The organism is Telmatospirillum siberiense (genome assembly GCF_002845745.1).
Lineage (GTDB): Bacteria > Pseudomonadota > Alphaproteobacteria > Rhodospirillales > Magnetospirillaceae > Telmatospirillum > Telmatospirillum siberiense.
In genome coordinates this window covers 1-56,822 of the sequence record NZ_PIUM01000036.1, presented here as the reverse complement: position 1 = coordinate 56,822, position 56,822 = coordinate 1, and the positions used below count along the sequence as shown (strand labels likewise).

Here is a 56,822-nt window from a genome sequence, read left to right as displayed (position 1 = left end):
AGTGGGCCGCGGAAGGGAAAAAGAATCTGTGGGGCAGCATCCCCGAAATCACCGAAATGCAGTCCGAGGGCGGCGCCGCCGGTGCGGTGCACGGCGCCATCCAGGCCGGCGCGCTGGGAACCACCTTCACGGCCTCCCAAGGCCTGTTGCTGATGATCCCGAACATGTACAAGATCGCCGGCGAGCTGACCCCCTTCGTCATGCATGTTTCGGCGCGAACCCTGGCGACCCACGCCCTGTCGATTTTCGGTGACCATTCCGACGTCATGGCCTGCCGCCAGACCGGCTTCGCCATGCTGGCCGGCGCCTCGGTCCAGGAAGCGCAGGATCTGGCCGCGATCGCACAGGCATCGACCTTGCGTTCCCGCGTTCCGTTCCTGCATTTCTTCGACGGCTTCCGCACCTCGCACGAGGTCGCCAAGATCGAGTTGCTGACCGACGAACAACTGCGCGAAATGATCGACGAGGATCTGATCGTCAAGTACCGCGAGCGGGCATTGACCCCAGACCATCCGGTGGTGCGCGGCACGGCACAGAACCCCGACACCTTCTTCCAGGCCCAGGAAGCACGCAATCCCTACTACGACGTCCTGCCCGGCATCGTGCAGGAGGAAATGGACCGTTTCGCCCGCATTACCGGGCGTCAGTACAAGCTGTTCGATTACGTCGGCCACCCGGAAGCGACCGAAGTCATCATCGTCATGGGCTCGGGTGGTGAGACCGCCGAGATCACGGCAGCCCAGCTCAACAAGCAGGGCCGCAAGGTCGGCGTGCTCAAGGTCCGCCTCTATCGCCCCTTCTCGATCGACGCCCTGGTCGCCGCCTTGCCGGCGTCGGTTCGTTCGATCGCCGTTCTCGACCGCTGCAAGGAACCCGGTTCCCTCGGCGAGCCGCTTTATCTGGACGTGGTCGCCGGTCTGGTCGAAGCCCGCGCCGCCGGACAGCGGGTCAGTGCTTCCGATCCCAGGGTGATCGGCGGACGTTTCGGCCTGTCGTCGAAGGAATTCACCCCGGTCATGGTGAAGGCGATCTACGACGAACTGCAGAAGGACAAGCCGAAGCCGCATTTCACCATCGGTATCAACGACGACGTGACCGGCCTGTCGCTGGCCCTCGATCCCAACTTCCATCTCGACACCGGCGACTGGAAAGCCGCCGTGTTCTACGGGCTGGGTGCCGACGGCACGGTGGGCGCCAACAAGAACTCGATCAAGATCGTTGCCGACCACACCGATCTCTATGCGCAAGGCTACTTCGTCTACGACTCGAAGAAGTCGAACGGCCTCACGGTGTCGCATCTGCGCTTCAGCGCCAGCCCGATCAAGGCCCCCTTCCTGGTCCAGCGGGCCGGCTTCGTGGCCTGTCACAACTTCGTCTTCATGGAGAAATATGACGTTCTCCATTATGCCGCCAAAGGCGCCACCTTCCTGATCAACTCGCCCTATCCGGCGAGCGAGGTCTGGGACAAGCTGGCCCGCCCGGTGCAGCAGCAGATCATCGAAAAGGAACTGAAGGTCTATGTGATCGACGCCCGCTCCGTCGCCCAGGCGGCCGGCATGGGCGGACGCATCAACACCGTCATGCAGGTCTGCTACTTCGCCCTGGCCAACACCCTGCCCAAGGACGAGGCGATCGGCTACATCAAGAAGGCGATCCAGAAGAGCTATGGCCGCAAGAGCCAGGCTGTCGTCGAGAAGAACTACGCCGCCGTTGACCAGGCACTGGCCCATCTCATCGAGCTGAAAGTCCCGGCCCAGGTGAGCTCCACCCACGACCTGCCGCCGATCGTTCCCAAAAACGCTCCCGACTTCGTCCAGCGCGTCACCGCCCTCATGCTGGCGGACAAGGGCGACCTGCTGCCGGTCAGCGCCTTCCCGGTCGACGGCACCTGGCCGGTCGGCACGGCCAAATACGAAAAGCGCAACATCGCCGGCGCCATTCCCGCCTGGGAACAGTCGCTCTGCATCCAGTGCAACAAGTGCGTAATGATCTGCCCGCACGCCGCCATCCGCGCCAAGGCCGTCCAGCCCGACGCCATGGCGGACGCTCCCGCCAGCCTGAAGAGCATGCCCTACAAGGGGCCCGAGGTGAAGGGCGGCACCTATGTGTTGCAGGTCGCCCCGGAAGACTGCACCGGCTGCACGCTCTGCGTCCACGTCTGCCCCGGCAAGGACAAGGCCGACCCGAACCGCTTCGCCCTGGCGATGGTGGACAAGGAGCCGATCTTCGAAGCCGAAAAGACGAACTTCGACTTCTTCCTGTCCCTGCCCGACCTCGACCGGGCCGACGTCAGGCTGAACATGAAGACCACCCAGCTCATCACCCCGCTGTTCGAATTCTCGGGGGCCTGCCTGGCCTGCGGTGAGACGCCTTACGTCAAGACCGTGACCCAGTTGTTCGGCGACCGCACCATGATCGCCAACGCCACCGGCTGCTCGTCGATCTATGGCGGCAACCTGCCGACCACGCCTTACACCACTGACCGTGACGGCCGCGGCCCGGCCTGGGCCAACTCCTTGTTCGAAGACAACGCCGAGTTCGGCCTGGGCTATCGCCTCGCCGTCGATCATCACAAGCGGCATGCCCAGGAACTGATCAAGCGTCTTACCGGTCAGATCCCCGAGCAATTGGCCAACGAACTTCTGTATTCGCCGCAGAACACCGATGCCGGCATCAAGGCGCAGCGCGCCCGGGTGGCCGAACTGCGTCGCCTGCTGGCCAGCCACAAGGATGCCGAATCGGTTCGGCTCGACCTTTTGGCCGACTATCTGGTCGACAAGGTTATCTGGATCGTCGGCGGCGACGGATGGGCCTATGACATCGGTTACGGCGGGCTGGATCACGTTCTCGCCTCCGGCCGCAACGTGAACATCCTGGTGATGGACACCGAAGCCTATTCCAACACCGGTGGCCAGGCCTCCAAATCGACACCGCTCGGCGCCACGGCGAAGTTCGCCACGACCGGCAAGACCCGCCCGAAAAAGGATATGGGCCTGATCGCCATGTCCTACGGCAACGTCTATGTCGCCTCGGTGGCCTTCGGCGCCAAGGATGCCCAGACCGTGATGGCCATGCAGGAAGCCGCCGCCTATGACGGCGTCTCGCTGATCATCGCCTACGCCCACTGCATCGCGCACGGAAACGACCTGTCCCACGGCCTCGACCAGCAGAAACTGGCCGTGCAGACCGGTTACTGGCCGCTTTACCGCTACGACCCGCGCAAGCTGGGTACCGGCGAGAGCCCGCTCAGCCTCGACGCCGCCGATCCGAACATGCAGGTCTGCGACTACATGGCCAGCGAGACCCGCTTCCGGATTACCGAAAAGCTTAATCCGGAGCACTACAAGCAATTGGTCGAATCGGCCAATGAGGAAGTCCGTCGTCGCTTCCACATCCTGAAACGGATGGCGGGCGACGCCGCGGCGGAGTAACCTGAAAGGGTGCCGGCCGTTCCTTCACCGGAACGGCCGGTTCTCTGCCACCCTTTCGCAAAGAGGACGCCCATGTCCGCCGTCACCGCGACTTTTCCAGAAGCCGTCTTCCTGCGACGGCCCGACGAAACCGGATATGGGTTCTTCTTCCACGGCGAGGAGGATTTCCGCCACGCCGCCGACAGTTTTTCCAAACCCGTTCTGCAAAGCTTCGCCGGTGAACCCGTTCCCGGCCAGCCCGACCCCCAGGAACATCTGAAGGTCGCCATCGCCACCTTCATCGGCCAGGCCTTCGACAAGGCGGTTCCGGACGAAGTGGGAGCAGAGGGCATTTCGCGCGCCATCGCGGCCTGCATCCGGCATGCTTTCAAAGGCTCCATTCCCCGCGTCGTCGTCGTGGAACATAAGAAAGGCCGGATCAGTCTTCGCCCCGGCATCGAATTCATGCGCCATCCGGGCCATCCCCTGGCGGTGGTCGTCGACGCCGACGCCCACGGCGGCGAGGCGCGTTTCTTTTCCTCGGTCGAGCATTTCCGCAAAGTGGGGGAAAGCGAACCCAATCCCCGTTGTTGGCTTCCCCAGATCGTTTATCGGCTCTACGACCGTACGCCCTCGGTAATCGCCGGCCGGCCGAGCGTCGACCGGACAACCGGGAAGCATAATGTCGAATGCCGGGGCCTGAGCTTCGGCGTCAAAGCCCCTCTGGAAGAGCGTCCGACGCACTAAAAGCCGTCCCGCCTCCCCTTATTCGCGCATGGGCTTCTCTCTCGCCACGGTTTCGGCTAATTTCCCGCGGCATTATCGAGGGTGGCACCCAGCCATCATCGTCCGCCTTCAGGAGCTTAAAGCCTCGATGTCCGTTCTTCTCGCCTCTCTCATCGCCTTTTTGCAAGGCGTGACTGAACTGTTTCCGGTCAGCAGCCTGGGACATGCCGTCATCCTGCCGGCGGTCCTGGGCCTCGGTATCGATCAACGGGCGCCGGAATTTCTTCCCTTCCTGGTTGTCTTGCACCTCGGAACGGCCGCAGCCTTGCTGCTCTATTTCTGGCGCGACTGGCTGGAGATCGTCTTCGGATTGTTGTCCGGCCAGCCGGATCGGCGGCGCGAGAGCGCCCGGGTCCTGACGTTGATGATCATCGCCACCCTTCCCGCCGCCGTTCTCGGCTTTCTGTTCGAACATAAGCTAAAGGATCTGTTCGGGATTCCGACGATCGCCGCCGGGTTCCTGTTCATCAACGGCTTCCTGCTGTTTTTCGGCGAACGCCTGCGTGTCCGTCACAATTCTCTGAACGCCCAGAAGGGATTGAGCGAGCTGACATGGAAAGGCGCCCTCGCCATCGGCTTTTGGCAATGCACCGCCTTCTTCCCCGGAATTTCCCGATCCGGCGCCACCATGGTCGGCGGCCTGCTCTCGGGACTTTCGCACCGCGCCTCGGCCCATTTTTCCTTCCTGATCGCCACCCCCGTCATCCTGGGCGCGGCCATTCTCGAAGTGCCGAAACTTCTCCATCACACGGCTCCCGCCGGCATGCTGACGGTCTCGCTGATCGGCGGCGCCGTCGCCGGCGTTACCGCCTTCGCCAGCATCGCCTTCCTGATGCATTATTTCCGCAAGCACGACTTCGAGGCGCTCAACCCGTTCGCCTTCTACTGCTGGCTGGCCGGCGGCGGTTCGCTGCTGTTCCTCTGGTTCGCCTGACCGTCAGGAAAATTCTCGCATGCTCGGCAGAACATTGACCACGATCGTCGAATGGTGCTGGCGTCACGCCAGGCTCGTGGCGCTGGCGGCGCTTGTCCTTACCGTCCTGCTGGGCGCCTATGCCGCGACGCATCTCGATCTCGACACCGACGAAAACAAGATGCTGTCTTCCGACCTTCCCTTCAGGAAGGCGGAGCGGGCCTTCGACAAGGCCTTTCCGCAGGGTACCGATCTGCTGGTGGCGATCATCGACGCCCCGACCACGGGCGAGGCCGAGGACGCGGTCAACCGTTTGCAGGAACGGCTGGCGGCGCGAAAGGATCTGTTCAAGGACGTCCGCCGTCCGCCGGAGGAACTGTTCTTCCGGAAACATGGCCTGCTATTCCTGTCGACCGATGCGCTGACGGAACTGTCGGACCGCCTGATCCAGGCGCAACCGATGTTGGGGGCGCTATCCCACGATCCGTCGCTGCGCGGCATGCTGGGCGCCGTCGACATGGCCCTGGAAGGGATTTCCCGGGGCCTGATGGGCATCGACGATCTGGTTCCCCTGCTCGCCCATCTCGACGAACCGGCGGCGGCCATCGCCGATGGCATATCCGCCCCGCCTCTCTCCTGGCAATCCTTGTTCGGCGACGTCGCGTCTCGCGACCAGCCCAGACGTTTCCTGATCACCCAGCCGATTCTGCGCTATGACGATCTGGTCGCCGGCGCCCAGGCATCGGAAGCCATCCGCCAGGCCGCCCGCGAACTGGGGATGACGCCGGAGCATGGGATCAGACTGCGGCTGACCGGTCAGGTCGCCCTCGCCGACGCCAATTTTTCCACCGTCGCCGCGGGGGTCGAGATTTCGGCCCCGCTATCGCTGCTGGCGGTTTCCCTGCTGTTGTTCTTCGCCGTGCGATCCGGCCGGGTGGTGATCGCCATCCTGCTCAGCCTGGTGGTCGGGCTGGTGGCAACGGGGGCTTTCGCCGCCGCGACGGTGGGAACCCTCAATCCCATCTCGGTGGCCTTCGCCGTCATGTTCGTCGGCATCGCGGTGGATTTCGCCATTCAATTCGTCGTGCGATTTCGCGATGAGCGGCATCGCTCGGGCGAGGACACGCCCGCCATGGCGGCCACCGCCCGGGGCATGGCTGGACCGCTGTCCGTGGCCGCCCTGGCCACCGCCGTCGGATTCCTGTCTTTTCTTCCTACCGCCTATATCGGCGTCTCGCAACTGGGGCTGATCGCCGGCGGCGGAATGATCATCGCCCTGATCGTCGATTTCACGGTCCTGCCGGCCCTGCTCGCCCTTCTGCCCACGCCACCGGAGAAGTCCGAGGTCGGATTGCCTCTGGCCCGTCTCGACAGTTGGCTGGTCCGCCATTGCGGAGCCGTGGTCGGCGCGGCCGGCCTGCTGGCCCTGGCCGGCCTGATGTTGCTGCCGTCGCTGCCCATGGATTTCAATCCGCTGCATCTGCAAGACCCCCGGGACGAGGCGGTCTCGACGTTCCTCGACCTGGCCCGCGATCCGGACAATGGAAGCTACGCCATCGATGTCCTGACGCCGTCACAAAAGGACGCGCAAGCCCTGGCGGACCGCTTCGACCCTCTGCCCGAAGTCGCGCGGACCATGACGATCGATACTTTCGTGCCGGATCATCAGGACGATAAACTGGCCATCTTACAAGATCTGGCATCGCTGCTGGGACCGACGCTTTCGCCGGCGAGCGTTCTCGCCCCCCCGTCTCCCGAAGCGCTGATCGAGGCCTTGACGGCGACTGCGGCCAAACTTGAAACCGTTGTCGGCAACGACGCGCGGGCCAAGGCCTTGGCCACACACTTACGCCAAGTCTCCCTGCTCGGTCCAAAAGGAGTCCTGGAACTCCAACAGGCCCTGACCAGCGGATTGGCCGGACAAGTGGACAGCCTGCGGCAAATGCTGCGGGCCGCGCCCGTCACCTTCGCCGACCTGCCGGCCGAGGTGCGCCGGGAATGGCTGACCGGAGATGGCCGCGCCAGGGTCCAGGTCGTTCCCAAGGCAGATCTCGAAGACCGCGCGGCGATGACGCATTTCGTCAAAATCGCCACGGCCATCGCGCCCAACGCGACGGGCGTACCCATTTCCATCGAACAATCGGGCCAAGCCGTCATTCATGCCTTCGAGCAGGCCGGCCTGTCGGCCCTCGCCGCCATCGCCATCCTTCTCGGCCTGATGCTGCGCCGCTGGCTGGATGCCATTCTCGTCGTCCTGCCGCTGGTCATGGGGGCGCTGTTCACCGTCATCGGACTGGTCTGGAGCGGCATCGCCATCAACTTCGCCAACATCATCGCATTGCCCCTGCTGTTGGGGATCGGCGTCGCCTTCAATATCTATTACGTCGTCAATTGGCGGGCCGGAGTGACCGGTCCGCTGCAATCGGCCACCACCCGCGCCGTTCTGTTCAGCGCGCTCACCACGGGGTCGGCTTTTGGCAGCCTCGCCGTATCGCCACATCTGGGAACCGCCTCCATGGGGTTGTTGCTGTTTCTTTCGCTTGGATTGTCCGTGCTGACCACGTTCATCCTCATGCCCGCCCTGTTCGGTCTTCTGGCACGGTGGCGGCGATGAGCAAGCGACTGATCGTCACCGCCGATGATTTCGGCCGTGCCCTGCCGGTCAACGAAGCCGTCGAGGATGCGCATCAACGCGGCATCCTGACCGCAGCCAGCCTGATGGTGACCGGCGATGCCGCCGCGGACGCCGTGGAACGCGCGCGGCGCCTGCCGACATTGGGTGTCGGCCTGCATATCACCCTGGTCGACGGGAAACCCGCTCTGCCCCCGCAGCAGATTCCCGATCTGGTCGAAGCGGATGGCTATTTCACCGACCGACTGGTTTCCCTGGGTGTCCGTATTTTCTTCAACCCCCGGACTCGCCGGCAACTGGCCGCCGAACTGCGCGCCCAGTTCGAACTTTACCGGGCGACGGGACTGCCGCTCGGCCATGTCGATGCCCATCATCACTATCATCTGCATCCGACCGTCTTCGACATGCTGGTCGATCTGGCCCGCGAATACGGAGCCCCCGCCATCCGCGTGCCGTGGGAACCGCCGACGTCGGCGCTTGGTCGCCTCAATATGCTTTTTCATGGCAGACGCGTCCGGCGCATGCGCCGCAAGCTGGCACGCGCCGGATTGGTCGCCAACGACAGGGTGTTCGGCATCGAGGGCAGCGGCGGGATGGACCGCGAACGCCTGGTGGCCGTCCTCGGACGCTTGCCAGACGGTTTGAGCGAGGTCTACGGCCACCCCGCCACCGGGGGATGGACCGACCGTCCCATGCCCCCCTCCTATCGCGGCGTCGACGAATACCGCGCCCTGATCGCCCCGGAAACCGCCGCGGCGTTCGAACGTTCGGGCGCCGTCCTGACGACCTTCGCCGCCGAGGCGGCTCGTTTGGCGGGAGCCGCTTGATGGCCGCCCTCGTCCGTTTCCTGCTGATCGCCGTCATTCTCGCCACGGCCTGGGCCTTCCGCAGCCATCTGGGCGACGTCGGAGGAGCTTTGGCCGGCGCCGGCTGGAGCGGCGTCGCGCTGATGAGTCTTTACCACCCTCTGGCCATCGCCCTTTGTGGCCTGGCCTGGTTCTCGCTGGAAACCGGCGGCACGCCGATGACCTTCATCCTGGGCCGCTGGGTCCGCGACGGCGTCGGCGAGTTGGCGAGCTTTCTGCCCCTCGCCGGAGAAATGGCGGGAGCCCGCCTGCTCATCTGCGGCGGCATCCGACCGGCGGCGGCCGGAGCCATGACCGTGGTCGATGTGACCGCCGAAGTCCTGGCGCAATTTCTATTCAGCCTTGTCGGTGTCACCATCTGGCTGACCCGCCATCCCACCGGCGACATGGTCCGCTGGGCGATGATCGGGCTGGGGCTCAGCATTCCCATCCTGGCCGCCTTCGTGCTGCTGCAGCGCTCGTCCGTCATGCGCTTCCTCGAGACGCTGCCGTCCCGCCTGTTGCCGAAGGTTTGGCCGGCCCCCGACGCCGAAAACGGCATTCATGCCCGCATCACCGCGCTCTGGGCCGATCATCGGCGAGTCGGATCGGCCGTCCTGCTTCATCTGGCGGCCTGGACGGTAAGCGCCGGCGAAGGCTGGCTCGCCTTGAAGCTGCTTGGTCATCCCCTGCCCTTCATCGATGTCCTGGCGCTGGAATGCATCATCTTCGCCATCCGCAGCGGGGCGTTCTTCATTCCCGCCGCGCTGGGCGTCCAGGAGGGCGGTTACATGCTGCTGGGCGCCGTGCTCGGCCTGCCGCCGGAAGTGGCCTTGGCGGTCTCTCTCCTGAAACGCGGGCGGGCGGTCATCCTGGGCGTTCCCGCCCTGCTGACCTGGCAACTTCTGGAGGGCCGGGCCGCCCGCCAACGCACGGCCTGTCGCCCCTCCGCTCAATAGGTGACCTTCACCGACAGATAGTAGCTGGTTTCCATGCGTTGCGGGGCGCTGTCCTGGTAGGGCCACAGATTTTCGGCCACCGCCTCGACGGTCACGAACTCGTTGGCGTGCCAGGCGACGCGCGGCGAGAGGATCTTATAATCCTTGATCGTCACGATCGACGCCTTGGGCCGCAGGCCCGGTGTGATGACGATCCCCTTGGTTGGCGAAACATAGGTCGCGTAGAGATCGCTTTCCCAGACGTCCCAGGCATAGCCCAGGTGGGCGTTCAGCTTGTTCGTCGGCTGGGCATTGCGGTAACCCCAGTCGAAATGCTCGTGCAGCCGTTCGTAAGTGTAATTCCCCCCCCAATTCCAGCCCGTCCTCGTCTTGTGATTCAAGGAAAGCTCCAGGCCGTTGGCGACCGATCCCGTCGCCATTCCGGAAGTGAAGCTCAAGACGCCGTTCACCATCCCATAAGGACTGCTGATGTGCTTCATGGTCATTTCATGAAACACATTGGCGTTCATCGTCGCATCGATCACGGGCAGCTTGCGTTCCCAACCGAACTGATAGTCGTAGACGGACGCGACATCGAGATAGGGGCTGCCGTAATAAGTGAACCCGCCATATCGGCGCACATATGTCTGGACTTGCCCAAAATCGCTGAGGGACGGAAGTTTCAGACCTCGCGCGAAGGATAGGCGCAGGCTGTCGAGATCGCTCACCTTCGTAATAAGGGCTGAATTGACGGATACGCCCCCGATCGAACGGTCGTAGTCGCTGTTGGAATAAGGATCGGCGAGAGGACTGGGACCGCTCCGCTCCAGTTGGAAATAGTCGTAACGGACGGCGTTCACCGCCGAGACGGCCGGTGAAAAACTATGTTCCCACATCAACGAGCCGGCAGTCTGATTGCCGGTCAGCGATCCCCCACCCGTCAGGCCGCCGGCCGCCATCTCGCTTCTCCGCCCTTCGGCGCCGACGCGGAAACTGTCATCGGCCCCCCACTTGAACAGATCGGAAACCTGCGCCACCGCGATCCGGTCGGTGATATCGAACGTCCCGTAGGTTTGCGACTGCACCCAGGGCATGTCGATCGCCGTGTAATAGGCGGTAGCATTCACCTGGCCCGCAGGCGTCTCGACGGTATAACCGGCCTTGATCGAATCGGTCTTGATACGGGTGTCGAAAAACGGATAAAGGGCGATCCACCGCATGGTGACGTCGGTATGCGCGGCTTCCGCATCGATCCGCCCTCCGCCCTCCGGCAGGGTAAAACCCGCATCGGCGGAGACGGACTTCCGGTTGGGATTTTTGGCGAAGGCCATATTGTCGGAGGTGCGGTTGATGATGCCGAAATCATGGGCATGATCGTCGGCGGCGGTGATCCGGATCCCCGCCCCTTCGCCCAGGGACTGGGTCACCGAGGCGGCCAAGTCCCGGCGGCTGTGATTGCCGATGCGGGCGCGCGCCATGTTGACCTTGTCGTCGACCGGATCGAAGGTCACGATATTGATCACGCCATCGACGGCATTGAAGCCGTAAAGCGCGCTTTGCGATCCCTTGATGACCTCGATCTGGCGGATCTCTTCGAGTTCCACCGGCAGGGTCGCCCAGAAATCCTCGCCAAAACCATCGAAATAGACCTGCCGGCCATTGAGCAGCACCATGACCCGGCTTCCCAAAGGCTGCTGATAGCCGCGAATGGAGGTTTCCGCCGTTCCCGAAGAGGAATGAGCCACATCGATACCCGAAAGACGGCGCAAGAGGGTCGGGATGTCGCGGGCCCCCGAACGGGCGATATCATCGGCGCCGATCACGTCCATGATGACGGGCGTATCCGATATCCGCTCGGGTTTGCCCGTGGCGCTCACCGTCACCGGTTCTCCGAACAAGGCCTCGTAACGCCCATAGTCGAACTGCTGGGCGGAGGCTCCGCCGGCGAGAGGTAGCAGCATCAATGCGCCGAGAACGAAGAGGCGTCCCCCGTTCACCCTAGTACTCCGTTACCATCATGCGGAACGCCTCGATGAAATGGACATCCGAGATTTCCGAAACGCGACGGCTGAGGATCACCTCGACCCGAGGCGCGCTGACCACCGCGGCGGTACATATGCCCGCCCGCACGCAGGCTGGATCGGTCGAGATCATAAGGACCGCGTTTTTTTTGGCAAATTCCAGAATGGCGGGATAGCCGGCTTCGCTGGATAAGGCGATCAGCCCGACCCGCGCCCCTTGCGCCTCCTCCAGATTGTGGAGATCCACCAGAATCGGCATCAAGGGCGTTTTGGCGCTGTCCGCATCGCCGGAGAGCAACGCCATGATGTTCTGGGCGTCGTCCCGCGAGTCCTTGCTGTGCGAATCGAAAAAGACGGCCAGCGGGCTTCCCACCGGTGGCGGCTTGGACAGGAACCCGACGATCCGCACCGCGATCTGAAGGTCTTTAAGAGACGTGGCAAAGCACGCACCTGGATAAATCAAGCACGCCAGCAACACAGTCCCCACCAAGCCAGCGCGGATCATCGGCACACTTCCGATAGGTGATCACCTGCAGCAACTCTAACGCTAAGGGGAAACTGCGAGTGATGTCAAGGAATTGAAAGGATTATTCAGAATAAATTTTCTTCAATTCCGCTAATATTCCTATGCCGGCACGAAATAAATTAAAACTCTACACTCGTTAGAACACTTTATGCGATCTGAAATATATTAATCGCCGAAAACTAATTGATTTTCAATCAAAATAGGAAACAGCAAATGACAGAATGACGAGACATTACTACACAATATCACATCAATTACTATTTAATTCATGATTAACAGAGCCATCTCCATTTGTTACAAATGTAACTTTCCAGAAACTACAGATCAGCGACCAGACTCGACGCACAGTTATATTATTTCAAAAATAACTGTGAACCAGCACTAAACTTCGCAACACCTCCTCCAAAAGAAGCGACGAAGCCCAGTCAACCATGCTAAACCAAGTTGATGAGCGATACAGAAGATCCCATTCGCCTTTTCCTGCTGACCGCCCTGACCGACGAAACGTCAAAAGGGCTGCAGGAACTGGCCCGCACCTTTCACGCAACCCGCGCCAAGCCCAGCGACCCGCCGGACGCCTGGCGCCGTTACCTGACGGCCGTCCGCCAGCAGGCGCTGTCCCTCGCCCGTTCAGGTGAACTTGAATTTCTCAGAAAGGGAAAACCTGTCGCCCCCGACGATGTGAAGGGGGTGGTGCGCATCCGCCGGAAAAGCGGAACGCCTTAAACTGAAATTAAAGAAAAGTTGGGGCCCGAAACGTGAGATCGGGCCCCAGAAAGATCAGGCCGGCACACAGGTCTCATCGACCGGACATACCGACGCGCACTGCGGCGAATCGAAATGCCCCTCGCATTCCGTGCATTTGTTGGGATCGATCACGAAGACGCCCGCTTTCTCCGAAATTGCCTTGTTGGGGCATTCGAATTCACACGCACCACAACCGGTGCATTGCGAGGCGACGATCTTATAGGCCATATGGAACTCCTCTCGATTGGAAGGCGCTGCCTTTCCGGCGACGGAGAGCTTATACATCAAACTATATGGTGATTGCCACCGGGGTATCGTGCAATTCCGCTTAAAACTTGTGGGCAAGCATCAGGGCCCCCAGCAACAGCACGACCACCGCTTGAACAGCCACCCGCAAATTCATCAGACGGTTGGCCCAACGCCGATTGGCTTCGCCGCCTCTGGCGAACACCACCACCCCCGTCATCAGCACTCCGACGACGGCAAGCAGGGCGGCGCCGAGAAGAATCGAAAGGACCGTGATCATCGCAGGGATGTGGGGGGACATCCTCGATGAAAAAAGCCCTGGGCAACCTCAAAGGCAAAAAATCCCTCCCCGACGGTCCGATTTTCCCCGCACGAACCGATTTGCCTATATAATAGGCAAAATTACGGTGATCAAAAAGCTTGATCTATAAACTTCAGAATCTATTTAATTTCCACAAAAAATTACGAATATAGAACGTTATGTAAAATATAACCTCATGAATAAAACGATAAATATCTATAATTAACTTATATTAACATTTTTATGTCTTATCGATATTTTGAATATTTCAATATTAAATCTCATAATATAATAAAATTACCGATGTAGTCTATATAAATGTCACATTATTTTAATTCTAGCGCGACATATTCGCCATTAAAAAGACGCAAAGCGGCTTGACAGCCGGCTGGCATGGGGTACGGTCAAAGAAGTGGCAATTTTCGGACTTCGGATTGACCGACCGGCTTAACACCGAAGGCTGAAACCGAACCCCACCTGCTCACAAAACAACAATTGGGCTCTGATGGAATATTTTATTCAGCAACTCATCAATGGGATTAGTCTCGGGGCAATTTATGGCCTCATCGCCATCGGATATACGATGGTTTATGGCATTATCGGCATGATTAATTTCGCCCATGGCGAAATTTATATGATTGGTGCCTTTGTTTCGTTAATCGGTTTTCTTTTTATGGGCGTGTTGGGAATCAGCTATATTCCTCTGGCTCTTTTCCTGGTCTTGTTGATGGCGATGTTGTTCACCGCCATATATGGTTGGGCGATCGAGCGCATCGCCTATCGCCCGCTGCGCGGCTCAGTCAAGCTGGCGCCCCTCATTTCGGCCATCGGCATGTCCATCGTCTTGCAGAACTATGTGCAGTTGACGCAAGGGGCCCGCGTCAAACCCTTACAGCCGATCATTCAAGGGGGCTTCGAACTGTCCGGCGCCAACGCCGACTTTCATGTGCGCCTCAGTTATCTTCAGATCGTCATCGTTTTGCTGACCATCGCCTTGATGAGCATCTTCACCTATGTCATCACGCGCACCCCCCTGGGCCGCGCCCAGCGGGCGACCGAGCAGGACATGACCATGGCCTCGCTGCTCGGGATCAATGTCGACCGGATCATATCGACGACGTTCGTGATGGGCGCCGCGCTGGCCGCCGTCGCCGGCCTGATGGTGACGCTCTACTACGGCGTGATCGACTTCTATATCGGCTTCATCGCCGGCATGAAGGCTTTCACCGCGGCGGTTCTGGGGGGAATCGGCTCCCTGCCCGGCGCCATGCTGGGAGGGTTGCTGATCGGCCTCATCGAGGCCTTCTGGTCGGGCTATTTCAGCATCGGTTACAAGGACGTGGCGGCGTTTTCCATCCTCGTCCTGGTTCTAATCTTCCGCCCGACGGGCCTGTTGGGCAAACCCGAGGTCGAGAAAGTCTGATGGCGACGACATCTTCCGCTCCGCTGCCGCCCAAACGGAACGACGGCCCCGCCTGGATGCCGTCGCTCCTGAAGGATGCCTTCGCCGCCGGAGTGCTGGCCGCCCTGCTTGCCCTGCCCATGCTGGGATTCCGTCTGGTCGATTCGGCACAGGGGCTGTCCCTGGACTATCGCTTCAGCTGGGTCGGCATCGCCTTCGCCGCCGTCTTCGCCGGACGGCTCGCCATCTCGCTGGCCAGGAACGCCTGGGACGGGCGGCGCCGGCCGATGCGGGAGCGGGGAACGGAGGAAAGCCACGGCCTGCGTTTGCGCAAGCTGGCGGGCTGGCTGATGGTGGCGGCCGCCCTGCTGCTGCCCTGGACCCCCATCGCCGACCGCAACCTGATCGACAAGGCCACCCTGCTTCTCATTTATGTGATGCTGGGCTGGGGGCTCAATGTGGTGGTGGGATTGGCCGGTCTTCTCGATCTCGGCTATGTCGCCTTCTACGCCGTCGGCGCCTATTCCTACGCCCTGCTGTCGCAAAATTTCGGACTGTCCTTTTGGCTTTGCCTGCCCCTGGCCGGCGCCTTCGCCGCCACCTTCGGCATGCTCCTGGGCTTTCCCGTCCTTCGCCTGCGCGGCGATTACCTGGCCATCGTAACCTTGGGCTTCGGAGAAATCGTCCGCGTCGTCCTGCTCAACTGGCAAGTGGTGACGGGCGGGCCCAACGGGCTGTCGGGCATCCAGCGGCCGAGCTTCTTCGGATTGCCCTTCCTGGCCGCGGTTCCCGGCAAGACCACGTTCCACGAATTTTTCGGCCTTCCCTTTTCGCCCGATCATCGCATTCTGTTTCTTTATTACCTGATCCTGATCCTGGCGCTGGCCACCAACCTGTTCACCTTGCGCATCCGGCGCCTGCCCATCGGCCGCGCCTGGGAAGCCCTGCGCGAGGACGAGACGGCCTGCCGCAGTTTAGGGATCAACCCGACCAAGACGAAGCTGTCGGCCTTTGCCACCGGCGCGATGTTCGCCGGATTCGCCGGATCCTTCTTCGCCACCCGGCAGGGCTTCATCAGCCCGGAAAGCTTCACCTTCCTCGAATCGGCGATCATTCTCGCCATCGTCGTCCTGGGCGGTCTGGGAAGCCAGATCGGTATCGTCCTCTCGGCCTTCCTGCTGGTCGGATTGCCCGAATGGTTCCGTGAATTGCAGCAATACCGCATGCTGGCCTTCGGCGGCGCCATGGTCCTCATCATGCTCTGGCGGCCGCGCGGCCTGTTGTCCAGCCGCGAACCGACCGTCCGCCTGGGCAAGACGCCGAAGGCGCCGGAGCCAATGCCCGCCGGGGAGGGAGCGACGCCATGACGATCGCCGCCAATCCCACCCCCTTGCTCCGGGTCGAACATCTGACCATGCGTTTCGGCGGACTGTTCGCCATCAACGACTTGTCCTTCGCGGCGAAGCAACAGGAAATAACCGCCATCATCGGCCCCAACGGAGCCGGAAAAACCACCGTTTTCAATTGCCTGACGGGATTTTACAAACCCAGTTCCGGCCGACTGACGCTGACGGCGCCCGACAGCGACACCCCCCATCTCCTGGAACGCATGGACGGCTTTTGCATCACCAAGGACGCAAAGGTCGCGCGGACGTTCCAGAACATCCGTCTCTTCTCCGGCATGAGTGTTCTCGAAAACCTGCTGGTGGCGCAACACAACGCCTTGATGCGGGCCTCGGTCTATTCCCTGGCCGGCCTTCTCAATTTGAAGTCTTACCGGGTGAAGGAGCGGCAAAGCATTGAAAAGGCGAAATACTGGCTGGAAAAAATCGGACTGACGGCGCAGGCCGACTGGTCCGCCGGCAACCTGCCCTACGGGTCCCAGCGCCGTCTCGAAATCGCCCGGGCCATGTGCACCGATCCCGTCCTGCTTTGTCTCGACGAACCGGCGGCCGGGCTCAATCCGAAAGAGTCCCTCGAACTCAACGACCTTTTACTGGATATCCGCCGCGAGCAGCGGATCGGCATCCTGCTCATCGAGCATGATATGAGCGTGGTGATGAATATTTCCGATCATATCGTGGTGCTCGACCATGGCGCCCGCATCGCGGACGGCTCGCCCATCGAAATCCGCAACGATCCGGCGGTCATCCGCGCCTATCTCGGCGCCGACGAGGATGAAGACCTGCCCCAGGAGATCGCCACGGACATCCGGCACGCCGCCCAAAGGGAGGCCCGCTGATGCTCTCGATCCGCAATCTGCAATCGGGCTACGGCCGCATCCAGGCTCTGCACGGCATCGACGTCGATGTCGCCGAAGGCGAGATCATCACCCTGATCGGCGCCAACGGAGCCGGCAAGACCACCCTCCTGATGACCATCTGCGGGAAGCCGCGCGCCAGCCAGGGGGAGATCGTCTTCGAAGGCGAGGAAATCACCCGTCTACCGACCTTTCAGATCGCCCGGCGCGGCATCGCCCATGCCCCGGAGGGCCGACGGATCTTTCCGCGCATGACGGTGCGCGAAAATCTGCAGATGGGCGCGGCGGTAACGCCTCCGCAGTATTTCACCGACGATCTCGACCGCGTGCTGACCCTGTTCCCGCGCCTGCGCGAAAGGCTGGATCAACGCGGCGGAACCCTGTCGGGCGGCGAACAGCAGATGCTGGCCATCGGCAGGGCCCTGATGGGCCGGCCCCGGCTCCTGATGCTGGATGAACCATCTCTCGGCCTGGCTCCCCTGGTCGTCCGGCAGATCTTCCAGATCATCCGCGAAATCAACCGCGAACAGAAAGTCACCGTGTTCCTGGTCGAACAAAACGCCTTCCATGCGCTGAAACTGGCGCACCGGGCCTATGTCATGGTCAACGGACGCATCGCCATGAGCGGCACGGGCGAACAACTCCTCGCCGATCCGGCGGTCCGCGCCGCCTATCTGGAGGGTGGGCATCCCGCCGCCGAAGAGACGGAGGAGGCAAGATGAGCGGTTTCCAGACCATGTTCGGCGCGACACCCGCCGTCTTCCTGGGCATCACGGTGATCTTCATGGGCGGCTGCGCGATCATGACCGGCCAAGCTCTGGCCCGGACTTGGCGGCCGCTCTGGTACACCCTGCCCTACATGTTTCTCCTGGGAGCGGGAGACCGTTTCCTGGTCTATGCTCTTTTCAATGGACAATTTCTGTCCCTGCCCGGCTATCTGTTGGACAGCGCGACGTTGTTTCTGTTCGCCATGCTCGCCCACCGGGTCACCCGGGCGGGGCAGATGGTTTCGCAATATCCCTGGCTTTACAAACGCATTGGATTGTTTCGCTGGTCGGAAAACGACGGCTCCCCGCCTAACCCGACTTAATCTTGCGGGCTTGGGTGGCACTGCTACTATGAAGAGATATTTCCAACCAGTCTTCGCCTGCGGCTTGCCGCGTCTGTTCAAGGAGTGTCCATCTATGAAGAGGAACACCTATGTTCTATTGGCCGCCTTGGCCGCCTCTCTGGTTTCAATCCAGACGGCAAGGGCCGACATCGTCGTCGGTGTCGCCGGCCCGCTGACCGGCAGCGAAGCGCAGTTCGGCGAACAGTTCCGGCAAGGGGCGACCAAGGCCGTCGCCGATATCAACGCCAAGGGCGGCGTGCTTGGCCAGCAGTTGCAACTGGCTCAGGGCGATGATGCCTGCGACCCGAAACAGGCGGTGAGCGTCGCCAACGATTTCGTCGCCAAGAAGGCCGCCGTGGTGGTCGGACATTTCTGCTCCAGTTCCTCGATTCCCGCCTCCGACGTATATGCCGAGGCGAATGTCGTGCAGATCTCGCCCGGCTCGACCAATCCCAAATATACCGACCGGGGCCTGACCAACGTCTTCCGCGTATGCGGCCGCGACGACGCGCAAGGCCCAACCGCCGCCAAATATGTCGCGGAGCATTTCAAGGGCAAGACGGTCGCCATCGTCCATGACAAATCGACCTATGGGAAGGGCTTGGCCGACCAGTTCCAGACCGCGCTCAACGGTCTGGGCGTGAAGGAAGTCCTTTACGAGGCGATCACGGCCGGCGAGAAGGACTATTCTCCGCTGGTCTCCAAGCTGAAGGAAGTCAAGGCCGACATCGTCTATTTCGGTGGCTACAAGACCGAGGGTGGCCTGATCGTCCGCCAGATCCGCGATCAGGGCCTGAAAGCCACGCTGATCGGCGGCGACGCCCTGGTCACCGAGGAGTTCTGGGCGATCACCGGCCCCGCCGGCGAAGGCACGCTGATGACCTTCGGCCCCGATGCCCGCCTCGACCCCGCCAATGCCACCCTGGTCAAATACTACCGTGACCAGCATTACGAGCCTGAGGCTTACACGCTCTATACCTATGCCGCGATCCAGGCCTGGGCACAGGCGGCGCAAAAGGCCGGCAGCGTCGACGGCACCAAGGTTGCCGCGGCCCTTCGGGCCAACCAGTTCGACAGCGTGCTGGGCAAGATCGGCTTCGATGCCAAGGGCGACGTGACCGCCCCCGGCTATGTCTTCTACGTGTGGAAAGACGGAAAATACCTCTACGCCCAGTAACGTTCGATCCGCTCGGGATGGGGCTCGGTTCCGGAGGGGACCGGGCCCTTTTCCTGGCAGCGTGTTACGGCCGCTTCATCGCCTGGATCAACCGCTCCAGGCCATCGAGAAAGCGCGAGCGGTCCTGCTTCGAATAGGACGAGGGGCCTCCCCCGGTGATGGCTCCCGTATCGCGCAGCTCGGTCATCAGGTCGCGGACGGCCAGGGCCATGCCAATGGAATCCTCGTCGAAATGTTTGCCGCGCGGATCGATCCCCCGCGCGCCCTTTTCCAGGCAGCGGGCCGCCAGCGGCACATCGGCCGTCACCACGATATCGCCGGGAAGGATGCGTTCGACGATGCGATCGTCCGCCTCGTTCAAGCCTTCGGCCGCCACCACCTGTTCGACCAGAGGATGGTCGTAGCCCCGCATCCAGCTATTGCCGATGAAGATCAACGGCAGATCGTGACGAAGCGCCACGCGAAAGATCTCGTCCTTCACCGGACAGGCATCGGCATCGACAAACAGGCGCATCGCATTCTCGTCCATTAATACCAATTCTCGGTGATCGGAACCGATCACCGAGCCCTCAATCGCCGGGCGGGTTTCTTCGAAACCCTGGGCTTCGCGCCAATGATGGCGCGGGCCCTCAATGGGCCAGACCAAGTCTCGATGAGGCATCCTCATCGAGACTTGGTATAATACCGACGAGCCTCTGACGCGGCTCGCCTCGTTGTCCGGTCGTCATAGAGGGTTCCCCGTCAAATCTCAACGCCCGCATCGAAAATAGACCATGGGATTTTCCGGAGAACCGTCCGAGAATACCCTTCGAACGCCCCCTTCCCCGCCCGGATGACAGCGCATGAATAAACGGACGCAGCCAATCATCATCACCGCCTTCTGCTGCCTCTTCCCGCTGGCCGCCATGGCCGAGGGCGCGAAGGAACAACCTGAGGCGGGCCTGAGCGCCATCCCATCCCTGGACGTGGCCCGCTACATGGGCACCTGGTACGAAATCGCCAAATATCCCAACCGGTTCCAGAAGAAATGCGCCACCGACACCAGGGCGGACTACAGCCTGGACGAGGATGGAGATGTCCGGGTGGTCAACCGCTGCAAACTGCCCAATGGCGAAACGGCCGAGGCGGTCGGCGCCGCCCGGCAGGTGGGGACGGCGACGTCGGCGACGCTGAAGGTTCGCTTCGCCCCGTCATGGCTTTCGTTCCTGCCGATGGTCTGGGGCGACTACTGGGTCATCGATATCGACGAGGGCTATCAGCTCGTCGCGGTCAGCGAACCGACCCGGGAATATCTCTGGATCCTTTCCCGGACGCCGAAGGTCGATCCCCCGGCTTATGACGCCCTCCTGCAACGGCTGCTCCGGAAGGGCTTCGATCTCGGTAAACTGGAGATTTCCCGGCAAGGGGACTGATACCGGGTTCGATAAGTCATCCTCATCGCACCCGGTATCAGGGCTATATCTATCTGGCGCCTGACTCCGGCCGCCGAGCCAGGAACAGCATCTCTCCCGCCATCGAATAACGTTCGACCACCGCAGGTTCGACATCCGCGCTGCGCAAAATTTCCCCAAAAAATCCCTCGGCTCGGATACGCTCGATCAAGTCTTCGCCATAAAAACGAACGTGATCGTGTTGGCCGAACCGTCGCTCGCGTTCAGCCTCCGTGGTAATCGACGGATCTTCATCCGTTGGCTGGCCGTTCGGACGAATGGGGACCGTAATAACGCAAAGCCCATTTGGACGAAGCATTGTGAAAATATTACGCAACGCCGCCCGGTCGTTCGGAATATGTTCAAGGACGTGATTAATGAGAATGACGTCGAACGCGGCCTCGGAAATGATTTCACTCTGTAGATCGATTCGATGCGTTACATCGCGTCGCTCGATGTCACAGCTTTCATAGATCAGACCCGGTACCGCCTTAAGGCAACGGCCCAGCGAGCGCTCTGGCGCGACATGGAGAAATCTATTCCCCTTCGCCAAAGCATCGGGGTGTTTTTCCGTCAGATACCAAGCTATCAAACGATGTCTGTTTCCCGCCTTACAGTGCGGACACCAGCGTTCGCGCCGATCAGACGTGAGCGCCGCGTACGGTCCGCGCCAGCCGCAAATATTACATTCAAGTCGATGCTCGACATTCATGATGTCGCGCCAGGGAATTCGACGAAACACACGAAAAGGCGTATGAATGCGTAAATCAAAAAAATTATTATTATAATAAGATGACAGCATTTGGCAGTTCTTCTTGCTTAAGACTTTCATTAATCTAGGGGATTTGGTTACCGACCAGGGTCGGATAAGGATTCCAATTCCCCTGCGCAATGATAATCTATTGCCCACACAAACGAAATCCTTGCCATTGCCCCGTTCCGAGTCGTTTGGATTATATTACGTCTGCCGGACAGCCCACTCCGGCGACAATCATCAGGAACGCCCAGAGGGTGTATCTCACTGCGGACTGTGTCAACGATTATGAGGCAAGCCGATGCAGTTCCTGACGCATCCTCGTGGTGAAAATCTGACGGATGGCGCCCCGCCATACTGGCCCGTCGCGGGCTATCTCAGCTCAAAAAATGACACCCGGCCACTCACCGCGACGGACCACTTTCCATGTCGCCGTAAACCCGTTCCCGAAGATCGCTGCCGGGTTCAGCGTTTTTCACGGACGACCACATAGTCCAGTTTGATCGCCGACTGTAATTCGGCCAACCGGTTCAACAACCGCCCGCTCAGCACCGTGCCCACCCCGAGAAGCAGTTCGCCGGTCGGACCACGAATATTTTCCGCCAGGATCGAACCGGCGGCCACTTGATCCAGGCGCATCTTAACGGTCCCCGGTACCGCCGTCGCTGCGCTCGTCGCCGCAGGCGACGATTGGTTCGTTTTCTGCAAGAGAACCCCGGACTTGGCGGAGGTGGTGGTCACCGGCTTGTTGCTTAACAACAACTTGCCGGCCTTGTCGATATCGACCGCCGCGTACTCGGCCGCAGGCCTGACGTCACGCGCTTCGCTGAATATCTTCGATAGACGATCGGTCAAGGCCGCTTCGGAGACCGGCTTGATCAAAAAAGCGTCGACATCGAGGGCCATCGCCGCCCCCACCAGGGCAAAGTCGGAATTCCCGGTCAGCATTAGCACATTGGTATTGCGCGAAACTTTGGCCTCGCCGCTACGAATCATCTTCAACAGCCTCAACCCATTGATTTCCGGCATATTGAAATCGAGGATGAGGGCAGACAAACTGTCTCCAAGGACCTTGATCTGTGACAGCGCATCGGCGCCATCGACCGCCTGGATAATGTCCTCACAGCCCAGATCGCGCGCCATTCGGACGACGAAGAAGCGGCTAAACGACTCGTCGTCGGCGACAAGAAGCCGGCGGCCGGCCAGTATTGTTTTCTGAGCGGACATTCCCCCCTCCCCGCGCCTCCGCCAGCCAGTGGAAACCACGCTCTAACTCGTTTTCAAGCCCTTGGCCTTAGCGCACGCATCCGCGTGATTGGCCGCGGCGTCAATGGCCGCTTCTAGAGCAAGTTTCCACTCCCCATCCGTCAATGCCCCCCGCCGGCGGGCAAGAGGCGCCGCTCGGGGGTGGACGGGCCTGCTGATTCTATAATTTATCAACAGGCCCCGGATCCCCCTTTTAATGGGCGGAGGCTCCTTCCGCTCCCAGACCCGTCTCGGAACGGATCAGTTGGGCTTCGAAGGCCTCCTGTTCGCGCTTCGCCTGGGGGCTCTTGTCGATGACCGAGAAGAACCAGGTGGCGACGAAGGCTAGCGGCATCGAGAAGATGGCCGGATATTTCAGCGGGAAGACGGCCTCGGGATATTTCAGCACGTCCACCCACACGGTCGGCCCGAGGACGGTCAGGATCACCGCAGCCGCCAGTCCGATGAAGCCGCCGGTCACGGCACCCCGCGTGGTCAGTCCGCGCCAGAACATCGACATGACGAGCACGGGGAAATTGGTGCTGGCCGCGATGGCGAAGGTCAACCCCACCATATAGGCGACGTTCTGCTTCTCGAAGATGATGCCCAGGATCACGGCGATCACGCCCAGACCCAGGCTGGCCGCCTTGGACACCAGAACCTCATGCTGTTCATTCGTCCGCCCGCGGAAGAAGACGTTGGCATAGAGGTCATGGGAAATGGCCGAGGCCCCGGCCAGCGTCAGGCCGGACACCACCGCCAGAATGGTGGCGAAGGCCACCGCCGAGATGAAGCCCAGGAACAGATCGCCGCCCACCGCATGGGCCAGATGCACCGCGGCCATGTTGTTGCCGCCGCGCAGGGCCTTGCCGGCCGCGTCGAGATATTCCGGATGACCGCCCACCAACACGATGGCCCCGAAACCGATGATGAAGGTCAGAATGTAGAAATAACCGATGAAGCTGGTGGCGTAGAACACCGACTTCCGCGCCGCCTTGGCATCGGGAACCGTGAAGAAGCGCATCAGGATATGCGGCAACCCGGCGGTGCCGAACATCAGGGCCATGGCCAGGGAAATCGCCTCGACCGGATTGGCCACCAAGGTGCCCGGGCCCATGATCGCCCCATGCTTGGGATGAACCTCGACGGCCTTGGCGAATAGGGCCTCGAAACTGAAGTTGAACTTCACCAGCACCGCCAAGGCGATGAAGGTGGCACCGGCGAGTAGCAGGCAGGCCTTGATGATCTGCACCCAGGTGGTGGCCTTCATGCCGCCGAAGGTGACGTAGATGATCATCAGAATGCCGACGATGATCACCGCGTAGAGGTAATCGAGACCGAACAGCAATTTGATCAACTGACCGGCGCCGACCATCTGGCCGATCAGATAGAAGATCACCACCACCAACGATCCCGTCGCCGCGAAGGTCCGCACGGGCGTCTGCTGCAGGCGGTAGGAGGCGACATCGGCGAAGGTGTATTTGCCGAGGTTGCGCAACCGCTCGGCAACCAGGAACAAAATGATCGGCCAGCCGACCAGCCAGCCCACGGAATAGATCAACCCGTCGAAACCCGACCCGTAGACCAGGGCCGAAATTCCCAGGAACGACGCCGCCGACATATAGTCGCCGGCGATTGCCAGGCCATTCTGGAAACCGGTAATTCCACCGCCCGCGGCGTAGAAGTCGGATGCCGTCCGGGTATGTTTCGCCGCCCAGTAGGTGATGCCGAGCGTCAGGCCGACGAAGGCGACGAACATGAGAATGGCATGCCAGTTGGTGGCTTGCTGTTGGGTCTGCCCCACATCGCCGGCGGCCAGGGCCAGAGTCGGAAGAAGCGTTAAAGCGGCTGTCCCGATGAACGTACCAAAAAGGGAATGCTGTCTCATTTCTCGCCCTCGATCAGATCCTTGGTCAAATCGTCGAACTCGCCATTGGCGCGATAGACATAGACGCCGGTCAGGGCGATGGCGCTCAGGATCACGCCGACTCCCAGGGGGAAACCGATAGTTGTCACGCTGCCCTGGCTGATGGGGGTGGCGAGAAACTTCGGCGCAAAAGCGATGATGAGAATGAAACCGTAATAAATCACCAGCACGAGAGCCGACAGGGCCCAGGCAAACCCGGAACGCTTGGCGACCAGCTCGGCGTATTTAGGATTGCTTCTTATTCTTTGGGCAGACAATTCGTTGGACATGGACCGCTCCTTCTTCAACGTCTTCCTTATGTTTTCCAACTCGTCCGGAACCTGCCGGACGAGATCGGATCGTCAGTTGGGGGAGCTTCGCCTTTAAAGACCCAGCCGGGCGCTTTCTTACTATTCTCGAGCACCTTTCCCCGTCGCCCGGTTTGTCATGTTTACCAATTCGGCCGGACTCCGAAAACCTTTGGTTTCATTAAGGATAGGCTGCCATTAGAGACACGTCAACAGTACTAATTTCAAGAAAGCCCCTTATAACACTAGGCATATGGCGTATAAATCCGGATATTAAAATTTATCAACGATTCTATTACTGCAATAAACAACAACTACGCTACGATATTATTATAATTAATCAATGGTAATAAAACGCTGATCAGCAAAATAAAGGATCATTCCGGGCAGTTATACCCGATTGATATATTGGGAATTCATCGACCTTTCCGCAAGAGACCATCAGCATGCACAACCATAAGTCATGGTCTCTGCATGGATCTTTTTCTTAATCTCGAAAACGGCCTTCCGCTTCCCGCTTGTCTTTTTTTGTTTCGGCCGCGACGAATGGCCGATTTTTTCCTCGGTGCCGGCGACATGGCCATTAGCGCCCGCCCCCCGCCTCACAATATTTATACAATGATAATTATTACATGTTCAAACGATTGTCCGCCCCTTTTCTCGGGGAGAGCATCGGGATATGGTGACGGCACCATGCAGGATGTCTCGACGCTGACCCGCCTTGACAGTTTCCCCTACCGCCACCGGCTGGCCGAGGTCATGGCGCAACCGGTGCTGACCGCTCTTGTGGATATCAGCGTCGCCGCCGCCTGCGATCGGATGGACAGGGCCAAGGTCAGCTCCCTGGTCGTCGTCGACGAGGCGGGCCGCGCCCTGGGCATGGTCACCGAACGCGATATTCTGCGCTGTCTGGCGCAAGCGCGGGCCGCCGCGCTGGACATGCGGCTTTTCGAAGTCATGTCCAGTCCCGTTCATTGCGTGCCCGGAGACGCCTATCTTTATGTCGCCATCGCCCGCATGACGCGATTGGGCCTGCGCCATCTCGTCGTCGTCGACGGTACCGACCGGCCGGTCGGCATGATCACCGGACGCGCCCTTTTGAAGGTACGGGCCAGTCAGGCGCTGGTCATCGGCGACGACGTCGCCCAGGCGGAAGGCGCCGCCGACATGGATCGCGCCCGCAAGGCGCTGCCCGACCTGGCGGCCGGCCTGCTGGCCGACGGCGTCTCGGCACGCGACGTCGCCGCGGTGATCAGCACGGTGCTGCGCGACATCACCACCCGCGCCGCAGAACTGGCCGAACGCGGCATGATCGCCGATGGCTGGGATGGCGCCCCCTCGCCATTCGCCCTGTTGATCCTGGGTTCGGGCGGGCGGGGCGAAAGCCTGCTGAGCTTCGATCAGGACAATGCGATCGTCCATACCGGGCCCCCCGCCCACGACGTCTGGTACGCGGAATTCGCCCGGCGTCTGAACGGCACCCTGAACGAGGCGGGCATTCCTTACTGCGAAGGCGACGTGATGGCGCGCAATCCCTTCTGGCGCCGATCGTTGGACGACTGGCGGACGGAAATCCGCCATTGGGTGTTCGAACCCAAGATGCAGACGGTGATGAACGTCGACATCTTCTTCGATTTCCTGCCTGTCTACGGAGACCGGGATCTGGCCCGGGAGCTCAAGCGGATTGCCTTCGATACCGCCGCCACCTCGGCCTTCTTCCTGCAATTCCTGGCCATCAACGTCGCCCGGATGGACGTTCCGCTCGGCATCTTCGGCGAATTCACCACCACCCACGGCAAGCTCAACGCCAAAAAGTTCGGCCTGCTGCCGCTGGTCTCCGCCGCCCGCGCGAAGGCGGTCAAGTCGGGAATCGAGGCACCCGGCACGGCCGACCGCTATCGGGCCCTGGCCGAGGCAGGCCTGTTGCACGACGATGATCTGGCAAGCCTGCTCGATGCCCACGAGATCATCCTGCGCGTCATGCTGGAGCAGCAACTGCGCGACATCGCCGCCGGAGGCGCCCCCTCGGCCCGCATCGAACCCCGCCAGCTGCCCCGCCTGACGCAAAAGCGGCTGAAGACGGCCTTCAAACGGATCCGCACGCTGAAAACATTGATCGGCAGCCTGCAGGCCGGTTAGCTTAGTGGCGCGTTTCATCTTAAATGAAGCGCGCCTCCGGCCCGAGCGGCGCCTGAGCCTGGCCGAAGCCGGAGACGAAGGCGTCACGAAAGAGTCCAATCGAAAGCGACCTGCCAGGATACTTCCCTTCATGCGAGACGACGGCTTCATCGATCTTACCGGAGAAGATAAACTTTGGCGCCTGCATCGGGTCAGCGCCGTCGTTCTGCCGATCCTGGTGATCATCCATCTAAGCCTGCGGCTGCCTGCCCCGGTGGGCTGGCTGGAGGCCGCCTGGGCCCCCTTGCGCGACGGTGTCGAGGACGCCCTGCTGATCGCCCTGGCCCTGGTCGCCGCTTTCCACGTCCTGGTCGGCATCCGCCATCTGCGCCTGCTGTGTCCGATGCTGTGGCCGCGCGCGGCGCAGCGGCGGAACTTCATGGCCTGGTGCATCGCGGCCGAACGCTATAGCGGCCTGACCCTGGCCGGCTTTCTCGTCCTTCACCTCTGCCTGGTCTTCGCAGCCACCCTTTTCTATGCCGAACTCGACGGCCTGATCCGCCGCTCCGGCGGCGGCCTCGTCACCCTCGCCGAGGGGTTCGTCCTGATGCTGCTCGTCATGCACGGAATCGGCGGCATCCGCGTCCTGATCCAGGAACGTCTCAACACCCACCGCCTGGACCGCCCCCTGGGCCTTCTGGCCATGACCTGCGCCCTGCTCACCCTCATTGCCTGGTATCTGGCGGCAGGACGCTAACCCGGGGCTGGTCACCGGCAGAGACGCCCATATGCGCTAGCATAAGCCCTCGCCCCTTGTGGGAGAGGGCGGCGAGCGTAGGCGAGTGGGTGAGGGGGGCTTAGCGTCGGCGCGACATAAAGACTTGTTGGTTTCTGCACACTTTTTCCGCGCTCCCGCGCGTAAGTCCCCTCACCCCACTCGCTTACGCTCGCCCCCTCTCCCGCAAGGGGCGAGGGGATGTTTTTCTTATCCGAGCGCTTATGGGCAGAGACGCCGGTGCCACTATTTTCTACGTCATGCTTATCGGAACGTCCTTCGGTGGGCTTTGGCCATGACCTCGTCGAGGCGGGCCCCGGGGGCGAAATCGGCCATCTCATCCGGCCGCGCCAGTCCGGGACGCTGGCGCGGACATTCGGAGGGCGCGCCCAGAATCTGGCTGACCGGGTAAAGGGCGGACCAGGCGGGGACGGCCTCGTAATCCGCCTCGTCGTCCGCGACATGCTTGTCGCGCACCTTTCCCGACGCCGTCTCGATCTCCATGCCGATCATGGTCGTCGCCTTGATTTCCTGGACGGTCGGCGGACGGATCACCCGGGAGCGGCCGGGATAGACGCGGTCGATGAAACGGTCCATCAAGCGTAGTTTTTCCTCGGCCTCCTCGATGACGTGGGCCTGTCCGAACACCATGGCCGAGCGGTAATTGACCGAGTGGTGAAAGCCCGAGCGCGCCATGACCAGCGCATCCAGATGGGTCACGGTCAGGCAAACGTCGATGCCCCGGCCCTGCGCCCGAATCATCCGGCTGGCGGAAGACCCATGCCAGTAAAGCCGGTCCCCTTCCCGCCAGAAGCTGGTGGGCGTGCAATAGGGGCGGCCATCGACGACATAGGCGATATGGCAGATCAACGCGGCATCGAGGATCTCGTAAATCGTCTTCTTGTCGTAACGGCCCCGGTCCGGGGCGCGCTTGACCTGATTGACCGGGGTCTGGGGAAAAGTGGCGTCGTCGCGCCCGCTGGCGTTCGTCATGGCGTCGGATGTCCTCGCGTGAATGACTGTGGACTACACAATCGCCGCGAACTGGTTCATGATAAAGATCCAGTTATGAGAAAAATAAATGTACCAGTTATGAGACACCGAGCCCGCAGGGCGGCGTCGCTGGGACTCATGGCGGACCCGGACCTGCCCTCCCCCCTGCATGCGCAGATCGGCGGGCAATTGCGCCGCGCCATCCTCGAACGCCGGCTGGCCGCCGGCACGAAGCTGCCCTCGTCGCGCCTGATGGCGGAAGAACTCGACTGCGCCCGGGGCACGGTGCTATCCGCGCTCGATCCCCTGATCGCCGAGGGTTATCTGGTTTCCCGGGCGGGGGCCGGAGTCTTCGTGGCGACGGACCTGCCCGACGAGATGCTTTCCCCGCCCGGAAGGGGCGTTCCGGCCACCGCCAGGGACCCGGGACGAGATGACGGCGTCATTTTGCCCGAGCCCGCCGACGGCGACGCGATCGCCTTTCCGTTGGGCCAGCCCGACCGCCACGCCTTTCCCTTTCCGCTCTGGGCCAGGCTCATGGAACGGGAATGGCGCAATCCCCCATGGCGGATCGCCGGAATGCCCCATCCGTTCGGCCATGAGGGACTGCGCTCGGCCATCGCCGCCTATCTGGGCGCCGCCCGCGGCTTCTCCTGCGATCCCGAAAATGTCGTGATCACCTCCGGCGTTCGGGAAAGCGTTTCGCTGTTCGCGCGGATCGTGCTTCGCGCCGAAGACCGCGCATGGGTCGAGGATCCGGGCTATCCCGGCGTGACGCAGGCCCTGGCCGGCATTCGCATCCGCGCCGTTCCGGTCCCGCTCGACCCCTTCGGCTTTTCGCCGGAAACGGCCATGGCAACGGCCCCCGACGCGCGGATGGCCATCGTCACGCCCTCCCATCAATATCCCCTGGGGATCGTGCTGCCCCTGCAACGGCGCCTTGCCCTGCTGGCCTGGGCGGAACAGCACGGAGGCTGGATCGTCGAGGATGATTTCGACGGTGAATACCGCTATTCGGGGCGTCCCCTGGCACCGCTGCGCGCGCTGGACCGCGCCGGACGGGTGGCCTATCTGGGCAACTTCTCCAAGATTCTGTTTCCGTCGCTGCGCCTGAGCTACCTGGTTCTGCCGGCCCCCCTTGCCGGCGCCGGCGGCGCCCTCATGGCCGAGGGGCCCGCCACCGCCTCGCTCCTCGGCCAGGGGGCGCTGGCCAGGTTCATCGCCGACGGCCATCTGGCGGCGCATCTGAGGCGCACGCGGCTTCTCTACGCCCGCCGTCAACAGGCCCTGATCGCCTCGGCGGAACGCCATCTCGAAGGCTTGCTCGACATTGCGGCCGATCCGGGCGGCATGCATGTGATCGCCCGCCCCCATCCCGATCTCGCCCCGATCTTCGACGACGTCGCCGCGACCAGGGCCGCCGCCGCTATGGGCCTGCGTACGTCGCCTCTGTCCCGGTGCTATCACGGCCCCGGTGCCCCCCACGGGCTGATCCTGGGATATGCGGGAACCCCGGAAGCGGAGATCGACCTCGCCGTGCGGAGGCTGACGGATGTCATGAAGACGCTTCGGCCTGCGCAACCCGCTCGGAGAGCCGACACCGACGAGCGCAGCGGATGGGAATAGCGGGCCTCACCTCGCCAAGCCGGGGACGAGGTCGGCCTGCTGTTCCAGTTCCCGCAGACACGTCCGCGCCGAGGCACGGGCTTGCAGCAGTTTCTCGGCGACCAGGGTGGACGGGCTTTCCGGCGTTGTCGCCGTTGCCTGAAACTGAGGGGACGCAGAGTTCCCTGCCGGTGCCGCAGGGGCCGTCGGCACGTCTGCGGGCGGTGGTGGAGGGGGAATTTCGGGCATGGGGGCGCTGCCGGGATAGCTTCCCGGTTTAAAAACGCCAACGACTTCGGTCGCGCCGTCGGGATTGCGCTCGACCCAGTTGATTCCTCCGTTGTTGTCGGTGGCCGTGTGCTCCGTCGCGTTGTTCACCCAAACGGTCTCGCCGCCGTGGTTGTAGCGTTGGGGCTCGCCCAGTTCCTGGGCGATTTTATCCTCGACCTCGACCGCCTGGCGTTCGGCCACAAAGTCGTAATCGATGTCGCAGGCCTGCTCATCGGCAAAATGCTCATCGGTCGCGTGAACCGCCTCATGGGCGAGACCCAGCGCTGCCGAGCCGACGCCGATGGAACCCGCATTATCCACAGGATCGATGGCGATCAGGCCGGAGCGCGGATCCCAGTTGATCGTATTGCTATCGGATTGGTAGCTGTCGTCGTCCTCATGGTTGATCTTGATGGTCGTCTTGGTGGCGATCAGACGCTGCATCACCGCATTGGCGGTCGGGCTCTGGTCGAGATAGGCCAAGGCCTGGTTGAGCCTGTCGACATCATCGCGATCGCCGCCTTCGACCACGAAATCCTTCGCCGTATGGGCCATCCCCCCTCCTTTCCCGTCAGCCGGCCACGTCTTCTGCCGGACGTACGCCCGTATACCGGAAAGGGTACATGGGGCGCCTGAAAAACAGAACTCGCGTCAGGGCAGGGGGCAACCGCCGCGGCGCAACGCCAATCCGATCGACAACGGCAATCGCCACTACCCACGATATCCCGCTCTGCGTGCGGAGGAACGGCGTCCTTGCCGACCGAGCCTTCAGCCCATGGAGAAGGCGGGGACGTCGTCCTCCGGCGCCGGGTCCGCGGCAGCCATCGCCGGGATGCCCGCCCACGCGTTGGAAGCGGCGACCATCGCCGGTCGGGGCGCAGGGAGAGGACCAATTTCGATATTGTTCAGATGGCCGTTTTCGACGATCTGGTTGAGTTTGACCTGGACCGTGGGCGCATTCGTGTCGACCCCCTGCGCGGCATCCGCATTTGTGCCCCATGGATTGCGGACCGTCACCATCACATTGCCGCGCCTGTCCAACGCGACGGCCTCCACCATATAGGCGTGTCCGCTGCGACGGGTTTCACTCCATTCCCCTTTGACCAGCCCGTCGCGGGCGTTGTCCTTCATGCCATTGGTATTGAGGACGACCGGCCGGTGTGCCTGGAGGGCATCGTGCAGTTCGGAGAAAGCCTTTTGCTTGTCTCGCAACTGGTCTGCGGAAAACGCCTGCCCGTCCTTTCCGGTCAGCACGTAAAACACGCTACAAGGGTCGCCACCATTGCCGATATCGCGCAATTCCTGGTCGATGGTTTCCTTGGACCCGACCCCCGCGCTGAACTTGGCATAGGCGCATTCCATCACCTCGGGCCATAGAGGCAGATCCCCGCCGTGGCTCTGGGTGCCATCGACACCAATGGCCCGGTCGCCCCGCAAGTCCGCCTGATCGACTACGACCTTGATCGGCACGGCTTGGTTGTTGGGTCCATACCCATAAAGGGTAACCGCGAATGTCTGCGTCTGGGCATCGTACTTGATGGCGTCCTGGATCTTATCCGGCTGTTGCGCCGCCAATGATCCGAGCGGAGCGAGGAAATAGCAATCGCCCAACTTGCCTTGCGCAATATCACTGGCTTCCGGCTTCCTGCTCCGTCCATACAGGTGTTTGTCGGTGTAGACTGTTTTAAAGATATTCTTGATCATCAGATACCATCTATCAGATAAATAATGGTGTTTGTATATTTACATACACCATTTATGCGGTCAAGCGCCGGATGTCGCGATGGGCGGGAAAAAACCAACGGCAAGGCATCCACGGCCGATTACCGAGGCATGCCGTCGGACGCCAACTCCCATGGCGCAGCGCCGGCGGCGAAGCGGACGATCAGGAAATCGAGCCTGCCGTCCAAAGGCTGAAAGACGTCATGGAAAAACTTCAGGCCGTTTAGGGCTATGCGGCTTTTACCGCGGAGATGAAGCTTTCAACTTCGCTCGAAAGCGATTCGGCTTGAACGGCGAGCATTCCCGAAGCGGTGAGAACCTCCCCCGCCGCCGCACCGGTTTCATCGGCGGCGTCGCTGACACCGCCGATGTTCGCCGACACGTCCCGAGTCGCTCCCGCCGTGGCCTGCACGCTCTGGGCAATTTCGGCGGTTGCCGTTTCCTGCTGTTCGATAGCCGAGGCGATACTCTTCGCGATCACGCTGACCTCCCCGATGACTCCGGCGATGCCGCTGATGGCTTCGACCGCCTCACTCGTGGCATCCTGGATTTGCGTGATCTGCTCTCCGATCTCGTCCGTCGCCCGGCTGGTCTGATTGGCAAGGGCTTTGACTTCCGATGCGACAACGGCAAAGCCCTTGCCGGCATCTCCAGCCCGTGCCGCCTCGATCGTCGCATTGAGCGCGAGCAAATTGGTTTGTCCCGCGATATCCGTGATCAGTTTGACCACTTCGCCGATCGTTCGTGCCCGATCGGCCAAGGTCTGAACGATCGCGTCGGTCCGCTGCGTATCGTTGACCGCCTTTTCGGCAACGGCCGAGGATCGCGCGACCTGCCTGCTGATTTCACGGATCGAGGCGCTGAGCTCCTCCGCCCCGGCCGCGACGACCTGTACGTTTTCGTGAGCGGATTGGGTTGCCGAGGAAACCGTTTTCACCTGCAAGCCAGCCTGCTTCGCCGTATTGGCCATCGAACCCGCCGTCGCATCCAATTCCTGGGCGGCGGCGGCGATCATATTGGTCATGGAGCCGATCTTCGTCTCGAAGTCCTGCAACAGGGCTTCAAGCGCCAGCACCCTCTTGTCACGTAACGCTCGCGCGGCCTCCGCGTCTTTTTCCAGGGCGACCCGGTCAATCGCGGTCTGCTTAAAAACAGAGAGGGTTCCCGCCAGCACGCCGATCTCGTCATGACGCCCCGCCTCATCGATACTCACACTGAGATCGCCATGGGAAAGGCGTTGCAGCAATCCCGTCATCCGGGCCAGAGGTCTCGATATCTGGGCGATCATGATCCACGCGACGAGCCCGCCGACCGCCGCCACACCCACCGAGGCACCGACAAGGAGCTGCCATAGCACCCGAGCATAGGTTTCTTCCGACGAATCCGAAGATTTCCTCAAAGTCTCGACCGCATCATCCACAAGAAGGGCCGTTTCCTGTTCAAGCGACAGACGCGCGGCACCGATGGCATTGCGAACACGCCGGTCCTCATCGGGAGAACGCACGGCTTCTCCCGTCCGGGCAAGTTCGAACATCCTGCGGACCAACTGTTCATATTGGTCGAGAATTCCATTGAACTTTCTTGCCCGGACCGCGCCGTCCGGCTGAATGGTGTGGACTTCCCAATCCTTGATGTCGGCGCGAATCGCCACCATGGCCTCGTCGAAAGCCTTCGCCTGGCTCTGCACCCGCTCAGGATCCCGTTCCATCGTATATTTGTAGCTGGAAAGCGAAGCGGAACGAATGTCGGCGCGAATGCCGATACTTGCCGCGATTGTCGGCGCTACGCGCTTCGCGATCATCTGGGTGATTTCGTTTTCCGTCGAAATCGCCTGAGCCGCATAAGCCACGATAGAAATAAAAGACAGCAAAAGCAAAAAACCCGGGATAGATATTTTACCAATGATTGAAAGCCGAGAAAACCAGTAAGTCATTCCCATCCCCCTCGATCAGCGCAGGAACACAACTTCACATTTGGTATCAGCAATCGCCTCTGACTACTTTTACTTCATCCGGAGATATCGATTCACGTCGTTCCGGGATTTGATGGGCACCATGACGACGGCGTCGAATCACAGGGCGCACCCACAACCAGCGCAAGAAGAATAGTCAGATCGCTTACTGTTGGAAAGTCTGGCAGCAGTCTGCCGCACAAGTAGACTGCATCATCCAAATGATTCAACGCACCGATATCCGGAAGCGGCGGGAGGAACGCCCCGCCATTGCAACCATGTCTGGGGACGGGCGGCGTCTGGATATCGGCAAGCAGGCGCCAAAACCAAACATGCGGGGTGATGGCAGTGGCCATGCATCGCCACATAATAAGTAAAACTGATAAGTTTACCTTTACATATAGGCTTCATATCTGTCATATGGTGAGCATGATGGATCAGGCAGACAATCCGCAGACCGTTCGCTCCTCCGCCTTGGCGGCGGAACTCCGGGCCTTGGTTGGTAAGCTGAAGCGCCGACTGCGCGAGCAGGCGAGTTCCAAGGATCTGACGCCCTCGCAGGTGTCCGTGCTTCTCCGCCTGGAAAAGGACGGTCCGGCGACGGCGTCCAACCTCGCCCGGGCAGAGGGGATGCGTCCGCAATCCATGGGCTCCGTCATCACCGCGTTGCAGGCCGCCGGCCTGGTGAGCGGCGCGGCGGACCCAACGGATGGAAGGCAGACCATCCTCTCGCTTACGGATGCCTGCCGCGAATGGGTCCGGGAGGGTCGCGCGGCACGGCAGGATTGGCTGCTCCGCACCCTGGAGGCGCGGCTCTCGCCGGAAGAACTGGACAAGCTTGTGGATGCCGTCGAGTTGCTCAAACGACTCATCGACGACTGACCGTCTTCCCGCGGGCCGACGCCGGGGCCCGGCCCGTCTACATTTGCAAAGGTAATCCCATGGCGCTGACCACCCTCGACCCGAATACCGCCCTCATCGTCGTCGATCTGCAGAAAGGCATCGTCGGTTCCCCCTTCATCCATCCCCTGGGGGAGGTGGTGGAGCGGACCCGCGCGCTGCTCGCGGCCTTCCGGGAGCGGCAATTGCCCGTCGTTCTCGTCAACGTCGCCGGCCGCGCGCCGGGACGGACCGAACGTCCGCCACAACAAACCGGCCCGTACCCGGAGGGATGGACCGACGTCCTTCCCGAACTCGACCAGCAGCCGAGCGATATCCCGGTGACCAAACGGACATGGGGCGCGTTCGCCCGCACCGGCCTCGAAGACCGGTTGAAAGCCCTGGGCGTCACCCAGGTCGTCGTCGCCGGCGTCGCCACCGGGACCGGCGTCGAAGCGACCGCGCGCCAGGCCTACGAGCAGGGGTTCAACGTCACCCTCGCCGTCGACGCCATGACCGACGCCCGTGCCATCGCGCACGATTACAGCATCGCCAACGTCTTCCCGAGGCTGGGCGAAACCGGCACGACCCGGGAGATCATCGGCTTGCTCGAAACGAGGAGCGCCTGACCATGTCGTGGCTTCATCTCCTGTCCTATTTTTTCGGCGGCGGCTTGCTCGCCAACGCCGTCCCTCATTTCGTCAGCGGCGCGATGGGACGGCCGTTCCAGACTCCCTTCGCCAAACCGCCGGGAGAAGGATTGTCGTCTTCGACCATCAATCTGCTGTGGGGTTTCTTCAATCTCGTCGTCGGCTACATCCTCGTCTGCCGGATCGGCGATTTCGGATTGAGGAACACGCGCGACGTCGTCGCGCTCGGACTGGGAGTTCTCCTGATCGGAGTCTTTTCCGCGCGCCACTTCGGCCGTTTCAACGGCGGCAACGCGCCGGAACGTTCATGAGCGTTCCGGCAGCGGGTATCTTCCGGTCGCTGAAAAGCCTGAACTATCGGACCTGGGCCGCCGGAGCCTTCGTTTCCAACGTCGGGACCTGGGTGCAGCGCACCGCCCAGGACTGGCTGGTGCTCACCGGGCTTACCCACCACAACGCCTCCGCCGTCGGCGTGGTCATGGCGCTACAGTTCGGGCCGCAGTTCCTCCTGCTGCCGTGGACGGGCTTCGCCGCCGATCATTTCAACCAGCGCAAACTCCTGATCGCCACCCAGGCGACGATGGGCGCCCTCGCCCTGCTGCTGGGCGTCCTCACCGTCACCGGGGTCGTGCGGCTCTGGCACGTCTACGTCTTCGCCTTCCTGTTCGGCTGCGCGGCGGCGTTTGACGCGCCGGTGCGCCAGACCTTCGTGGGCGAACTGGTCGGCGACGCGGATCTGCCGAACGCGGTTGCCCTCAACTCCACCTCGTTCAACGCCGGAAGGATGATCGGCCCCGCCGTGGCCGGGCTGATCATCGCCTCGGTCGGCACGGGCTGGGCCTTTCTAATCAATGGCGCCTCCTTCGTGGCGGTGCTGATCTCCCTCGCCTTCCTGCGCGTCGCCGAGCTCCATCCGAATGCCAGGGCCCATCGCGCCAAGGGAAGTTTCTCGGAAGGACTGCGCTATGTGTGGGGGCGGGCGGACCTCATGGCAATCCTGGTCATTCTGTTCCTGATCGGTACGTTCGGCCTGAACTTCCCGATCTTCATCTCGACCATGGCGGTCGGCGTCTTCCACACCGACGCCCGCGGCTTTGGGCTCCTGTCATCGACCATGGCCATTGGAACGATCGCGGGGGCCCTCTTCGCCGCCAGCCGGGAGAAGCCGCGGTTTATATCGTTGTTGTCGGGTGCCGGTATTTTCGGCCTTGGCTGCACGCTGGCCGCGCTTGCCCCAAACTATTGGGCCTTCGCCGGCGCGCTCGTCATCATCGGCGTGGCGGCGCTGACCGTCACCAATACAACGAACAGCCTGATGCAGCTTTCCACCGCGCCCGCCATGCGCGGGCGCGTGATGGCGCTGCGCGTCGGCGTGGCGCTCGGGGGGACACCGATCGGTGCGCCGATCGTCGGGTGGGTGGCCGACAGATTCAGCCCGCGCTGGGCGCTGGGCGTCGGCGCGGCTTCGGGTTTCGCCGCGGCCATCGTGGCCGGATACATCCTGGCTGGGTTCCATCGGCCTCGGCAAAGGAGTTCCACGCTGTGATAGACGAGTGTGAAGCCCTCCTGCGTCCGGGACCTCTCCCGTGGCCGCCTGCCGTCGGCCGCGCGAGCGGTCGGCCCGGAAGAGACATCGGTTTTGCGTGAGGTCCATGACCGGTTCCGCGCCCATGGCGGGCGTTGAGCGGGCCGGGGCCGATTCCAGATAGCCGACCTTCCCCAGTTTCACCGGGCCGCCAGGAGCGGTCATGGAAATAGCCCCCTCCCGTTCAGCTTCACTTTCTCAAACGTCATCCCAGGCACCACAGACTGGCGTTTCTTGCAGCAAAGCGTGCAATCTTCGTCTTCCACCAGAATCGTGCAGCAAATTGATCCAGCATGGCTCCCTGTCCAAACAAGCTTGGCAGGCTCTTTCAGATGCGAAAATACCTCAGAACGGGAACCTGAATGATGATTGAAAAAATGGCCACGAGAATAGTTTACGAAAACAGATGGATGCGTGTCCGGGAAGACGACATTCGTCGCGAAAATGGAACAGTGGGTCTCTATTCGATAGTTGAGAAACCAGACTATGCGGTTATCGCGCCAATAGACGGAGATCGGATCCATCTCGTCGAGCAATACAGATATCCTGTATCTGGCCGCTTCTGGGAACTACCACAAGGTAGTTGGGAAAATGTCCCACAAATAACACCGGTTGATCTCGCTCGCGCTGAACTTAAAGAAGAAACAGGTTTGACCGCCGAACGCATGACGGAAGTTGGGCATCTATTCCAGGCATATGGCTATTCGAATCAGGGATTCAATATTTTTCTTGCCAAAGGATTGACCCATGGCGAGCAGGACCTTGACCCAGAAGAGATCGACCTCATCAGTCAGAGCTTCACCTTTGATGAAGTCAAGGAGATGATTGAATCTGGAAGTATTAAGGACGCGACAACGTTGGCAGTTCTAGGATTTTTGCAAATTAAGGGGATCATCAGCTTTTGAAGGTCAGGTGTGGATGCGGGGGAGCCGCTAGGCCGGAAGGGCAGGATTGGGTCAGACTTCGCCGTAGCCCCGCTCGGCGCAATGTCCGTTAACGCCATCCCGTTTCCGAAACCCGCCATTCCCTTTACGGCCCATCGCCGCTGTTTTGCGCCCACCAACGACATTCAGGGATCCGTGCCGGCCGTTACGAACCATCGCCGTTTTTTTTAAGGACGTCCGCACCCTCGGTCGACGGCCCGTATCCGCGTTCCCGCAGGCAAATCAAGCAATCGTGAAACTGACGTTGGCCATCTCCGAAGCGCGGGTCACCTCCTCAACCGGGCGACGCGGCTGACCCGGCGAGCAGTCCCCCGTCGATATTGATCTCGGCCCCCGTCATATAGGTTGCCTCATCCGACGCGAGAATGGCGGCGGATGCCGACCAGCCCCGAACGTGACGAAATGTTGATGATCGATCCCGCGCCGCGATCCTTCATGGCGCCGATGGCGTAGCGGCAGCCCAGAAAGGTTCCATCGAGGTTGACCTCGTGAACCTCGCGCCACGCCTCCAGGCTCGCATGTTCGGGGTCATGGGCGACGTTTCCCAGCTCAAGCCCGGTCACGCCCGCATTGTTGACCACGACGTCGACCACGGCAACGCGCCGGGCCAGTCGACTCCAATCCGCTTCCATCCGAACGTCCAGTCGCTCGAAGCGGCACCCGATTTCCTCGGCGGCCGCAGTCCCCGCGATTTCGTCACGGTCGGTCAGGATGACGGTGCCGCCCTCATGGTGGAAACGGGTGGCGATCGCGCGACCGATACCGCGCGCGGCGCCGGTGACGACGCACGTCTTTCCAATCAATCTTTGCATGATGTTCTCGAAAAAATGTCCCAGTCTGCGGATTTTCTGCCGCGAAGAAGAGTGGCTTTTTCCGCGCTAGCGGTGACGCTGGACCATTTCGAAGAACTCCCGTTAAGCGATCAGTTCCTACCCCGCTCGGATTTCCAAGACAATCGACATTGTCTTGTTATCGCCGATTGAAGGTGGTTGGAAGAAATGCTCCTGCGTATAGTCAACGCCACTTTCGTTAAGATTCAAGGAGAAGTGATTGGCGCGTTTCTTTAGGCTGCAGACCCTCGGCGCGCGGCTGGTCCTTTTTATCGTCACGCTGGTGGTCGCCGGAGTGGTGGCCGAACTTGTCTTTCTTGCCGCTTATATGCGAAGCGAACTGATTGCCCAAGCCTCGTCGCAGCTCACGGCCATCTGCACCTATGTGGCGCGATCCATCGACCGCGACCTGATCGTGCGTCGTGAAATGCTTGAGAACCTGGCGGAGCACATGGCCGGCAGCCTGGATGGCGATTATTCATCGTCCCACCCTGAACAAGGCAGGCTCGATGAGGCGAACGGCCTGTTCAGGACGGGCGTGGAACTGGTCGACGCAACGGGAAAGAGGCTGGCTGCCGTGCCGGACACCCTGGGGGCGGATGGCGACGGCGCGATTTCGGGCGATTTCCTGGAACGGGCCGTCGCCAAAGGATTTGCCCTGGGTCGTCCGGTAATTGGGCTCCGGTCCGGCGTGGCGCAAATCGCCATGGCGGTGCCGGTGCGACGGCGCCCCGGTCGAGAAGCCTTGGTGCTGGTGGGTGTCACCCCCCTTCGATCCAGAAGTTTCCTTGGCGCGCTCTACGATACCCATTTGGGGCAAAGCGGCGGGTTCGTGCTCGTCTCGCCTCGGGACGGCATCTTCCTCGGCGCCTCGGACGACGAATTGGCATTACGGCCGGTACCGCCCGCAGGTCTGCACCATCAACATGATCTGGCCATGCGGGGGATTTTCGGCGTCGGCGTCGACCGACGCGTCAACGGGGTCGAAGAGGTGGCGGCCACCGTACCGATCCCCAGCGCCGGATGGTTCGTGGTGGCGCGTATTCCGACCGGGGAATTGTTTGCTTCAATCGCCGGCTTGAGCCGCCACGTCCTGACCCTGGGCGCAATCGCCGTGGCCCTCGTCGCCATGGGCGGGTTCGTCGTCTTGCGACTGATGCTGCGGCCGCTCCACCGCTCCGCCGCTTTGGCCGATCGGATGTCGCGCGAGGAAATACCGTTTTCCCCCCTTCCCGTGGAACGTGACGACGAAGTCGGCCATTTGACTTTCGCGTTCAACCGGTTGCTTGCCACTCTTCTGGACAGCCGAGAGGACTTCAAGCGACAGGCCCTGTGCGACGGGCTGACCGGGCTGGCCAACCGGGTCTCATTCGATCAGGCGTTCGCCCGCTATCTTTCGCGAGCTCGGCGGCATCATACCAAGTTGGCGGTGCTGTTCCTGGATCTCGACGGCTTCAAGCGGATTAATGACGGTTTCGGCCACGAGGTGGGCGACGCGGCGCTGAAAGCGGTGGCGCAACGGCTGTCGCAGGTACTGCGCCAGGAAGACGTGCTGGCCCGGCTCGGAGGTGACGAGTTCGCCGTGCTGTTGGGCGATCTGGTGGATGCTCCGGCCGAGGTGGCCGTGGTGGCCGACCATTGCCGGGGAGCGATGGCGGCGCCGGTTCGTTTTAACGATCGAAACCTGGCCGTGGGTCTGTCCATCGGCCAGGCCTGTTTCCCGGACGACGGCGAAACCGCCGAGGAACTGCTGGCGGTGGCCGACCAGGCCATGTATCGGGACAAGCAAGCGCGGGCCGCCCCCGGCCGGCAGTTGGTCGAAGGGGGAAATTGAACGGACGAATCGATTTCCCCTCTTCGCGTCTGTCTTGCTATTTATCCCTTGCCAGCATTCCGACGCAGGCTCTGAGGGCCAGGGTGTAGGAATCGATCCCGAATCCGACGATCTGGCCGCGCACGATGGCGGAAATCACCGAATGATGGCGGAATTCCTCGCGGGCATGGACATTGGACATGTGCACCTCGACGATCGGCCCGGTGAAGATCGCCAGCGCGTCGCGCAGACCATAGCTGTAATGGGTCCAGGCGCCGGCATTGATCATGATGGCGTCGACACCGTCGAGAAACGCCTGGTGGATTTTCAGACAAATGGCGCCTTCGTCATTGGTCTGAAAATTTTCGACCTCGACGCCCAGTTCCTGGCCCAGATCCTCGATGCTCTTGTAGATATCCTGGAGGGTAAAGCTGCCGTATTGGACGGGGTCCCTCTTGCCGAACATGTTGTGATTGATGCCGTGCAGGGCCAAAATCTTCGTCATGTGATCCTCTCTGTTCTTATGAATTAAATCAACGGAACCGTGATTTTTTCGATCATCGGACCGGTGGCCGGACGGATACCCCGCCACCAGGCGAACGCCGCCGCCGCCTGCTCCACCAACATGCCGACACCATCGGCCAGCCGGTCGACGCTGGAACGTTTGGCCAATTTCAGGAACGGGGTCAGCCCCTTTCCATAGGCCAGTTCATAGGCCAGGCCGGCGCGGGCGAAGACCCTCTCGGTGATCGGCGGCAACTCGCCCCGCAGGCTGGCCGAGGTCGCATTGATGACGATGTCGAAATCCCCCGCCCCCAGATCGGCGTAACCGCCCGAAACGATATCGCCGAAGGACGAAAACCGCTCGCGCAGGGCATGGGCCTTGGCCACGGTGCGATTGATGATGGTGAGCGACGCCGGCCCGGCCTCGAGAATGGGCAGGGCCGCGCCACGGGCGGCGCCACCGGCCCCCAGCATCAGAACCCGCCGGCCGCGCAGCGGCGTACAAAGGTTTTCCCGGATATCGGCGACCAGCCCGACACCGTCGAAATTCTCGGCGATGATCCGGCCGTCCTCGAATTTCAGCGCGTTGCTCGCCCCGGCCAACTCGGCCCGCTGACAGCGATCGCCGGCCAGGGCGAAGGCTTCCACCTTGAAGGGAGCGGTGACGTTGGCCCCCTTGCCGCCCAGGATCTTGAACGCGTCGAGCGACGCCGCGAAACCGCCCGGCGACGCCTCGATGGCGATGTAGTCCAAATTCTGCGCGGTTTGCCGGGCGAATTCACCGTGAATGAACGGCGATTTGGTATGCCCCAGGGGATTGCCGAAAACGGCGTAGAGATCGTTCATGAGGAAACGGCCTCCTCCGCATAAAGAACGCCATCGCCGACCATCCTTTCGATGTCGGCCGGCGCGTAACCGAGCGCCTCGGCGATCGGCCGGTTATGCTGCCCCAGCAGCGGGGCGGCGGTCTTGGGCGTCGCGTCGCAATCGGAGAAGCGGAAGGGCAAATTGGCCAGCTTCACCTTCCCCAGGATGGGATGGTCCTGTTCGATGATCATGTTGCGGGCGGCGACCTGCGGATCGGCGATCACTTCGTCGATGCTTTGGACCGGCGCGCAGGGCACCCCGGCGGCATCGAGCAGGGCGATGCAGGCCTTGGCCGAAGGCTGCGCGCTCACCCAATCGCGGACATAGGCTTCGGCCGCCCGATGATTGGCGTTGCGGCTGGCCGGATCGAGAAACCTTCGATCGGACTCCAATGCCTCTCCGCCGATCAGGCGGGCCAGGCGTTTCCAGGCGTCATCGACCTGGGCGGCGATCACCAGATTGCCGTCTTTGGCCGAAAACGCGCCATAGATGGTGGAATCCGGCATCACCGAGCCCGTCTGCACGGGGATTTCCGTGCCGTTGCTCAGGGTATAGCGCTGCACGGCGTAATCATGCATCGAGACCAGGCAGTCATAGAGGGCCAGATCGATATGCCGGCCCCTGCCGGTGCTGCCGCGTCCGTAAAGGGCGGCGCAAACCGCCGCGACGCCGTGCATGGCGGTGTACATGTCGCCCAGCGGCATCCGCATCAGGGGCGGCGCCTCGCCGGGATTGCCGAGCTGGGCCATGCAGCCGCTCTTGGCCTCGGCGATCAGGCCGAAACCCGGCCTCGGCGAATCGGGGCCGGTATGGCCGTAGGCCGAAATCGAACAATAGACGAGCCTGGGATTGATCCGGGAAAGCTCCGCATAGCCCAGGCCCAGTTTATCGAGCGAGCCGGGCCGGTAGTTTTCGACGAAAACATCGGCCGTCGCCACCAGTTTTTGCAGCAGTTCGAGTCCGCGCGGATCCTTGAGATTCACGCACAGACCCTGTTTTCCCATGTTCTGCTGAAGGAAATAGCCGCTCTGGCCCTTGACGAAAATGGGATGCGCGCGACCGGCGTCGCCTTCCTTCGGGCGTTCGACCTTGATCACCTCGGCTCCCATTGCGGCGAGACAGCGCGACAAATGGGGGCCGGCCAGGAAATGGCTGTAGTCGATGACGCGGATGCCGGCCAGGGGAAGCGGCTGGGTGTTCGGTTGATCGGTCATGAAATGTGACTCCCCCTTGATCAGAAAGTACCGGGACGCCGCGGGATCATCAGGCGATGTTCGCCAAGCTGAACGACCTCGTCCTTTTGATTGATGAGTTCGGAGCGCAACACGACGATGCCCCATCCGGGCTTGCTGACCGTGCGCATGCTTTCGACATGGAATTTCACATGAACGGTGTCGCCGATCTTGATGGGCAGCCGAAAATCCCAGGTCCAGCCCAACGACATGCCGGGCTGGAAGCGCAAATCGGCCTGGGTCTTCAATCCATCCGTTAGGGAAAGCCCCAGCAATCCGTGGGCGACGCGCGTGCCGAAGGGCGTGGTCCTGGCGTATTCCTCGTCCGTATGCACCGGCGTGAAATCGCCGGTGAGATTGGCATAGGTCATGATGTGGTCCGCAGTGACCGTGAAATTCGGGCTGATGCCCCGATCTCCCACCGTCACGTCGTCGTAGTAGCGCTCAACAATCGGCTCGCTCATGTCTTTCCGTGTCCTTGTGAAAACCCGGGTCTCAAGCCCTGGGATCGATGGCCAACGCCTGGGCGACGGCGGGGCCGCTCGCCTGTATCAGTTCCAGACAAAGGCCGTCGGGCAGTTGCAGCCAGTTGCGTCCTTGCGGGAGATGCCGTACGCCCCATCGCTCCGCCTCGGCGAGAGCCCCCTCCAGGTCCTCGGTCATGACGCCGATATGGGCAAGGCGTCCCTCTGGTCCCTCGAAGCCCGGCTCGGAGGCCAATTGGACTCCGCCAATCGTCCAGACCTGTCTGGGCGCATCCGGCTCGCCCTGCACTTCGCGCAGCGTCATGCCGAGAACGTCGCGGAAGAAGCGGATATGCCAGTGGATGTCCCTGACGCGGATGGCGACATGTTCGACGTAGGATTGCTTGGCATAGGCCATGGGTCACCTCGCGGCGGGGATCGCGGTCGGGGCGGGGCCGAAATGCGCCAGACGGTGTTCGATACCTTTGACGCAGGCGACCAGGGTTTCGTTGACGGGAGTCGGAATAGCGCAGGCCTTGCCGGCCCGCACCACCGAGCCATTGATGAAATCGACTTCGGTGGCTTGACCCCGTTCCAGGCTCTGCAACATCGACGTCTTGAATTCGAAGGGCAGTCCCTCGGACGCCATCAACCAGGCATCCCGGGGTTCCCGGATCGACAGCGCCACGCCCCGGGCTTTCGCCACCGCCATCGCCTCGGCCACCGCGCCAAGGGCCGTCGCCTCGACTTCCGGCACTTCGTAGAGACCACCATAGACGAGTCCGGTGACGGCGCTGACCGCCCCGGTCGCAACATTGATCAGAAGCTTGTCCCAGATGGTGCCGACGATATTGGGACTGACGACGGTGTTGAGACCGGCCCGATTGAACTCCTCGGCGACCCTGGCCGCCCGGGCGCTCATCGAGCCGTCCAACTCGCCGATGTAGGTGAGTTTTCCGGCGACGCCGGCGATGCCGTGGCCGGGGGCCAGCAGCACGCCGCCGACATAGGTCTTGCCGGCCAGCAGATGTTCCCTGCCGACGACCTCGGCCAGGACGTCCTCGTGACCAAGACCGTTCTGGATGGACATCACCACCGTCTCCGGCCCGACGATCGATTTCGCCGCTTCGATGGCCGCCTTGGTGAAGTTGGATTTGACCAGAACGATCACCAGATCGACGATGCCAACCCCGCTGTAATCGGTGGCGGCGGTGACCTTGACCGGACGGTCGACGCCGTCTTCGCGCATGATCAGGCCGCGCTGGTTGATGGCCTCGACATGCGCCCGGTTGAGATCGACGAGGGTTACCTGGGAGCCGGCCTTGGCAAGCGTCCCACCAATCGCGCAACCCAATGCGCCTGCCCCCACAAAACAGATCTTCAAGGCGTCGCTCCCGTTTTTATCGTCGTTTGCGCCGATTGCCCCGCCTGTCCGGCGGCGCCTCGGCATTTGTTGGAAGGAAGCTTAGGCTTTGAGGATTGTTTTTAATATGCAATGGATTCAATAATACTCATTGAAAATTTTAATAATGCGGTTCCCGGATGAAGGTCAAAGCGGACGAACATGAGGCAGGCCTGATCGAGGTGCGATTGTTGCGCCTGTTCGAAGCGATCCATGCCACCCAAAGCGTGACCCGCGCGGCCGAGCAATTGGGGCAGACCCAGCCGACCGTGAGCATCGGGCTGGGACATCTGCGCCGGCAGTTTGGCGATCCCCTGTTCGTGCGAACCTCCGAGGGAATGCGCCCGACCCCTCACGCGGATGCCCTGATCGGTCCGGTGCGTCAGGTGTTGCAGGCCTTGCGGCAGCTATCCGAGCAGGGGCCCGTCTTCGACCCATTGACGGCAACCCGCATGTTTCGCATCGGCATGACCGACGCCAGCCACATCACCTTGCTGCCGCAGTTGCTGGCCCATATCCGGGCCCATGCGCCGCATGTCCAACTGGAAGCCATGCAGATCGACGAAACCATTCCGCAGGCCCTGCAGATGGGGGACGCCGACATCGCCATTGGCCTGATTCCCGGCCTGGAGGCCGGATTTTATCAGCAGACGCTCTATGCGCAGGATTGGGTCTGCCTTGCCCAGCACCCCCATCCCCACCTTGCCGGAGGGCTTTCGCTCGACGCCTACAAGGCTGAGGCCCATATCGACATCGTCTCCGGAACCGGCCAGGACCTGCTGGAAGAGGCGCTCAAGATCCATGGCGTCGATCGCCGCGTGCTGCTCAGATTACCCGGGTTTCTCGGCCTGGCGCGCATCTTGTCGGGAAGCGATCTGATCGCCACCCTGCCCCGGCATATCGGCGAAACCCTGGCCGCCCTCGGCGGCCTGAAGGTTCATGCCTGTCCGCTTCCCATTCCCGGCTTCACGGTCAAGCAGCATTGGCATGCCCGCTTTCACCACGATCCGGCGAACCGTTGGCTGCGCGGAGTCTGCGCGGAATTGTTCCTCAAAGGGGGAGAGCACGCCCTGGGCTAAGCCCTCAGTTGAACGCCAGCCCGCGATTGTGCAGTTCCATGGTCATGTCAAGGGTGGTCATCGCCTGGTCGAGGGTGGTGATGCCCTTGGCCTCCAGGCCATCGATCAGGCGCAGCAGGATGGCTGCGGTCACCAGGGAATCGCCCAGCGCCGTATGACGGTCGGTCACCGTGATGCCGTAGCGTTCGGCGATGGCGTCCAGGGACTGGTTTTCCGGCGTGCCGTCGACGTAGGCCGACAGCAGCATGGTGTCCAGCACCCGGTTGTCGAAGACCACGCCGCATTCGGCCTCGCGCATGCGGATGAACTTCAGGTCGAAGGCGGCGTTGTGGGCGATCAGCACGGCGTCCGCCGCATAGGCCTTGAACTGCGGCAAAACCACCGTCAAGGGCGGCTTGCCCTCCACCATCTCGTCGGTGATGCCGTGGAACTTCACCGATTCGGCCGGAATGGGGCGTCCGGGATTGACGACGCGGTTGAAGGTCTCGCCGGTCAGGATGCGGCCGTTGACCACGCGCACCGCCGCCAGGGAAACCACCTGATCGCCTTGCGTCGGCTTGAGTCCGGTGGTTTCGGTATCGAACACCACATAGGTCAGGGAACGCAGGCCGGCCTGCCCCAGATCGCCGGCCGGCGCCTGCGACAGCAGGTTGAAATCGAAGAACTCGGGACGCGGCGGAAGTTTCAGCGCGTCCTCGGCGCGGTCCTGCCCCTCGCGGCCCAGCGACAGGGCGATGCGCAGGGTGACCCGGCCATCCACCTGCTCCTCGACCAGATCCTCGCGGGTATGGTGGCGCATCACGTCGCGAACCGTCATCCCGCCCAAGGCGCGCGAGATTTCGACCTTCTGCCAGGCGATCAGGCTGTCGTCGCCGACCCGGCCGCCCACCCATGTCAGGCAGATCCAGCCGTGCCGCCCGTCAGCCTCCACCCCCAGATCGAATTCGGCCGCCCCGGTGCCCGCCGCGACGCCCTTCAACAACGCCTCCAGCGCCAGAACCAGGGTATGGCTGTCGCCGTGCAGCCACACCGGCAGACCCGTCATATTGACCTTGAGGCCGGAATTGTCGAGCCGGCGGATGACATAGTCGAACAGATCTGCCGAATGGATATCGCTCATCGGCCACCAGCCGGTGAGCAGGCGACGATAATCGTCCTTCACCCGGTCGAGCGCCGCGCCGATCTCCCGTGCCGCGGCGGCCGGATCGCCGGAGGGATCGCCCAGCCGCCCGACCGGCCCATTCAAGGATTCGATGACCTGGCGCAGCATGGCGTCGCGGCGCGCCAGGGCCGAGATGCTCTCGGTGACGTCGTTGAAGGTGACGACATAGCCGGTGATCTGGGACTGGGACTGGGTCCGGATCAGGCTCATCCGCCCCTGCAACAAGGAGCGCCCGTCGATGGTGCCGGTGACGAAGGGGGCGCTGTCCGGGCCGCTTTCCGGCCGGTGGGTGAGAACGTCCAGAATATGCAGAACCGGTTCCCGGGCGACCAGGCCGAACAGCGGGCGGCCCAGTCCCATCTCGCCGGCGACGCGAAGAAGTCCCAGGGCGATCTGGTTGTACAGAACCACCTGATGCTGCCAATTGCAGACCACCACGCCTTCATGCAGATCGTTGAGGATGGCCGCCAGACGCGCCTTTTCGGTCTCGGTCACGGCGGTCGCCCTGGCCACCGCCAGGGACATTTCGGTACGGGCGGCCCCCAGCTTCAGCGCCAGACCATTGGCCGCCTCGGCCAGCGAAGGCAGGGCAGAGTAACGCCCGACATCGATGGAATGGCGTTGGTCTCCATGGGCGACGGCCCCGAGATCGACCGCCAACCGCCGGGCGGGCGACAGGACCGCAATTCTGACGACGGCCAGGACCGCCAGGGTGAAAACGGCGGCGAGCACAAACACCAAGAGGATGAAGGAATTCGTCCGGGCCTCGTCGTCTCCCCCCGGCGCCAGCCAAGCCAGCACGAGACCGGCCCAGAAGAGGCCGACCGTCAGACCCAGCCATAGGGACAGGACGTGCCGCTTGCGTTTCACCCGAGCCTCCCCGAGGGAATGTGGCGTTTCCACGCCGCCCTCGCATTCTCGCAGAGGCCATGGGGAGCGGCAACCCTTGCACGGAAACATCCAAATACCCACATATCGACGGGAAGGTCAGGTCCGCGTTCCCTGCCGCCACCCTGTTTCTCGTAGCACATGGAGGGACGATCATGTCCGCGAAAGCCGATGTCGCCGTGGGAGACCGCTTCATGAAGGTCGGCAGTTACCGGATGCCGGCCTGGACGGTGGCGAGGATTTCCTGTGCCAATGTCAGCTTGCCGCACGCCTATCTGGAACGAGAGGGTTTAAGCGGAGACAAGATCACCGTCGCGGTGCCGGCGCTTACCGATTCAACGCTTTACCGGAAACTTCCGACAGCCGCCGATTAAGGGTGTGGCACCGGCGTCCCTGCTGGTGTCCGGCGTGAGCCGGAAAGGATCCACCTTTCGGCGGAACACCGGCAGGGACGCCCATATGCGGTAGCATAAGCCCTCGCCCCTTGTGGGAGAGGGGATATTCGAGCGCTTATGGGGTGGGACACGGACGCCGTGTGAAACCTCAGATCTTGTGGTAGCTCCGGTACCATTCGACGAATTTGGGGATCCCCTCCTCGATGCCAGTGGCCGGAGAGAAACCGAAATCGCGCTGGATGGCGCTGATGTCGGCGAAGGTTTCCTTGACGTCGCCGGGCTGCATCGGCTCCAGGATGATCTCGGCCTTTTTCCCGAGCGCCTGCTCGATGATGCCGATGAAGCGCATCAGGGGTTCCGAACGGTGGTTGCCGATATTGTAGAGCCGGTAAGGCGTTCCCTCGCCGGAGGGCGCCCCGTCGGCGACGGCCACGACTCCGCTGACGATATCGTCGATGAAGGTGAAATCCCGTCGCATGTCGCCGCCGTTGAACACATGGATGGGCTGCCCGGCCAGGATCGCCTTGACGAACAGGAAGGCCGACATGTCCGGCCGCCCCCAAGGCCCATAGACCGTAAAGAAACGCAATCCGGTGGTGGGAATGCCGAACAGATGGCTGTAGCTGTGCGCCATCAGTTCATTGGCCTTCTTGGTCGCCGCGTAAAGCGAGACGGGCGTGTCGACCCGGTCCTCGACGGAAAACGGCAGCTTGGTGTTGGCGCCGTAGACCGAGGACGAACTGGCATAGACGAAATGTTCGCAAGCCTGCAGCCGGCGCGCGAACTCCAGCATGACCACATGCCCCTCGATATTCGAGCGGGTGTAGGCGTAGGGGTTGACCAGCGAATAACGAACGCCGGCCTGCGCCGCCAGATGGATGATCCGGGTAATATCCGGATGGTGCACGGCGACACCGGCCATGGCCTCGCGGTCGGCGATATCGACGCGATGGAAGGTAAATCCCGGACGTTCGGAAAGAATGCCGAGGCGCGCCTCCTTCAAGGCCGGATCGTAGTAGTCGTTCACCACGTCGAGACCGACCACGGCTTCACCGCGCGCCAGAAGGCGAAGGCAGGTGTGAAATCCAATGAAGCCGGCGGCGCCCGTCACCAGGTATGTCATGATGTCTCCTAAGGCCAGTCGGCCTGATATAGCCGGTCGGACCGGAGAAATCACCCCGGAAAATCGCCCGGTAACAGGCGACTTTCCCGAGATGGCTCTTATCGGCGGAAGGCTCCGCCGGCACCGGCCACGGACGCGGCCGGTGCCGCGTCACTCCATGCCGAGGGCGCGCTTGTAGAGATCGAGCAGTTCCTCTTGTTCCTTGCGATCATGCTCCTCGACCTTGCGGAGCGAAATGATCTTGCGAATGATCTTGATGTCGAAGCCGGTCGATTTGGCTTCCGAATAGACCTGCTTGATATCTTCCGAGAGAGCCTTCTTTTCTTCTTCCAGCCGCTCGATCCGATCGACGTACTGCTGCAAAGCCTCGCCGGCAATACCGCCGATTGTCTCGTTCGAAGTCGAAGTCGTGCCGTCTGGCATGTTTCTCTTACCTTAAGGTGATGGGGTCAATGATCGAGCCGGGCGGACCCGGCGCAGGGGTGGGAGGATAGCGAGGAGCACCGGTTCGATGCAAGAGGCATGGATTGCCCAGACGCTCAGAACATCCGGCGCAACCGGTTCTCGGGCCGGGCCAGAAGAGGCGCCAGCAAATCGGCCAGACGATCGCCCCACCCTTCGGCCATCGGGTCGGATATCAGCAGATCCTGCCGGATTTCTATGGAAACGTGAGGGCGCCCGCAGGATCCGCCATGAAGATCCACGGTATAATTGCTGGTGCGTCCGGAATATGGCTGATTGTCTCCGACCTCCAACCCGCCATCCGCCCGCAGGGCCTCGATCAAAGGCACGGCCAGCCGCGGATCCCGATTCCAGAGAATACCCACATGCCATGGCCTGGCCTGGCCGTTCATCTCCGGGGTGAAGCTGTGCACGGCGATCACCGCGGCCGCGTCGTTTCCCGACGCCTCGATCCGCCCGAGGTGGGTCGAGATGGCCCCATGATAGGGGTAGAAATAGTCGGTCGCCCGTTGGCGGACCTGCCCGTCCTCCAGACGCCGGTTTCCAGGAACGCCGGTCCCGTCGCTTTCCTCGCAGATCGACGTGTCATGACCCAATGGGCGGTTGCAATCGATGACCAGACGCGAAACGCAGGACAGAACGGCCGATGCCCCAAGCCGTTTGGCAAGCCGGCGCGCGACGACGGCCGCGCCGATATCCCAGGCGATATGGCGATCCAGGGCGGCCGCCGTCAGACCGAGGCCGGCCAGGCGGGGCGGCACCTGGTTGCTGGCGTGATCGCAGACGATCAGCGTCGGGCAGGCGGCGTCGGGGTCCAGGACCTCGACCGGCGGCGTCTCCTCGCTGAAGTTGGGATCGGGGTCGATCCTGGAAGGAACGGAAAAGGTCAATCGAAACCGCTCTCGGTGAACTGTCTCTGGATGGTGACGATTTCCTCGCGGCACGACAAGAGCGCGTCGACGGCCGGTGGATAAAATTTCGTCCCCCGCGACGCCGAAAGGAACTCGAAGGCCTTTTCGTTGGGCCAACCGTCCTTGTAGGGACGGCGGCTGGTCAGGGCATCGAAAACGTCGGCGACGGTGGTAATGCGCGCCTCGAGGGGAATCGCCTCGCCGGCCAGTTTATAAGGGTAGCCGGAACCATCCCAATTCTCGTGGTGATAGGCCACGACATTGAACAGAATGCCGATCTGCGGCAGGCGGCCCATGGAGAATTCCTCGACCATCATCTCGACGATCTCCCGCCCCTTTACGACATGCAGGCGCATCACCGCCACCTCGTCCGGATCCAACCGCCCAGGCTTCAGAAGGATGCTGTCGGGAATGGCGACCTTCCCCACGTCATGCAGGGTGGAGAAATGAAACAGGAATTCGATGTAATCGTCGCTCAAGGCATGACTGTCGGCCAGGACACGGGCGATCAGCCGGCAATAGCGCGACATCCGCTGCAGATGGGCGCCCGTCTCCTCGTCGCGCTGGCCGCTGATCTGCCGGAGCGTGCTGACCGCGGCCTGCATGACATCGATCTTCTCCAATTCGATGACCGCCGCCAGGGCGATGATCTGGGCATAGGGCCAAAGCTGGGCGATCACGCCGGGGGCGAAGAAATCGGGTTCCTCGGCGTTGAAAAACAGGAACCCCTTCAACTTCCCGCCGCTCATCAGCGGCACGGTGTAACTCGACCGGTACCCCTGTTCCAACAGTTTGCGGGTATGCAAGGCATCGGGACGATAGCACCCCAGGTCGTCGATCACCCTGGGCGCGCCGTTCGCCGCCACCTCCTGGAGGGACGGAACCTCGGACAGTTTGGCGTCGTAATTGCTGAGCGGCTGCACGCCGCCGCTTGAATGAATGAAGGTATGCAGCAGATCCGACCGGGCGTCATAGACGGCTATGGCAATCCGCGACAAGGCCCGCAAGGGCGCGATGGCCTTGATACGATCGTGCAGGGTGAACAGATTGAAGGCGAAACCGTCCTGCCCCAATCCGTCCTGCACGCTGACCGTAGACAACATTTTCTCTCTCTAATCCTTAAAGAGGGGCCGTTTTGGATGAAACTGGACGGGCATACGCGCCCATGGCTTAATCCATAATTGTATGACGCCGGCGGAACATATATTTTTTAGGGTTTTGCAAACAACCCCGCCGCAGTCATACCCCCATCATCACATTCATTTCCCTTTCTGCAAAGAGTGGGATTTTCATGACCGACCGGAACGCCCGGCCGCCCTGTCAGATCAGTCCGGCGGTCAGGGAACGGTATGCGAAACGGAGGTCGTCGACAAACCGGCTGCGGGTTCCGACGATCACCGTGCAGGTCATCCCGGCCGTCAGGGAAAGCCCTCGCGGAACGCTGTCGATATGGATGCGCACAGGCATGCGCTGCGCAAGGCGGACCCAGGTGAAAACCGGATTGACCGAGGCCAGGCCATTGGTGGAGGCGTCGCCGTTCTGATCGGCGATGCCGTGGCTCAGGCTTTCGACATGGCCGGCCAGGGGGCGGGAATCGCTCATCAGTTCGATGACCGCCCCATCCCCGACGTGAAGCGCGCCCAGCTTGGTCTCCTCGAAATATCCGGCGACCCAGAAGGAATCGCTGTCGACCACGGCAATGGCCGCCTGCCCCACCGACGCGTAGTCGCCGACCCTGAGATTGAGATTGGTGACATAGCCGTTGACCGGCGAGCGCACGGTCGTTCTGGTCAGGTTCAATTTGGCCAAATCGAGTTGGGCCTGCGCCTCGCTGACCGCCGCCGTCGCGACGCCGGCGCTGCCGTTGTATTGCTCCTTCTCCTCGGTGGAGGCCACGAGATCGCTCAAGGCCGCCCGCCGCTGAGCTTTCGCCAGGGCGACGCGACGGTCCTGGGCGCGGCTGTCGACCGCCGCCTGGACCTGAGTGAGCGCCAGCTTGAAGCGTTCGGGATCGATGACGAACAAAACGTCACCCTTGTGGACGAACTGATTGTCGACCACGCGGACCTCGGAAACGGTGCCGGCGACCTCGGGGGCGATGCGCACCACCTCGGCACGGACGCGGCCGTCGCGGGTCCATGGATCGACCATGAAGTGATGCCACAGGGCGACGGACAGGACGGCGGCGACCGCCGCCAGGGCCAGGGTGACGACCACGCGCAGGAACCGCTTGATCATTGGTACACCACCACACACAGGATCATGACGAAGAGCGAGATCTCGAACAGCCCCAGATGCCAGACGCGGCTCAGCAATCCCATGCGGGCCAGAAGCCAGCGCAAAGACAGCAGCGCCACGGCCGCGATCAGCAATTCGATAACGAAGGGCGAAAAATAAACGCCCGCCAACTCGGCTTCCTTACTCATGAACTCCTCGAGATCAGGTCTTTGCGGAAAACTGGAAAAAACGCCGGTGGCGCCCCAGCAGAATGGCGATTTCGGTAAATGAGGCGGCCGCGCGAAACAGGGCCGTCTGGCCCGGTCGTCCGTCCGCCAAAAGCAGCAGGTCGCGCGCGACGGCGTCGCTGGTGCGCACCGCCAGATGCGGCGTCTCGCCGAGACGCCGCAGGGCGAGAAGCGCCTTCCCGGCAAGCGCGGCGCCGGCCGGATCGAGATTCAGGTCGCGGATCCGCAGCAACTCGCGGCCGATTCGCAAGGCGGCGAAGCCTCCCCGCAACAGGCCGTCCTGGGCGACACCCGCCGCGCGCATATGGCTTCCCAACCGGGTCAGACGATCATGCATGCGGGCTTCCCAACCGGCCCGGGCGATGCCTTCGGGCTGCTGGGTCAAGCGCTCGATATCGGCATGGATGGCCCGGACCAGGGCCCGCACATTGCGGCGCCGGTCGACCGGCAGGACAAGCCGATAGACCACCGTGGTGAGGGCCGCCCCGGCGACGGTCGCCAGGGCGTTGCTGAGGAAGGTCTCGACGTCATAGGTCATCGGATTGGACGGCGCCAGCAAGGTGATGAAGAAAACATAGAAACCGACCCCGATGAACACCGTCCCGGGCGTCATGGTGGCCACCACGGCCTCGAACAGAAAGGGCGCCAGGACCAGGGCCAGCAACGGAAAGCCGGAAATCTGCGGCAATACGTAAACAAGGCAGAAAAGCCCGGCCGCCGTGGCCAGCAGGGTTCCCCAGATGAAATCGATGGAATCGACGTCCGGCCGGCTGCGCAGGGACAGCAGCCCGACATTGGGAATGATCATCGCCACCATGGTCGCCCCGCCCGGCCATGCCGTGGCGATCCACAAGACGCCGGCCAGCCAGACGGTAATGGTGGCGCGCAGGCCGTTGATCGCCGCCCACCCCCACTCGGCGTGGAGACGTACCGGAACGATATCCGCCGGCGGCTTCTGCCCGAGCAGGACACCGAGACCACTGAGACAGAGGCCGATTTCGTCCAGCAATTCGCCGAGGCGATCGAGCACGGCCAGCGACGGACGGTCGCGCGCGTCCAAAGCCTCTTCGAGGCGGCCGCCAAGCGCCGCCAGATCGTCCTTGAGCGATTGGACGGCCGCCATTTCCGGCTTGGTCGCGACGATATCGGCCAGACGCCCGATCAGCGCCAGGATACCATCGGTCAGGTCCTGGGGCCGAGCGGCGGCGCCGATCCGGGCCAGGGCGGCATGGGATGAAGTGGCGATGGTCATGGTCCCGAGCATCGCCATGATGGCACCGCGCAGACCCTCGCCGATGCCGGCGATTTCCGGGGCCTCGACCACGGCATATTCGATGAGGCTGTCCAGCGCCCCGATATCGCCCGCCAGCTTCCGGCGGGCCTTCTCCATCACCAGGACGTCCCCCGACGACAGGGCCATCCGCACATAATCGGCAAGCGCCGCCAGAACGACGACCAATCTCGTCTCCAGGGTCTTGAGGGCGCCGCGCGAGGTGGTCAGCGAGGCGACCAGGGCCGAGCAGACGATACCGACGGTGACCACCGAGACGCGGTTGACGGCGACATTGAAAATGTCCTGGGGCGTATCGACGATCGGCAGGCAGATGAGAACCACCGTATAGCCGGCCAGCACGGCGCCGTAGGAACGGAAATTGTTGAGCACCGTCGAGGTCGCGGTACAAAGCCCCATCCACAGGCTAAGCCCCAGAATGAACAATTCCGGGGTCTGGGCGAAGGCGCCCATCAGGGCGACGGCGACCACGGCGCCGATCACCGTTCCGGCCAAACGGTAAAGACTTTTCGACAGCACCATGCCATGGACCGGATGGGCCACGAGAAGCACGGTCGTCGCCGCCGAATAGGGCGTGGAGAGTTCGAGCTGAAAGGCCACCCAAAGCGCCAGCAGGGCGGCGAAGACGGCGCGGGCGGCATGAATGTAGGCGGGCGGCGGCGCCGAAACGGCGCGCAAACTTTCCCCAAGACCGCGCCCGGCGGCCGATAGACTGGCAAGCGCTCCGCTGATCACGCTTTGCGTCCCGCTCCCGAGAGGGTTTCCACATTGCGTTCGATCTGCGCGAAAACACGCAGACAGGCGGCCAGATCGGCATCGGAAATGCCGGCGGTCAGATGTTCCCCGACGGAGGAGACCACGCCGGCGATCCGCCGGTACATCTCCTGCCCGCTCTCCGTCAAATGCAGTGTCTTGCAGCGCCGGTCACCCGGCGCGTCCCGCCGCTGCACCAGCCCCTGTTCCTCAAGACGGTCGATCAACTCGCCCAACGAGGACGGCTCCATGTCCAGCGCGTCGGCCAGGTCCTTCGGCCGCACGCCGTCGCCCAGTTTCCCGAGATGGAACAAGGGCCGACAGGAGGAGGCCGTCAGGCCGAAGCACGATGTCTCCCCATCGACGATGGCACGCCAATGGCGGCCCAGACGAATCGTCCGAAGCCCGAAATCCCGGCGCATCTGCCCAAGATCGGCTGACATGAATCCTGACCTTATTATGAGGAACCATATTGATAGTAACCTATTAATATGGTTCCTTTCAAGGGCCATGATGGGGTCTGCCAGGGCAATCGGGTGAACCCGCTTGCCCTGGTTTAAATTGTTACCCCTCATACGCCGGGCGGCGGACATCCGTCCGCCTCGGGCTTCCTCCGCTGGCGCTTCGGGGATCGCGGTAGGGACGCTCATTGCTGAGCGCCCCCCGCACAGATCCGTACGTGCGGCTTTCCCGCATACGGCTCCCACCTCGGGTATTTGACGGCGAACCTC

54 protein-coding genes (1 of these 54 running past the window's edge) are annotated in these 56,822 nt (G+C 62.1%); 25 read left to right on the top strand and 29 right to left on the bottom strand.

Features of this window, described 5'->3' with window-relative positions; all coding sequences use genetic code 11:
- The 6 genes from nifJ to CWS72_RS22940 form a co-directional block, all read left to right on the top strand.
- Nucleotides 1-3,431, top strand: the 3' portion of a protein-coding gene (nifJ, locus tag CWS72_RS22965) for a pyruvate:ferredoxin (flavodoxin) oxidoreductase (RefSeq protein WP_101252985.1). 127 nt of this gene lie to the left of the window's left edge; the window shows 3,431 of its 3,558 coding nt (coding positions 128-3,558); its start codon lies beyond the left edge, outside the window; the stop codon is at nucleotides 3,429-3,431.
- A 72-nt stretch (nucleotides 3,432-3,503) separates the two neighbouring features.
- The gene (locus tag CWS72_RS22960; protein ID WP_101252984.1) at nucleotides 3,504-4,157 is read left to right on the top strand and encodes a hypothetical protein; all 654 of its coding nucleotides are present in this window, start codon (nucleotides 3,504-3,506) and stop codon (nucleotides 4,155-4,157) included.
- 127 nt (nucleotides 4,158-4,284) lie between these two features.
- The gene (locus CWS72_RS22955) at nucleotides 4,285-5,130 is read left to right on the top strand and encodes an undecaprenyl-diphosphate phosphatase (protein ID WP_101252983.1); all 846 of its coding nucleotides are present in this window, start codon (nucleotides 4,285-4,287) and stop codon (nucleotides 5,128-5,130) included.
- Between the two features lie 19 nt (nucleotides 5,131-5,149).
- A complete protein-coding gene (locus CWS72_RS22950; RefSeq protein ID WP_101252982.1) occupies nucleotides 5,150-7,723 on the top strand; it encodes an MMPL family transporter in 2,574 nt (857 codons plus the stop codon).
- Nucleotides 7,720-8,568 (top strand): hopanoid biosynthesis-associated protein HpnK, encoded by an 849-nt coding sequence (gene hpnK / locus CWS72_RS22945; RefSeq protein WP_101252981.1) that lies wholly within the window; start codon nucleotides 7,720-7,722, stop codon nucleotides 8,566-8,568. The genes CWS72_RS22950 and hpnK overlap by 4 nt, the downstream gene beginning before the upstream one ends.
- Nucleotides 8,568-9,545: a lysylphosphatidylglycerol synthase domain-containing protein gene (locus tag CWS72_RS22940; RefSeq protein ID WP_241911863.1), complete on the top strand. Its 978-nt coding sequence runs from the start codon at nucleotides 8,568-8,570 to the stop codon at nucleotides 9,543-9,545. The genes hpnK and CWS72_RS22940 overlap by 1 nt, the downstream gene beginning before the upstream one ends.
- On the opposite strand, the gene CWS72_RS22935 is transcribed toward CWS72_RS22940, so the two are convergent.
- Nucleotides 9,539-11,521 carry a TonB-dependent receptor plug domain-containing protein gene (locus tag CWS72_RS22935; protein ID WP_101252979.1) on the bottom strand — a complete coding sequence of 661 codons (1,983 nt, stop codon included), beginning with the start codon at nucleotides 11,519-11,521 and terminating at the stop codon, nucleotides 9,539-9,541. The two genes, CWS72_RS22940 and CWS72_RS22935, sit on opposite strands and share 7 nt — an antisense overlap.
- Nucleotide 11,522: 1 nt before the next feature.
- Nucleotides 11,523-12,050, bottom strand: coding sequence for a hypothetical protein (locus CWS72_RS22930; RefSeq protein WP_146002842.1), 528 nt, complete (start codon nucleotides 12,048-12,050; stop codon nucleotides 11,523-11,525).
- A 468-nt stretch (nucleotides 12,051-12,518) separates the two neighbouring features.
- On the opposite strand from CWS72_RS22930, the gene CWS72_RS22925 reads away from it, so the two are divergent.
- Entirely contained in the window at nucleotides 12,519-12,797 is a 279-nt protein-coding gene (locus tag CWS72_RS22925; RefSeq protein ID WP_101252977.1) for a DUF3253 domain-containing protein, read from the top strand.
- Between the two features lie 54 nt (nucleotides 12,798-12,851).
- On the opposite strand, the gene CWS72_RS22920 is transcribed toward CWS72_RS22925, so the two are convergent.
- Complete coding sequence (locus CWS72_RS22920; RefSeq protein WP_274540618.1) at nucleotides 12,852-13,106, bottom strand: 4Fe-4S dicluster domain-containing protein; 255 nt, start codon at nucleotides 13,104-13,106, stop codon at nucleotides 12,852-12,854.
- 40 nt (nucleotides 13,107-13,146) lie between these two features.
- Nucleotides 13,147-13,365, bottom strand: a complete 219-nt coding sequence (locus CWS72_RS22915; protein ID WP_241911862.1) for an HIG1 domain-containing protein — start codon at nucleotides 13,363-13,365, stop codon at nucleotides 13,147-13,149.
- 505 nt (nucleotides 13,366-13,870) lie between these two features.
- Between CWS72_RS22915 and CWS72_RS22910 the strand changes: the two genes are divergently transcribed.
- From CWS72_RS22910 to CWS72_RS22885, 6 genes are all read left to right on the top strand, one after another.
- Nucleotides 13,871-14,788: an ABC transporter permease subunit gene (locus CWS72_RS22910; protein WP_101252974.1), complete on the top strand. Its 918-nt coding sequence runs from the start codon at nucleotides 13,871-13,873 to the stop codon at nucleotides 14,786-14,788.
- On the top strand, nucleotides 14,788-16,134 hold the full coding sequence (gene livM, locus CWS72_RS22905) for a high-affinity branched-chain amino acid ABC transporter permease LivM (protein WP_101252973.1): 1,347 nt from the start codon (nucleotides 14,788-14,790) through the stop codon (nucleotides 16,132-16,134). The genes CWS72_RS22910 and livM overlap by 1 nt, the downstream gene beginning before the upstream one ends.
- The gene (locus CWS72_RS22900) at nucleotides 16,131-17,009 is read left to right on the top strand and encodes an ABC transporter ATP-binding protein (protein ID WP_101252972.1); all 879 of its coding nucleotides are present in this window, start codon (nucleotides 16,131-16,133) and stop codon (nucleotides 17,007-17,009) included. The genes livM and CWS72_RS22900 overlap by 4 nt, the downstream gene beginning before the upstream one ends.
- Nucleotides 17,009-17,749, top strand: coding sequence for an ABC transporter ATP-binding protein (locus CWS72_RS22895; protein WP_101252971.1), 741 nt, complete (start codon nucleotides 17,009-17,011; stop codon nucleotides 17,747-17,749). Before CWS72_RS22900 ends, CWS72_RS22895 begins: the two co-directional genes overlap by 1 nt.
- Nucleotides 17,746-18,117 carry a DUF6867 family protein gene (locus CWS72_RS22890; protein ID WP_241911861.1) on the top strand — a complete coding sequence of 124 codons (372 nt, stop codon included), beginning with the start codon at nucleotides 17,746-17,748 and terminating at the stop codon, nucleotides 18,115-18,117. The genes CWS72_RS22895 and CWS72_RS22890 overlap by 4 nt, the downstream gene beginning before the upstream one ends.
- Before the next feature lie 94 nt (nucleotides 18,118-18,211).
- Nucleotides 18,212-19,315: a branched-chain amino acid ABC transporter substrate-binding protein gene (locus CWS72_RS22885; RefSeq protein ID WP_101252970.1), complete on the top strand. Its 1,104-nt coding sequence runs from the start codon at nucleotides 18,212-18,214 to the stop codon at nucleotides 19,313-19,315.
- 64 nt (nucleotides 19,316-19,379) lie between these two features.
- Here the strand turns inward: CWS72_RS22885 and CWS72_RS22880 are convergent, their stop codons facing one another.
- On the bottom strand, nucleotides 19,380-19,829 hold the full coding sequence (locus CWS72_RS22880) for a YaiI/YqxD family protein (protein WP_199175900.1): 450 nt from the start codon (nucleotides 19,827-19,829) through the stop codon (nucleotides 19,380-19,382).
- Nucleotides 19,830-20,157: 328 nt separating this feature from the next.
- Here CWS72_RS22880 and CWS72_RS22875 point away from each other — a divergent pair, with 328 nt between their 5' ends.
- A complete protein-coding gene (locus tag CWS72_RS22875) occupies nucleotides 20,158-20,727 on the top strand; it encodes a lipocalin family protein (RefSeq protein WP_199175896.1) in 570 nt (189 codons plus the stop codon).
- A gap of 49 nt (nucleotides 20,728-20,776) precedes the next feature.
- Here CWS72_RS22875 and CWS72_RS22870 read toward each other — a convergent pair whose 3' ends face one another.
- From CWS72_RS22870 to CWS72_RS22855, 4 genes are all read right to left on the bottom strand, one after another.
- Nucleotides 20,777-21,547 carry a methyltransferase domain-containing protein gene (locus CWS72_RS22870; RefSeq protein WP_158240789.1) on the bottom strand — a complete coding sequence of 257 codons (771 nt, stop codon included), beginning with the start codon at nucleotides 21,545-21,547 and terminating at the stop codon, nucleotides 20,777-20,779.
- Between the two features lie 417 nt (nucleotides 21,548-21,964).
- Entirely contained in the window at nucleotides 21,965-22,726 is a 762-nt protein-coding gene (locus CWS72_RS22865) for a response regulator (protein WP_101252968.1), read from the bottom strand.
- A gap of 232 nt (nucleotides 22,727-22,958) precedes the next feature.
- A complete protein-coding gene (locus tag CWS72_RS22860) occupies nucleotides 22,959-24,632 on the bottom strand; it encodes a cation acetate symporter (protein ID WP_101252967.1) in 1,674 nt (557 codons plus the stop codon).
- Nucleotides 24,629-24,940 (bottom strand): DUF485 domain-containing protein, encoded by a 312-nt coding sequence (locus CWS72_RS22855; RefSeq protein WP_101252997.1) that lies wholly within the window; start codon nucleotides 24,938-24,940, stop codon nucleotides 24,629-24,631. Before CWS72_RS22855 ends, CWS72_RS22860 begins: the two co-directional genes overlap by 4 nt.
- Nucleotides 24,941-25,651: 711 nt before the next feature.
- Here CWS72_RS22855 and CWS72_RS22850 point away from each other — a divergent pair.
- A complete protein-coding gene (locus tag CWS72_RS22850; RefSeq protein ID WP_101252966.1) occupies nucleotides 25,652-27,097 on the top strand; it encodes a DUF294 nucleotidyltransferase-like domain-containing protein in 1,446 nt (481 codons plus the stop codon).
- Nucleotides 27,098-27,227: 130 nt separating this feature from the next.
- Nucleotides 27,228-27,833, top strand: coding sequence for a hypothetical protein (locus CWS72_RS22845; protein WP_146002841.1), 606 nt, complete (start codon nucleotides 27,228-27,230; stop codon nucleotides 27,831-27,833).
- A 282-nt stretch (nucleotides 27,834-28,115) separates the two neighbouring features.
- Here the strand turns inward: CWS72_RS22845 and CWS72_RS22840 are convergent, their stop codons facing one another.
- The gene (locus CWS72_RS22840) at nucleotides 28,116-28,844 is read right to left on the bottom strand and encodes a pyridoxamine 5'-phosphate oxidase family protein (RefSeq protein ID WP_101252964.1); all 729 of its coding nucleotides are present in this window, start codon (nucleotides 28,842-28,844) and stop codon (nucleotides 28,116-28,118) included.
- Nucleotides 28,845-28,982: 138 nt separating this feature from the next.
- Here CWS72_RS22840 and pdxR point away from each other — a divergent pair, with 138 nt between their 5' ends.
- Nucleotides 28,983-30,470, top strand: a complete 1,488-nt coding sequence (pdxR, locus tag CWS72_RS22835; RefSeq protein ID WP_101252996.1) for a MocR-like pyridoxine biosynthesis transcription factor PdxR — start codon at nucleotides 28,983-28,985, stop codon at nucleotides 30,468-30,470.
- A 6-nt stretch (nucleotides 30,471-30,476) separates the two neighbouring features.
- On the opposite strand, the gene CWS72_RS22830 is transcribed toward pdxR, so the two are convergent.
- From CWS72_RS22830 to CWS72_RS22820, 3 genes are all read right to left on the bottom strand, one after another.
- Entirely contained in the window at nucleotides 30,477-31,274 is a 798-nt protein-coding gene (locus CWS72_RS22830; protein WP_101252963.1) for a type III secretion system effector protein, read from the bottom strand.
- Between the two features lie 213 nt (nucleotides 31,275-31,487).
- A complete protein-coding gene (locus CWS72_RS22825; protein WP_101252962.1) occupies nucleotides 31,488-32,423 on the bottom strand; it encodes a C2 family cysteine protease in 936 nt (311 codons plus the stop codon).
- Nucleotides 32,424-32,670: 247 nt separating this feature from the next.
- Complete coding sequence (locus CWS72_RS22820; RefSeq protein ID WP_101252961.1) at nucleotides 32,671-34,380, bottom strand: methyl-accepting chemotaxis protein; 1,710 nt, start codon at nucleotides 34,378-34,380, stop codon at nucleotides 32,671-32,673.
- A 441-nt stretch (nucleotides 34,381-34,821) separates the two neighbouring features.
- On the opposite strand from CWS72_RS22820, the gene CWS72_RS22815 reads away from it, so the two are divergent.
- The 5 genes from CWS72_RS22815 to CWS72_RS22795 all read left to right on the top strand — a co-directional run bounded on the left by CWS72_RS22815 (nucleotide 34,822) and on the right by CWS72_RS22795 (nucleotide 38,411).
- Entirely contained in the window at nucleotides 34,822-35,274 is a 453-nt protein-coding gene (locus CWS72_RS22815) for a MarR family winged helix-turn-helix transcriptional regulator (RefSeq protein ID WP_101252995.1), read from the top strand.
- Between the two features lie 59 nt (nucleotides 35,275-35,333).
- Complete coding sequence (locus tag CWS72_RS22810) at nucleotides 35,334-35,900, top strand: isochorismatase family protein (protein WP_101252960.1); 567 nt, start codon at nucleotides 35,334-35,336, stop codon at nucleotides 35,898-35,900.
- A gap of 2 nt (nucleotides 35,901-35,902) precedes the next feature.
- Nucleotides 35,903-36,232 carry a hypothetical protein gene (locus CWS72_RS22805; RefSeq protein WP_101252959.1) on the top strand — a complete coding sequence of 110 codons (330 nt, stop codon included), beginning with the start codon at nucleotides 35,903-35,905 and terminating at the stop codon, nucleotides 36,230-36,232.
- Nucleotides 36,229-37,467 (top strand): MFS transporter, encoded by a 1,239-nt coding sequence (locus CWS72_RS22800; RefSeq protein ID WP_101252958.1) that lies wholly within the window; start codon nucleotides 36,229-36,231, stop codon nucleotides 37,465-37,467. Before CWS72_RS22805 ends, CWS72_RS22800 begins: the two co-directional genes overlap by 4 nt.
- 401 nt (nucleotides 37,468-37,868) lie before the next feature.
- Complete coding sequence (locus CWS72_RS22795) at nucleotides 37,869-38,411, top strand: NUDIX domain-containing protein (protein WP_199175894.1); 543 nt, start codon at nucleotides 37,869-37,871, stop codon at nucleotides 38,409-38,411.
- Nucleotides 38,412-38,800: 389 nt separating this feature from the next.
- Here CWS72_RS22795 and CWS72_RS22790 read toward each other — a convergent pair whose 3' ends face one another.
- Nucleotides 38,801-39,262, bottom strand: a complete 462-nt coding sequence (locus CWS72_RS22790) for an SDR family NAD(P)-dependent oxidoreductase (RefSeq protein WP_241911860.1) — start codon at nucleotides 39,260-39,262, stop codon at nucleotides 38,801-38,803.
- A 238-nt stretch (nucleotides 39,263-39,500) separates the two neighbouring features.
- Between CWS72_RS22790 and CWS72_RS22785 the strand changes: the two genes are divergently transcribed.
- On the top strand, nucleotides 39,501-41,114 hold the full coding sequence (locus CWS72_RS22785) for a sensor domain-containing diguanylate cyclase (protein ID WP_101252957.1): 1,614 nt from the start codon (nucleotides 39,501-39,503) through the stop codon (nucleotides 41,112-41,114).
- A gap of 37 nt (nucleotides 41,115-41,151) precedes the next feature.
- Here CWS72_RS22785 and aroQ read toward each other — a convergent pair whose 3' ends face one another.
- The 6 genes from aroQ to CWS72_RS22755 are packed head-to-tail and all read right to left on the bottom strand — an operon-like array spanning nucleotide 41,152 to nucleotide 45,544.
- On the bottom strand, nucleotides 41,152-41,598 hold the full coding sequence (aroQ, locus tag CWS72_RS22780; protein WP_101252956.1) for a type II 3-dehydroquinate dehydratase: 447 nt from the start codon (nucleotides 41,596-41,598) through the stop codon (nucleotides 41,152-41,154).
- A 23-nt stretch (nucleotides 41,599-41,621) separates the two neighbouring features.
- Nucleotides 41,622-42,443 (bottom strand): shikimate dehydrogenase, encoded by an 822-nt coding sequence (gene aroE / locus CWS72_RS22775; RefSeq protein WP_101252955.1) that lies wholly within the window; start codon nucleotides 42,441-42,443, stop codon nucleotides 41,622-41,624.
- A complete protein-coding gene (locus CWS72_RS22770) occupies nucleotides 42,440-43,678 on the bottom strand; it encodes a CaiB/BaiF CoA transferase family protein (protein WP_101252954.1) in 1,239 nt (412 codons plus the stop codon). The genes aroE and CWS72_RS22770 overlap by 4 nt, the downstream gene beginning before the upstream one ends.
- 20 nt (nucleotides 43,679-43,698) lie before the next feature.
- Nucleotides 43,699-44,160 (bottom strand): MaoC family dehydratase, encoded by a 462-nt coding sequence (locus CWS72_RS22765; protein ID WP_101252953.1) that lies wholly within the window; start codon nucleotides 44,158-44,160, stop codon nucleotides 43,699-43,701.
- Nucleotides 44,161-44,191: 31 nt separating this feature from the next.
- On the bottom strand, nucleotides 44,192-44,578 hold the full coding sequence (locus CWS72_RS22760; protein ID WP_101252952.1) for a VOC family protein: 387 nt from the start codon (nucleotides 44,576-44,578) through the stop codon (nucleotides 44,192-44,194).
- A 3-nt stretch (nucleotides 44,579-44,581) separates the two neighbouring features.
- Nucleotides 44,582-45,544, bottom strand: a complete 963-nt coding sequence (locus CWS72_RS22755; RefSeq protein ID WP_101252993.1) for a ketopantoate reductase family protein — start codon at nucleotides 45,542-45,544, stop codon at nucleotides 44,582-44,584.
- Between the two features lie 158 nt (nucleotides 45,545-45,702).
- Between CWS72_RS22755 and CWS72_RS22750 the strand changes: the two genes are divergently transcribed.
- The gene (locus CWS72_RS22750; RefSeq protein ID WP_101252951.1) at nucleotides 45,703-46,641 is read left to right on the top strand and encodes a LysR family transcriptional regulator; all 939 of its coding nucleotides are present in this window, start codon (nucleotides 45,703-45,705) and stop codon (nucleotides 46,639-46,641) included.
- A gap of 4 nt (nucleotides 46,642-46,645) precedes the next feature.
- Here the strand turns inward: CWS72_RS22750 and CWS72_RS22745 are convergent, their stop codons facing one another.
- Entirely contained in the window at nucleotides 46,646-48,673 is a 2,028-nt protein-coding gene (locus CWS72_RS22745) for a 3'-5' exonuclease (protein ID WP_241911859.1), read from the bottom strand.
- A gap of 173 nt (nucleotides 48,674-48,846) precedes the next feature.
- Between CWS72_RS22745 and CWS72_RS22740 the strand changes: the two genes are divergently transcribed.
- A complete protein-coding gene (locus CWS72_RS22740) occupies nucleotides 48,847-49,065 on the top strand; it encodes a hypothetical protein (RefSeq protein WP_101252950.1) in 219 nt (72 codons plus the stop codon).
- A 169-nt stretch (nucleotides 49,066-49,234) separates the two neighbouring features.
- Here CWS72_RS22740 and CWS72_RS22735 read toward each other — a convergent pair whose 3' ends face one another.
- The 8 genes from CWS72_RS22735 to CWS72_RS22700 form a co-directional block, all read right to left on the bottom strand.
- A complete protein-coding gene (locus CWS72_RS22735) occupies nucleotides 49,235-50,209 on the bottom strand; it encodes an NAD-dependent epimerase/dehydratase family protein (protein WP_101252949.1) in 975 nt (324 codons plus the stop codon).
- Between the two features lie 150 nt (nucleotides 50,210-50,359).
- Nucleotides 50,360-50,632 carry a DUF2312 domain-containing protein gene (locus CWS72_RS22730; RefSeq protein WP_101252948.1) on the bottom strand — a complete coding sequence of 91 codons (273 nt, stop codon included), beginning with the start codon at nucleotides 50,630-50,632 and terminating at the stop codon, nucleotides 50,360-50,362.
- Between the two features lie 116 nt (nucleotides 50,633-50,748).
- Nucleotides 50,749-51,561, bottom strand: a complete 813-nt coding sequence (locus CWS72_RS22725) for an N-formylglutamate amidohydrolase (RefSeq protein WP_101252947.1) — start codon at nucleotides 51,559-51,561, stop codon at nucleotides 50,749-50,751.
- A complete protein-coding gene (locus CWS72_RS22720) occupies nucleotides 51,558-52,685 on the bottom strand; it encodes an HD domain-containing phosphohydrolase (protein ID WP_101252946.1) in 1,128 nt (375 codons plus the stop codon). The genes CWS72_RS22725 and CWS72_RS22720 overlap by 4 nt, the downstream gene beginning before the upstream one ends.
- A gap of 217 nt (nucleotides 52,686-52,902) precedes the next feature.
- Complete coding sequence (locus tag CWS72_RS22715; protein WP_101252945.1) at nucleotides 52,903-53,820, bottom strand: HlyD family secretion protein; 918 nt, start codon at nucleotides 53,818-53,820, stop codon at nucleotides 52,903-52,905.
- On the bottom strand, nucleotides 53,817-54,008 hold the full coding sequence (locus tag CWS72_RS22710) for a DUF1656 domain-containing protein (protein ID WP_101252944.1): 192 nt from the start codon (nucleotides 54,006-54,008) through the stop codon (nucleotides 53,817-53,819). The genes CWS72_RS22715 and CWS72_RS22710 overlap by 4 nt, the downstream gene beginning before the upstream one ends.
- A gap of 13 nt (nucleotides 54,009-54,021) precedes the next feature.
- A complete protein-coding gene (locus tag CWS72_RS22705) occupies nucleotides 54,022-56,073 on the bottom strand; it encodes an FUSC family protein (RefSeq protein WP_158240787.1) in 2,052 nt (683 codons plus the stop codon).
- Nucleotides 56,070-56,534, bottom strand: coding sequence for a MarR family winged helix-turn-helix transcriptional regulator (locus tag CWS72_RS22700; RefSeq protein WP_158240786.1), 465 nt, complete (start codon nucleotides 56,532-56,534; stop codon nucleotides 56,070-56,072). The genes CWS72_RS22705 and CWS72_RS22700 overlap by 4 nt, the downstream gene beginning before the upstream one ends.
- Nucleotides 56,535-56,822: the final 288 nt, after the last annotated feature.

Coding starts and splice junctions, on each gene's coding strand:
- CWS72_RS22960 (WP_101252984.1), top strand. CDS start 3,504: ATGTCCGCCGTCACCGCGACTTTTCCAGAAGCCGTCTTCCTGCGACGG.
- CWS72_RS22955 (WP_101252983.1), top strand. CDS start 4,285: ATGTCCGTTCTTCTCGCCTCTCTCATCGCCTTTTTGCAAGGCGTGACT.
- CWS72_RS22950 (WP_101252982.1), top strand. CDS start 5,150: ATGCTCGGCAGAACATTGACCACGATCGTCGAATGGTGCTGGCGTCAC.
- hpnK (WP_101252981.1), top strand. CDS start 7,720: ATGAGCAAGCGACTGATCGTCACCGCCGATGATTTCGGCCGTGCCCTG.
- CWS72_RS22940 (WP_241911863.1), top strand. CDS start 8,568: ATGGCCGCCCTCGTCCGTTTCCTGCTGATCGCCGTCATTCTCGCCACG.
- CWS72_RS22930 (WP_146002842.1), bottom strand. CDS start 12,050: ATGATCCGCGCTGGCTTGGTGGGGACTGTGTTGCTGGCGTGCTTGATT.
- CWS72_RS22925 (WP_101252977.1), top strand. CDS start 12,519: ATGAGCGATACAGAAGATCCCATTCGCCTTTTCCTGCTGACCGCCCTG.
- CWS72_RS22915 (WP_241911862.1), bottom strand. CDS start 13,365: ATGTCCCCCCACATCCCTGCGATGATCACGGTCCTTTCGATTCTTCTC.
- CWS72_RS22910 (WP_101252974.1), top strand. CDS start 13,871: ATGGAATATTTTATTCAGCAACTCATCAATGGGATTAGTCTCGGGGCA.
- livM (WP_101252973.1), top strand. CDS start 14,788: ATGGCGACGACATCTTCCGCTCCGCTGCCGCCCAAACGGAACGACGGC.
- CWS72_RS22900 (WP_101252972.1), top strand. CDS start 16,131: ATGACGATCGCCGCCAATCCCACCCCCTTGCTCCGGGTCGAACATCTG.
- CWS72_RS22895 (WP_101252971.1), top strand. CDS start 17,009: ATGCTCTCGATCCGCAATCTGCAATCGGGCTACGGCCGCATCCAGGCT.
- CWS72_RS22890 (WP_241911861.1), top strand. CDS start 17,746: ATGAGCGGTTTCCAGACCATGTTCGGCGCGACACCCGCCGTCTTCCTG.
- CWS72_RS22885 (WP_101252970.1), top strand. CDS start 18,212: ATGAAGAGGAACACCTATGTTCTATTGGCCGCCTTGGCCGCCTCTCTG.
- CWS72_RS22880 (WP_199175900.1), bottom strand. CDS start 19,829: ATGCGCCTGTTTGTCGATGCCGATGCCTGTCCGGTGAAGGACGAGATC.
- CWS72_RS22875 (WP_199175896.1), top strand. CDS start 20,158: ATGAATAAACGGACGCAGCCAATCATCATCACCGCCTTCTGCTGCCTC.
- CWS72_RS22870 (WP_158240789.1), bottom strand. CDS start 21,547: ATGCTGTCATCTTATTATAATAATAATTTTTTTGATTTACGCATTCAT.
- CWS72_RS22865 (WP_101252968.1), bottom strand. CDS start 22,726: ATGTCCGCTCAGAAAACAATACTGGCCGGCCGCCGGCTTCTTGTCGCC.
- CWS72_RS22860 (WP_101252967.1), bottom strand. CDS start 24,632: ATGAGACAGCATTCCCTTTTTGGTACGTTCATCGGGACAGCCGCTTTA.
- CWS72_RS22855 (WP_101252997.1), bottom strand. CDS start 24,940: ATGTCCAACGAATTGTCTGCCCAAAGAATAAGAAGCAATCCTAAATAC.
- CWS72_RS22850 (WP_101252966.1), top strand. CDS start 25,652: ATGCAGGATGTCTCGACGCTGACCCGCCTTGACAGTTTCCCCTACCGC.
- CWS72_RS22845 (WP_146002841.1), top strand. CDS start 27,228: ATGCGAGACGACGGCTTCATCGATCTTACCGGAGAAGATAAACTTTGG.
- CWS72_RS22840 (WP_101252964.1), bottom strand. CDS start 28,844: ATGACGAACGCCAGCGGGCGCGACGACGCCACTTTTCCCCAGACCCCG.
- pdxR (WP_101252996.1), top strand. CDS start 28,983: ATGGCGGACCCGGACCTGCCCTCCCCCCTGCATGCGCAGATCGGCGGG.
- CWS72_RS22830 (WP_101252963.1), bottom strand. CDS start 31,274: ATGGCCCATACGGCGAAGGATTTCGTGGTCGAAGGCGGCGATCGCGAT.
- CWS72_RS22825 (WP_101252962.1), bottom strand. CDS start 32,423: ATGATCAAGAATATCTTTAAAACAGTCTACACCGACAAACACCTGTAT.
- CWS72_RS22820 (WP_101252961.1), bottom strand. CDS start 34,380: ATGGGAATGACTTACTGGTTTTCTCGGCTTTCAATCATTGGTAAAATA.
- CWS72_RS22815 (WP_101252995.1), top strand. CDS start 34,822: ATGATGGATCAGGCAGACAATCCGCAGACCGTTCGCTCCTCCGCCTTG.
- CWS72_RS22810 (WP_101252960.1), top strand. CDS start 35,334: ATGGCGCTGACCACCCTCGACCCGAATACCGCCCTCATCGTCGTCGAT.
- CWS72_RS22805 (WP_101252959.1), top strand. CDS start 35,903: ATGTCGTGGCTTCATCTCCTGTCCTATTTTTTCGGCGGCGGCTTGCTC.
- CWS72_RS22800 (WP_101252958.1), top strand. CDS start 36,229: ATGAGCGTTCCGGCAGCGGGTATCTTCCGGTCGCTGAAAAGCCTGAAC.
- CWS72_RS22795 (WP_199175894.1), top strand. CDS start 37,869: ATGATGATTGAAAAAATGGCCACGAGAATAGTTTACGAAAACAGATGG.
- CWS72_RS22790 (WP_241911860.1), bottom strand. CDS start 39,262: ATGCAAAGATTGATTGGAAAGACGTGCGTCGTCACCGGCGCCGCGCGC.
- aroQ (WP_101252956.1), bottom strand. CDS start 41,598: ATGACGAAGATTTTGGCCCTGCACGGCATCAATCACAACATGTTCGGC.
- aroE (WP_101252955.1), bottom strand. CDS start 42,443: ATGAACGATCTCTACGCCGTTTTCGGCAATCCCCTGGGGCATACCAAA.
- CWS72_RS22770 (WP_101252954.1), bottom strand. CDS start 43,678: ATGACCGATCAACCGAACACCCAGCCGCTTCCCCTGGCCGGCATCCGC.
- CWS72_RS22765 (WP_101252953.1), bottom strand. CDS start 44,160: ATGAGCGAGCCGATTGTTGAGCGCTACTACGACGACGTGACGGTGGGA.
- CWS72_RS22760 (WP_101252952.1), bottom strand. CDS start 44,578: ATGGCCTATGCCAAGCAATCCTACGTCGAACATGTCGCCATCCGCGTC.
- CWS72_RS22750 (WP_101252951.1), top strand. CDS start 45,703: ATGAAGGTCAAAGCGGACGAACATGAGGCAGGCCTGATCGAGGTGCGA.
- CWS72_RS22740 (WP_101252950.1), top strand. CDS start 48,847: ATGTCCGCGAAAGCCGATGTCGCCGTGGGAGACCGCTTCATGAAGGTC.
- CWS72_RS22735 (WP_101252949.1), bottom strand. CDS start 50,209: ATGACATACCTGGTGACGGGCGCCGCCGGCTTCATTGGATTTCACACC.
- CWS72_RS22730 (WP_101252948.1), bottom strand. CDS start 50,632: ATGCCAGACGGCACGACTTCGACTTCGAACGAGACAATCGGCGGTATT.
- CWS72_RS22720 (WP_101252946.1), bottom strand. CDS start 52,685: ATGTTGTCTACGGTCAGCGTGCAGGACGGATTGGGGCAGGACGGTTTC.
- CWS72_RS22715 (WP_101252945.1), bottom strand. CDS start 53,820: ATGATCAAGCGGTTCCTGCGCGTGGTCGTCACCCTGGCCCTGGCGGCG.
- CWS72_RS22710 (WP_101252944.1), bottom strand. CDS start 54,008: ATGAGTAAGGAAGCCGAGTTGGCGGGCGTTTATTTTTCGCCCTTCGTT.
- CWS72_RS22700 (WP_158240786.1), bottom strand. CDS start 56,534: ATGTCAGCCGATCTTGGGCAGATGCGCCGGGATTTCGGGCTTCGGACG.